Raw genomic sequence first — 56491 nt, 5'->3', positions numbered from 1 at the left:
GGCCCGCGTGAGATGCGCGAAGTGCTGCACGGCGACCGCGTCCTGGTGCGGATTTCCGGCCAGGACCGACGCGGACGCCCTGAGGGCAAGCTGGTCGAGGTGCTCGAGCGCGCCAACACGCGCGTGGTCGGCCGCATCATCAACGAGCATGGCGTGATGATCGTCGTGCCCGAGAACCGCCGCCTGGCGCAGGACATCCTCGTTGCCCCCGGCGGGCGCAAGAAGCCGGAACCGGGGCAGATCGTCACCGTCGAACTGGTGGAGCAGCCGACCAAGTTCGCCCAGCCCATCGGCCGCATCGTCGAGGTGCTCGGCAACTACGCCGACCCGGGCATGGAGATCGAGATCGCGCTGCGCAAGCATGATCTGCCGTTCGATTTCTCGGCGGAAGCCAAGGCCGAGACGCGCAAGCTGCCGGCGGCGGTGCGCAAGAAGGACTGGGCGGGCCGCGAGGACCTGACCCAGCTGCCACTGGTCACGATCGACGGTGAGACCGCCAAGGACTTCGATGACGCGGTGTACTGCGAGAAGCAGGGCAAGGGTTTCCGCCTCATCGTCGCGATTGCCGATGTGTCGCATTACGTCGAGGCGGGCAAGGGGCTGGACAAGGATGCCTTCGACCGCGGCAACTCGGTGTATTTCCCGCGCCGCGTCATCCCGATGCTGCCGGAGAAGCTCTCCAACGGCCTGTGTTCGCTGAACCCGCAGGTCGAGCGTCTGGCGATGGTCGCCGACATGGCGATTTCGATGACGGGCGACATCAAGTCCTACCGCTTCTATCCCGCGGTGATCTGGTCGCACGCGCGCCTCACCTACACCAAGGTGGCTGCGGCGCTGTACGACAAGGATCCGGTGGTGCGCAACGAACTGACCGATCTGCTGCCGCACCTCGAGAACCTCGACCAGCTCTTCCGCGTGTTGCTGAAGGCGCGCGCCAAGCGCGGCGCGATCGACTTCGAGACCACCGAAACGCGGATGATCTTCGACGACAACGGCAAGATCGCGCAGATCGTGCCCGAGGTGCGCAACGACGCCCACCGCCTGATCGAGGAATGCATGCTTGCCGCGAACGTGTGCGCGTCCGACTTCCTCGCCAAGCGCGAGCATCCGGCGCTGTACCGCATCCACGAGTCGCCCTCCGAGGACAAGCTCGCCAAGCTGCGCGAGTTCCTGAAGGAGTTCGGCCTCGGGCTCGGTGGTGGGGATGAGCCGCGCGCCGGCGATTTCGCCAAGCTGCTCGAGCAGGTCAGGGACCGCCCGGACGCGCAGCTGCTGCAGACGGTGATGCTGCGTTCGCTCAAGCAGGCGATGTACAGCCCGGACAACGTCGGCCACTTCGGCCTCGCCTACGAGGCCTACACCCACTTCACCTCGCCGATCCGGCGCTATCCCGACCTGCTCGTGCATCGCGGCATCAAGGCTGCGCTGGAAGGCGGTGAGTACCGGCCCGGCGACTGGGAGCAGATCGGCCTGCACTGCTCGATGACCGAGCGCCGCGCCGACGAGGCCACGCGTGATGTGGTCGCCTTCCTCAAGTGCTACTTCATGCAGGACCGCGTCGGCGAGATCTTCACCGGCAGCGTGTCGGCGGTCGTGTCCTTCGGCCTCTTCGTCGCCCTCGACGACATCTTCATCGAGGGCCTGCTGCACATTTCCGACCTGGGCAGCGACTACTTCCACTACGACGAGACTCGCCACGCCCTGCTGGGCGAGCGCACGGGCAAGCAATTCCGCCTGTCGGATCGGGTCAAGGTGCAGTTGGTGCGGGTCGACATGGCCACCAACAAGATCGACTTCCGCCTGATCGAAGGTCCGCTGGCGGTCGAGAAACCTGCCGCAGTGGCTGTCGAGGTCGAGGAGGCCGAGGCCGCCACGCCCCGCCGTGCGCGCAGGAAGAAGGCAGCCGTTGAAACGGTCGCGCTGGCGGCGGCTGCCGAGGCTGCACCGGACGTGGCGCCCGCCGTGGAGGCCGCCAAGCCGGCGAGGAAGGCGCGGGTGAAGCCTGCCGCCGCACCGGCCGAGGACGTGATCGCCCCGGACGCCACCGCGGCGAAGCCGGTGCGTAAGCCGCGGGCCAAGGTTCAGCCTGTGCCTGAGGCGGCGCCTGCACCTGTTACGCCGGCGCGCAGATCGCGCGCCAGGGCCGGGGCGGTAGTGCCCGCGCCGAAGGTGGCGCAACCGAGCGTGCTCGACGATATCTGGCAGAAGGCGGTCGATCAGGACGCCGCCGCGCAGAAGCTCGCGGCCGAAGAGGCGGCCAGCGTGCGGGCGGGCAAGAAGCGCAAGGCGGCGGAGAAGACGGAGGACAAGCCGGCGAAGAAGGCAAAGACGCCCGCGGCCAAGGCGAAGTCGAAGGCAAGCGCCAAGGCGAAGCCCGCGGCCAAGCCGGTGAAGAAAACCGCCGCGAAGGCGGCGAAGGCATCCGCGACCGCTGCCGAGCCGGTAGAATCGCGCGCCTCCAAACCGGCCGCACGTTCTGGCGGCAAGACCTCGACCAAGGGAACCCGCCGTGGCTAAAGCCCCAGAAACCGCCTCCACCCGTCTGATCTACGGCTTCCATGCCGTTTCTGCCAAGCTGCGCCACGCGCCGGATTCGGTGCTGGAGATCTTCCTGTCGGGCGACCGCAAGGATGCGCGCGTGCGCAAGTTCGTCGCCCAGGCGGAGGCCGCCGGTGCGCGCATCACGCCCAGCGAGGGCGACAAGCTCGACGCGCTGGTCGGCACGCGTCGCCACCAGGGCGTGGTGGCCAAGGTCGACGCCACGCGGCGCGACATCAAGCTCGCTGACGTGCTCGACAGCCTCGACGAGAACGCGCTGATCCTGGTGCTCGATGGCGTGCAGGACCCGCACAACCTCGGCGCCTGCCTGCGCGTGGCAGACGCCGCCGGCGCGCATGCGGTGGTGGCGCCCAAGGACCGTGCGGTCGGCCTCAACGCCACCGCGGTCAAGGTCGCCAGTGGTGCGGCCGACACCGTGCCCTACATCACCGTCACCAACCTGGCCCGCGCATTGCGCGAGATGCAGGAGGCGGGCGTGTGGGTGGTCGGCGCTGCTGGCGAAGCCGACAAGTCGCTCTACGAGATCGACCAGAAGGTGCCCGTGGCCTGGGTGCTGGGCGCCGAAGGCGACGGCCTGCGCCGCCTGACGCGTGAGACCTGCGATGAACTCGCCCGCATTCCGATGCACGGCAGCGTCGAGAGCCTGAACGTATCGGTCGCGAGCGGGATCTGCCTGTTCGAGGCGCGTCGCCAGCGCGGCTGAGCGGTTCCGGCGAGGCCTGCCTTTGGGGTAATCTCTCGCCCTTCGAGCTTCGGGGTGCCCGTGCCAGTCGCGGGAGAATCGGGAAAGCGGTGCAACTCCGCTGCGCGCCCAGCGCCGTGATGGGGATTGTCCGGGCAAGGTTTGCCCAGCCACTGGTCCGCAAGGACCGGGAAGGCGCCCGGACGAGATGATCCACAGCCGGAAGACCGGCCCCGAAGCGTATCGAGCAGCCGCCTGGTCGGCGGCTGTCCACTGCTCGACGACAAGGGGAATTTCATGAGCAGTCCTTCGCAGGCCGTCCAGGCCGATCCGCAGTTCAGCGCCGAAGAGCGCGCCGCCGTCTATCGTGCCATCCATACCCGGCGCGACGTGCGCGGCCAGTTCCTGCCCGACCCGATTCCGGACGAGGTGCTCGCGCGCGTACTGACGGCCGCCCACCATGCGCCGTCGGTCGGCTTCATGCAGCCGTGGGATTTCGTGCTCGTGCGCTCGCGCGAAGTGCGGCAGAAGATCCAAGCCGACTTCCGCGCCGCCCATGCCGAGGCTGAGCTGATGTTCGAGGAGGGCAAGCGCGACACCTATCGCAAGCTCAAGCTCGAAGGCATCCTCGAGGCGCCGGTCAACCTGTGCATCACCTGCGACCGCAGCCGCAACGGCCCGGTGGTGATCGGCCGTACCCACATCGGCGCGATGGACGTCTATAGCGCGGTGTGCGCGGTGCAGAACCTGTGGCTTGCCGCCCGCGCCGAGGGCCTAGGCGTGGGTTGGGTCAGCATCCTGCACCAGCAGACCTTGCGCGAGGCGCTCGGCATTCCGCAGGACATCGTGCCGATCGCCTATCTGTGCATCGGCTACGTCAGCCATTTCTACGACAAGCCCGAGCTGGAGTCGGCCGGCTGGCTCAAGCGCATGCCGCTGACCGAACTGCTGCACTTCGACGGCTGGCGGGGCAAGGCCGACGAGGCGGGCGGGCGTCTGGTTGAGGAAATCGGGCGTGTGCGGCCGATCCTGAAGTAGGGGCGTTGCGCGACCGGGCCACGCCCCGGTCGACCACGCGTGCGCGGCGGCGCTCGGACGCGCGCACGGCTCTTGCTTGTCTCCATGGGTGCGACTCCGTCGCGCAGACCCCACACCCCCGGAGGACGGCATGAAGACGGCGCTCGCATTCCTGCTCGCAGCGCGCCGCTGCGAAATCGACGATCTCGAACGGCTCGCGCTCAGTTGCGAGCTGGTGCAGGCGGTGAGCGAACTCGTGCACCAGCTGCAGCGTGAACGCGGCGCCTCGAATGTCTTCCTCGCGTCGGACGGCGCACGATTCGGCGCCCAGCGCGAGGCGCAGCTCGATGCCAGCCGGGCGGCGGAGGCCGAGGTGCGGGCCTGGCTCGACCGGCCCGAACTGGGCGGCGAGCGTGCCGGAGCGTCGGTGCTGGGCGGCGCCAGGCTGTTCACCCGCATTGCGCTCGCGCTGCATGCGCTCGATGCCTTGCCCGAGGTGCGCGCCGACGTTGCCGCTCAGCGCTGCCGCCCCGACGCGGCGACCGCACGTTACAGCGAGATCGTCGGCGCGCTGCTCGCGCTGGTGTTCGATGCGGCCGACGTTGCGGTGGACCCGGAGGTTTCACGGCTGCTGGTGGCGCTCTTCAACCTGATGCAGGGCAAGGAGTTTGCCGGACAGGAGCGGGCGCTGGGCGCGGCGTCATTCGCAGCGGGGCATCCGGCGGCCGATGCCGTGCAGGCCATCCAGTACCTGGTCGAGGCGCAGTCCCAGTGCTTCCGGCGCTTCGAGGCCTTCTGCGGCGTCGAGGTGCTGCGCCAGTGGCAGGCACTGCAATCCATCATGCCGCTGGCCGAGCTCGAGCGGCTGCGCCGCGTGCTGCTTGCGTCCGGCCCCGGGGCGCCATTGGATTCCGCCCGCGCGGAGGGCTGGTTCGCGTGCTGCTCGCAGCGCCTCGACCAGTTGCACGAGGTCGAGGTGGCGCTGGCGCGCGGCCTGGGCGAGGCCTGCGCGCGCAAGATCGCCGCGACGCGGGACGAGGCGCGCAACCAAGCGAGTCTGCTGCAGGCCTTGTCCGCCGCATCCGAGCCGCGGGCGCCGCTGGAGATGCTCATGGGCGGCGAGCTTGCCGACGAAGCGGTGCCCGCCCGCACGGCGCCAGGCGCCGAGCGGGTCGAGGCGCCGGGCGCCGAACCGCTCGGCCCGCGCCTGGGGCGCTCCATCGTCGATCTCCTCCACGCCCAGTCGCAGCGGCTGCAGGCCATGAGCGACGAGCTCGACGCGGCGCGCGCCGCGCTGGAGGAACGCAAGCTGATCGAGCGCGCCAAGGGCCTTCTGATGTCCTGCCGCGGCCTGTCCGAGGACGAGGCCTACCGCCTGCTGCGCCAGACGGCGATGAGCCAGGGGCGTCGCCTGGCCGAGGTGGCCGGCGCGACATTGGCGCTGGCGGATGTGCTCGCCAGACCCTGATCGGGGTGTCCGATCGCCGCGGCCCGCGGCCCCGACCAGGGTGGCGCGACATCGACGGCGGCGCACCACGGGCGTGCGAGGAGCGCGGCTGTTGCACTGCAGCAGTGCGTGCGGCATTTCCCTGAGTTTCGCGACGAATCGTTTCCAGGCCAGACAGCAAGCGGGTTTCGAGGCAATTCTCTTCCCTGGCACGCTTGATGCGTAAGGAAAGGCGAGGCTGAGCCAACGAGGGCTTGGCGTTCGAACAACCGACTCGAACACAGGACAACGGCGTCCATTCCCCTTCGCATCGTGCGGAGTGCGGGATGGGCGCCTTTTGCTTTTCCGCTTGCCTTTCAAGGAGCTCATCATGAAATCGCTCAAGACCGAAACGCCCGAACTGTCGCGCCGCGGCTTCATCAAGGCGGGCGCAGCCGCCGGCGTGGCCGCCCTGTTGCCCGGCCTGTTCCCCGGCGGTGCGTGGGCGGCCGGCTCGGACGCCCCCGAGAAAAAGGAGATCAGGGTCGGCTTCATCCCGCTGACCGACTGTGCCTCGGTGGTGATGGCCGCAGTCAAGAAGTTCGACGAGAAGTACGGCATCAAGATCATCCCGAGCAAGGAGGCGAGCTGGGCGTCGGTGCGCGACAAGCTGGTGTCGGGTGAACTGGATGCGGCGCACGTGCTCTACGGGCTGGTGTATGGCGTGCATCTGGGCATCGGCGGGCCGAAGAAGGACATGGCCGTGCTGATGTCGATCAACAACAACGGCCAGGCGATTTCGCTCTCGACCCAGATGAAGGAAAAGGGTGCGGTGGATGGCGCATCCCTGAAGAAGGTGGTCGCCGCCGGCAGCCCCGGCAGCTACACCTTCGCCCAGACCTTCCCCACCGGCACGCATGCGATGTGGTTGTACTACTGGCTGGCGGCCAACGACATCCACCCGTTCCAGGACGTCAAGGCCATCGTCGTGCCGCCGCCGCAGATGGTGGCCAACGCCCGGGTCGGCAACATGCACGGCTTCTGCGTCGGCGAACCGTGGAACCAGCGCGCCATCATCGACGGCGTCGGCTTCACCGCCGTTACCACGCAGGACATCTGGACCGACCACCCGGAGAAGGTGCTCGGCACCACGTCCGACTGGGTGGCGAAGCACCCCAACACCGCGCGTGCCCTGACGGCTGCCGTGCTCGACGCCTCGCGCTGGATCGATGCCTCGGACGCCAATCGCAAGGAAACCGCTGCGGTCATCGCGGCGCGCTCCTACGTCAATACCGACGTCGATGTCATCGAGGGCCGCATCCTCGGCCAGTACGACAACGGTCTGGGCAGGAAGTGGGCGGACGCCAACGCGATGAAGTTCTTCAGGGACGGCGCGGTGACCTTCCCCTACCTCTCGGACGGCATGTGGTTCCTGACCCAGCACCGTCGCTGGGGCCTGCTCGACAGGGACGTCGATTACCTCGCGGTGGCGAAGGCCATCAACCGCACCGACGTCTACAAGCAGGCGGCCGCGGCGGTCGGTGTCGCCGTGCCAGCGAGCGAGATGCGCAGCGCGACGCTGATCGACGGCGTGGTGTGGGACGGCTCGAACCCGGCGGCCTATGCCGGCGGCTTCAAGATCAAGGCCTGATGTCGTGGCCAAGGCGGAGGAACTCGAAATGACTGTCGTCGCAATGGCGGAGCGCAGCACGGGCCTGGCGCCCGCAAGCGGGACCGCGAGGGAAGGCGAGGCCGCTGGCGGCCGTGCCGAAGTCAAACCGATCACGCCGGCGGTCGTGGTGCCGAGCGGTCCGGGGTTCGCGGAAAGGGCGGGCGATGCCCTGCGCGCGCTCGCGGCCGCCCTGCTGCCGCCCATCATCGGCCTGGCCCTGCTGGTCGGCCTGTGGCACCTCGGCACGGCCAACGGCGGTGGCATCCCCACGCCGGCCAAGACCTGGGAGGCCGCGGTGGCGCTGTTCTCGGACCCCTTCTATCGCGAAGGGCCGAACGACCAGGGCATCGGCTGGAACGTGCTGGCCTCGCTCGAGCGCGTCGGCATCGGCTTCGGCATTGCCGCGCTGGTGGGCATCCCGGCGGGCTTCATGCTGGGGCGCTTCGCGGTGCTGTCGAAGATGATGAACCCCATCATCAGTCTGCTGCGCCCGGTGTCGCCGCTGGCCTGGCTGCCGATCGGCCTGCTGGTGTTCCAGCGCGCCGACCCGGCCGCGACCTGGACGATCTTCATCTGCTCGATCTGGCCGATGATCCTCAACACCGCCCAGGGCGTCACCCGCATCCCGCAGGACTATCTCAACGTCGCCCGCGTCCTGAACCTGTCGGAATGGAAGATCTTCACCAAGATCCTGTTTCCGGCCGTGCTGCCCTACATGCTCACCGGCATCCGCCTGTCCATCGGCACCGCCTGGCTGGTGATCGTCGCCGCGGAGATGCTGACCGGCGGTGTGGGCATCGGTTTCTGGGTGTGGGACGAGTGGAACAACCTCAAGGTCGAGCACATCATCATCGCGATCTTCGTCATCGGCGTAGTGGGCCTGCTGCTCGAACAGGCGCTGATGCTGGTCGCGCGCCGCTTCAACTACGAAAGCCGCTGAGCGCAGGAGACAGGACCATGAAGAAGACCGTTCAAATCCAGGACGTCGGGCAGAGCTTCGACACCAAGAAGGGCCGCTTCGTCGCACTGCGCGACATCCAGCTCGACATCCACGAGGGCGAGAGCATCGCGCTGATCGGCCACTCCGGCTGCGGCAAGTCGACGCTGCTGAACCTGATCGCCGGCCTCACCACGCCGAGCACAGGCGTGATGCTGTGCGACGGCCGCGAGATCGCCGGACCCGGTCCCGAGCGCGCGGTGGTGTTCCAGAACCACTCGCTGCTGCCGTGGCTGACCTGCTACGACAACGTCTACCTCGCGGTCGAGCGCGTGTTCGGCCGCAAGGAAGGGCGCGCCAGCCTCAAGCAGCGCACCCACGACGCGCTGGCGCTGGTCGGGCTGTCGCATGCCGAGACCAAGTTCCCGCACGAGATCTCGGGCGGCATGAAGCAGCGCGTCGGCATCGCCCGTGCGCTGTCGATGCAGCCGCGCGTGCTGCTGATGGACGAGCCCTTCGGCGCCCTCGATGCGCTGACCCGCGCCCGCCTGCAGGACGAGCTGATGAAGATCCTGTCCGACACCGGCGCGACGATGGTGATGGTCACGCATGACGTCGACGAGGCGGTGCTGCTGTCGGACCGCGTGGTGATGCTGACCAACGGTCCGGCGGCCACCATCGGCGAGATCCTCGAGGTGAAGCTCGAGCGCCCGCGCGATCGCCTGGCGCTGGCGCACGACCCGGACTTCGCCGAGTACCGCGCCGCGATCATGGAGTTCCTGTACCAGAAGCAGCTCAAGCACGCTGCCTGAATCCGCCCGACACGACGTTCGACCACTGGAATCGCCATGAAGAAACAGAAACTCGTCCTCGTCGGCAACGGCATGGCCGGGGTGCGCACGATCGAGGAACTGCTCAAGCTCGCTCCCGATCTGTACGACATCACCGTGTTCGGCGCCGAGCCGCACGGCAACTACAACCGCATCCTGCTGTCGCCGGTGCTGGCGGGCGAAATGAGCCTGCCCGAGATCATGCTCAACGATCTCGACTGGTACCGCGACAACGGCATCACGCTGCACGCGGGCAGCAAGGTGGTGAAGATCGACCGCGTCAGGCGCAAGGTCATGGCCGAGGATGGCACCGAGGCCGACTACGACCGCCTGCTGCTCGCCACGGGCTCGACCCCCTTCATTCCGCCGATTCCCGGCAACGACCTGCCGGGCGTGCTTGGCTACCGCGACATTGCCGATACCGAGGCGATGATCGAGGCCGCCGGCAAGTACCGGCACGCGGTGGTCATCGGTGCCGGCCTGCTCGGCCTGGAGGCCGCCAACGGCCTGATGCTGCGCGGCATGGACGTCACCGTGGTGCACATCGGCGAATGGATCATGGAGCGCCAGCTCGACCAGGCCGCGGCCGACATGCTGCAGGCCTCGCTCGAGGCCAAGGGCATGAAGTTCCTGCTCGCCCGCCAGACCGAGGCGCTGCTGCCGGCGCGCAACGAAGACGGTGACATGACGGCGCGTGTGGGCGCGGTGCGCTTCAGGGACGGCATGGAGATTCCCGCCGACCTGGTGGTGGTCGCGGCCGGTATCCGCCCGAACTTCGCGCTCGCCGAGTCCGCCGGCCTTTACTGCGGCAGCGGGCGGGTGCGCGGCATCCATGTGTCGGACACGCTGCAGACCGTCACCGATCCGCGCATCTACGCGGTGGGCGAATGCGTGGCCCACCGCGGCATCGCCTATGGTCTCGTCGCACCGCTGTTCGAGCAGGGCAAGGTGTGCGCCAACCACCTCGCCAACTTCGGCATCGGCCGCTACGAGGGCTCGGTGACCTCGACCAAGCTCAAGGTGACCGGCATCGACGTGTTCTCGGCCGGTGATTTCAGCGGCGGTGCGGACACCGAGGAAATCGTGCTGCACGACCGCCAGGGCGGGGTGTACAAGCGCATCGTGCTGCGCAACGACCGCATCGTCGGCTCGGTGCTGTATGGCGACACCGCCGATGGCGCCTGGTACTTCCAGCTGATGAGGGACGGGCAGGACATCCACGAGATCCGCGACCACCTGATGTTCGGGCAGAACAACCTGGGGGACGTCGGGCACAAGGGCGAGAACCGCGCCGCCAGCATGCCGGACAGCGCCGAAGTCTGCGGCTGCAACGGCGTGTGCAAGGGCACCATCGTCAAGGCGATCAAGGAAAAAGGGCTGTTCACGCTCGACGAGGTCAAGAAGCACACCAAGGCCGCTTCGTCCTGCGGCTCCTGCACCGGCCTGGTCGAGCAGATCCTCGCGTCCACGGTCGGCGGCGCCTACCAGTCGGTCAGCGCCGCAGACAAGCCGGTGTGCGGCTGCACCGAGCACTCGCACAAGGTGGTGCGCGAGGCCATCTTCGCCCACCACCTGACGACCAAGGAGGCGGTGTTCGAGACGCTGAACTGGCGCACGCCCAACGGTTGCGACAAGTGCCGGCCGGCCATCAACTACTACCTCATCTCGTCCTGGCCGCACGAGGCCCAGGACGACCCGCAGTCGCGCTTCATCAACGAGCGCGCCCACGCCAACATCCAGAAGGACGGCACCTACTCGGTCGTGCCGCGCATGTGGGGCGGGCTGACGACGCCTTCCGAGCTGCGCGCGATCGCCGACGCTGCCGAGAAATACAAGGTCCCCACGGTGAAGGTGACCGGCGGCCAGCGCATCGACCTGCTCGGCATCAGGAAGGAGGACCTGCCGGCGATCTGGGCGGACCTCAACGCCGCCGGCATGGTTTCGGGCCACGCCTACGGCAAGTCGATCCGCACCGTGAAGACCTGCGTCGGCGCCGAGCACTGCCGCTTCGGCACCCAGCTGGCGATGGACATGGGCGTGAAGCTCGAGCGGATGCTGTTCGACATGTATGCGCCGCACAAGGTCAAGCTAGCGGTGTCGGGCTGCCCGCGCAACTGTGCCGAGGCCGGCATCAAGGACGTGGGTGTGATCGGCGTCGACTCGGGCTACGAGCTCTACGTCGGCGGTAACGGCGGCATCAAGACCGAGGTGGCGCAGTTCCTGTGCAAGGTCGGCAGCGACGAGGAAGTCATGGAGTATGCCGCTGCCTTCCTGCAGCTCTACCGCGAGGAAGGCTGGTACCTGGAGCGCACGGTGCATTGGCTGGAGCGCGTCGGCCTGGAGTACGTGAAACGCAAGGTCGTCGAGGACGCTGACAGCCGCAAGGCGCTGCATGCGCGCCTGCTGTTCGCGCTGAAGGACGCCCGGGACCCCTGGCAGACCAGCCGCGAGGCCCGGGCGGTCAAGCAGTTCATTCCGCTCACGGTCGAGGCCTGAGCACCTGCGGCACACGAGGACGCAAACATGAGCAACTGGAAGCATATCTGCCCGCTGGACGAGATTCCGCCGCTGGGCGCGCGTGTGGTGCGGCGCCCGACGGGGGGCGACATCGCGTTGTTCCGTAACGCCGAGGACGAGGTGTTCGCGCTGCACGACAAGTGCCCGCACAAGGGCGGGCCGCTGTCGCAGGGCATCGTCCATGGGCGCAAGGTCACCTGCCCGCTGCATGGCTGGAACATCGGTCTCGAGGATGGCCAGGCCGTGGCGCCCGACGTGGGGCACTGCGGGCGCTTCGAGGTCAAGGTCGAGGACGGACAGGTGTGGCTCGCCCTCTGAGGGCGGCCCGTCCGACCCGCAACGCACATCGCCACCGAGGCTGAGCATGAACACGACCGAATCGTCCCCCGCGCTGCGCGAAACGCGTTCCGTGTGCTGTTACTGCGGCACGGGCTGCGGCGTGATCATCGAGCACGAGGGCGACCGCATCGTCGGCGTGCGCGGCGACCGCACGCATCCGGCCAACTTCGGCCGTCTGTGCACCAAGGGTTCGACCTTGCATCTGACGACGGGCGCGGCGGGGCGCGCGCGCCATCCGGAGATGCGCGATGCCCGCGGCGCGGCGCGCCGGCGCGTGGGCTGGGATCTGGCACTCGATACGGCCGCCGGGCGCTTCGCCGACGTCATCCGTCGCCATGGTCCCGATGCCGTGGCCTTCTATGTCTCGGGCCAGCTGCTGACCGAGGACTACTACGTCTTCAACAAGCTGGCACGGGCGCTGGTCGGCACCAACAACATCGACTCCAATTCACGGCTGTGCATGTCGAGCGCCGTGGCCGGCTACAAGGCCACGCTCGGTGCCGACAGCGTGCCGTGCAGCTACGAGGACCTTGCGGCGGCCGACCATCTGCTGATTGCCGGTTCCAACACCGCATGGGCGCACCCCATCGTGTTCCGTCGCATCGAGGACGCGAAGAAGGCCAACCCGGCGCTGACGATCACGGTGGTTGATCCGCGCCGTACCGAGACCGCCGAGTTTGCCGACCTGCACCTGCAGATCGCGCCCGGCTCGGACCTGCTGCTGTACAACGCAATGCTGCACGTGCTGCTGTGGGAGGACCTGGTCGACCGCGACTTCATCCGCGACCACACCGGCGGCTTCGATGCGCTGCGCAGCCAGCTCGCCGAGTGCTCGCCCGGCAATGTCGCGGCCGCCTGTGGCGTGCCGGCCGAACGCATCGCCGAGGCGGCGCGCCGCTTCGGCCAGTCCAGGGCAGCCTTGTCCTTGTGGTGCCAGGGCCTCAACCAGTCGCACCACGGCACGGCCAACAGCGCGGCGCTGATCCACCTGCATCTGGCGACGGGCCAGATCGGCCGTCCCGGTGCGGGCCCGTTCTCGCTCACAGGCCAGCCCAACGCGATGGGCGGGCGGGAAGTGGGGGCGATGGCCAACCTGCTGCCGGGCCATCGCGAGCTCGCCAACCCCGCGCATCGCGCCGAACTCGCCGCGGCGTGGGGTGTGCCTTCCCTGCCGGAACGACCGGGCCTGACGGCGGTGGAGTTGTTCGAGGCGCTGGGTGATGGCCGGGTCAAGGCGGTGTGGATTGCGTGCACCAACCCGGCGCACTCCTTGCCCGATCAGGCGCGGGTCCATGAGGCGCTGCGGGCGGCGGAGTTCGTCGTCGTGCAGGAGGCCTATGCCGATACGGAAACCGCCGCCTTCGCCGATCTGTTGCTGCCAGCGGCGAGCTGGGGCGAGAAGACCGGCACGGTGACCAACTCCGAGCGGCGCGTGTCGCGTCTGGTGGCCGCGGTTCCGGCGCCGGGCGAGGCGCGTCCGGACTGGGCGATTGCCGCAGACTTCGCGCGGCGCTTGCAGCGGCGGTTGGCCGGGGAGGGGGACGCGGCTGGCGGCGGCTTCGACTGGGCGGACGAAGCGGCGGTGTTCGCCGAGCATGTCGCCCTGAGCGCCGGCCGTGACTGTGACATGAGCGGGCTCTCGCACGCGCTGCTCGATGCCTGCGGCCCGCAGCAGTGGCCGTTCCCCGCAGGCGCCACGGGCGGAACGGCGCGACTCTTTGCCGACGGCGTGTTCCCGACCGGGGACGGCCGTGCGCGCTTCGCGCCCGTCGCCTTTCCGGTGCGCCATGCGCTGTTGCCGGAAGCGGTCGATGCGCGCCGCCCGCTGGTGCTGTTGACGGGCAGGCTGCGCGACCAGTGGCACGGCATGAGCCGCACCGGCAAGGTGCCGCTGCTGTGGGGGCATACGCCGCGCGCTGAGGTCGCCCTGAATCCGGTCGATCTGCTTCGTCGCGGGCTGCAGGTGGGCAAGCTGGTGCGCCTGGCGGGTCGGCGCGGCGAGGTGGTGCTGCCGCTCGCCTCGGATGACAGCGTCGCGCCGGGGCAGGCCTGGCTGCCGATGCACTGGGGCGCCGGCACGCTGGCGCAGGCGGGTGCCAACGCTCTGACGGTGCCGCTCAGCGATCCGGTGTCGAAGCAGCCGGCGCTCAAGCAGGCCGCGGTGTCGATCGCGCCCTACGTGCCCGGATGGCAGGCGGCATGGGTGGCTATCGCCCGTGATGCGGGGCAGGCGGCGCACTGGCGCAGTGCGCTGCAACCGCTGCTGGCCGGCTTCGACCATGCTTCGATCAGTCTGGCCGGCCGTGAGCGCATCGTCTTCCAGTTGCGTCTGGCGCATGCGGCCCCGGCCGACGATGCGGTGCTGCAGGAGATCGATCAGCTTCTCGGGTGCGACGCGGCACAGGCGCCGCTGGCCTTTGCCGATGCGCGGCGCGGCGTCGTCAAGCGCGCCCGGGTCGAGGACGGCCAGGTGCTGGCGCTGCGCTTCGCGGGCGAAGTCGCGGCCGTGGACTGGCTGCTGCCACTGATGGTCTCTGGCGAGCCGCTCGGCATGTTGCGTCCCTGGCTTTTCGCGCCGCTCGCCGTGCCGCCGACCGGGCTCGGAGCCGCCGATGGCGCGGCGGGGCGCATCGTGTGCAGCTGCCACGGCATCAGCGCCGGCGCCATCGAGGCGGCGCTGGCGTCGGGCGCGAGTCTTGGTGAGGTGCAGGACAAGCTGAAGTGCGGCACGTCCTGCGGTTCGTGCCTGCCGGCCTTGCGGCGCATGGCTGCCAGCGCGCAGACCGCCTGCGCCGGCAGTGCATCATGACGCCACAAAGCTGACGGCGTTCAGCCCGAGGCCGTGGCGAGGAAGTCGCCCCAGGCCTCGATCGGCAGGGGTTTGCCAAACAGGTAGCCCTGGTAGAACTCGCAGCCGTGAAGGCGCAGGAATTCGCGCTGTGTCGGCGTTTCGACGCCTTCGGCGATCGCCTCGAGACCGAGCGCGCGGCTCATCGACAGGATGGCGAGCACGATGATCTCGCTGCCTTCGTCCTGCGTCATGTCGCGGATGAAGGACTGATCGATCTTGAGCTGGGCGAAGGGCAGGCCCTTGAGGTAGGACAGCGAGGAATAGCCGGTGCCGAAGTCGTCGAGCGCGAACTGGATGCCAAGGGCACGGAGCTGGTTCATCCGCGCGACGGTCTCGTCGAGGTCGCCGAGGATGACGCTCTCGGTCAACTCGAGCTTCAGCCGGCTTGGGTCGATGCCCGCCGCTTCGACCGTGCGGTGAACGACTTCGACAAAGTCGGCCTGGTGGAACTGGCGCGCACTCACGTTGACTGCGATCGACAGGTGGCGGGTGGCCGGCGCCTGCTGCCACTGCGCGATCTGCGCGCAGGCGGTGCTCAGCACCCACTGGCCGATCTGCACGATCAGGCCGGTATCCTCGGCCAGCGGGATGAACTCGGCCGGCGAGATCATCCGGCCGTCGGCGCCGGGCCAGCGGATCAACGCCTCGGCGCCGGCGAGGCGGCCGTGGCGGTCGACCTGGGGTTGGTAGAACAGGCGGAAACCGCCCGACTGCAGGGTCTCGCGCAGGCCGATCTCCATGCGTGCGTGCGCATCGACCACGGCCTGCATTTCAGGGTTGAAGAAGCGGATGGTGTTGCGGCCATCCTCCTTCGCCTTGTAGAGCGCGACCTCCGCCTGCTTGAGCAGCGTATCGGGCGCGGCAGCCTTGCCGCGGAACAGGCTCACGCCGATGCTCAGCGTGGCGTAATGAGGTTCGCTGCCGTTCTCGCCGAGTGCGTAGGGCGCATCGAGTTCGGCGTGCAGCTTTCTCGCGATCAGCTCGGCGTGCGCGATGGCGTCGTCCTGGCTGTCGCCGATGTTCTCGATCACGATCGCGAAGTCATCGTCGCCGTGGCGCGCCACCGTGTCGTCCTCGCGCATGGCGGCGCGCAGGCGGTTGCCGAGTTCCTTCAGCAACTGGTCGCCGCTGGCATGGCCGCGCGAGTCGTTGAGCTGCTGGAAGCGGTCGATGTCGAGCAGCATCAGCATGCCCCAGGCTTCGCTGCGGCCGCTGCCTCGGATCGCCTGCTGCAGGCGGTCGCGCAGCAGGGCGCGGTTGGGGAGCCCGGTCAGCGCGTCGTAGTAGGCCAGCCGGTGCAGCAGCGCCTCGGACTGCTTGCGCTGGGTGATGTCTTCCTTGACCGCGACATAGTGCGTGATGGTGCCGTCGGGCTGCTTGATCGGCGCGATCGTCGCCAGTTCCAGGTAGTTCGCGCCGTCCTTGCGGGTGTTGTGGAACTCGCCGCGCCAGACTTCGCCGCGCGACAGCGTGGCCCACAGTTCGTCGTAGGTCTCGCGCGGCGTGAGGCCGGCATTCAGGATGCGTGGGTTGCGACCGATGGCCTCCTCGCGCGAGTAGCCGGTGATGCGGCAGAAGGCCTCATTGACGTACTCGATGCGGGCGTTGGTATCTGTGATGACGATGCATTCCGGGCTCTGCTCGACCGCCATCGACAGCCGACGCAATTCGGCATCGCGCCGTTCGATCTCTGCAGCCATGCGGTCGATGCCCGCCGTCACTTCGTCCAGTTCATGAACCGACGTGCCCTTGCCGACGCGTGTGCCGAGGCTGCCTGCGGCGATGCGGGCGACGGTGTCGCGCACGCGTACCGCCCACACTTCGATCAGCTGGTAGATGTAGAGCCGCGCGAGCAGCGCTGACAGGATCGTCACCGCCCCCAGCAGGGCGAGGTGGATCTGGAAACGGCGGTCGACCGCGTCGAGGGACTGCTCGAGCGGGGCGCCGATCGTCATCAGACCGCTGTCGGGCGCAAAGCCGGGCGCAGCGACACCGTACAGCCGGCGCATGCCGTCGAATCCGGGCAGCTCGATGATGCCGCTGCCTTCGTTCAACGCCCGGCGCAACGCGGCGAGCTGATCGGGGGCGACGACGTGGTCGCGCCAGCGGTCCACGTCCGGCTGGTGGGACAGGATCCTGCCGTCCATGTCGATGAGGCTGGCCTCCCAGCCAGGCGGCAGCTTGAAGTCGTCAATCAGCTTGTCCACCCAGTCGAGCGAGATCGAGGCGAAAAGCACGCCCCGCACTTCGCCCTGCGGTCCGTGCAAGGGGTAGCCGAACACCATGCCCGGCCTGCCCGATACCCGGCCGACGATGAACTCGCCGTAGGTGATGCCCCCGCCCCGCATGCCTGCCTGGAACCACGTGCGATCGGAGACATTGATCGTTGCGCTCGTCGGCCGTGCACTGCAGAACAGGCTACCGTCCGGCAGGGCCGCGCCGATGTTGGCGAAGTCGTCCCGCGAAACCAGCAGGCGCTTGGCGATCTCGCTGCAACTCGTTCCGTCGAGCGACTGCAGGTCGTTCGACCGCGCCATGATCCGCAGCACGAACTCGACCATCTTGTGCGCGCCGAGCGCTTCGCGGCGGGCGGCGGCAAGGCGCTGCTCGACCTCGGCATGTGCGCGCTCGACGGCCTGCGTCCGCCGTTCCTGGTAGTCGACCAGCACGAACAGGAACAGCGGCAGCACGGCAAGGCCGATGGTCAGCCACAGTCGCAGGTGCAGCGAATTGCGCGTCATCTCGTCCTTGGCATCGCGGGTTGATCGGGTGCTGATGTAGGCGGGGTTGAGCCGCCAGCCAGCAATGTGCCCCAATTTGGGTAATCTGTCCCGTGCGACGTTTGCGTGACTGCCGAGTGCGTCACGCTTCGTCTTTCGCGGCGCGGCGGTCGCCTCTGCCGAGGGCTTGCCACTCCGTTCGTCATAATGGCCACGCCCAAAGTAGCATCGGTATGGCAACTGCGGCTACCACGATCTCCAGGGGCAGGCCCAGTTTCCAGTAGTCGCCGAAGCGAAAACCGCCCGGGCCGAGGATCAGCGTGTTGTTCTGGTGACCGATCGGTGTCAGGAAGGCACACGACGCCCCGATGGCCACTGCCATCAGGAACGAGTCAGGATTAACGCCCAGCGCCGACGCAGTGCCGATCGCGATCGGGCACATCACCGCGGCGGTGGCGGCGTTGTTCATGACGTCCGACAGGAACATGGTGATGACCAGGATCACGACCAGCCCCGCGACGGCGTGGCCCTGTGCCACATTGTCCATCAGGGTGCGCGCGATCAGGTCGGCGGTGCCGGTGGTTTCCATCGCGCTTGCCACGGGAATCAGGCATGCCAGCAGCACGATGATGGGCCAGTCGATCGCCTCATAGACCGCGCGCGGCGGCACCGTGCGCAGGGCCATCGAGGCGAGCACGCCGATGGCGAAGGCTACAGCCGCCGGCAGCAGGCCGAGGGCCGCGACGGCGATCGACAGGGTCATGATCGAGGCTGCCTCCCATGCCTTGCGCCGGTCCGGGATGTAGAGTTCGCGCGCGGCCAGCGGCACGCAGGCGGCATCGGCGGCGAACTCCGAAATCGACTCGGGCGGCCCCTGCAACAGCAGCAGGTCGCCGGACTGGATGGCGATCCTGCGCAGCCGCTTCATCGAGCGCTGGCCCTCGCGCGACAGCGCCAGCAGGTTGATGCCGTAGCGGGTGCGCAGCATGATGTCGGTGGCCGAGCGCCCGGAGAGCGGCGAGCCGGGCAGCACCGCAAGCTCCATCAGCACGATCTCGCCCGACTTCGCCGCGGCCGTCTCGCTCCCGTCTCCATCCTTGCCAGCGGCTGTCGTGGCGATCGCACCGGCCTGGGCTCTGGCGCCATTGGCGTCCTCGCTGCCGTTCCCGGCGGCCTCCTCGGGCGTGACCGCTTCCTCCAGTTTCAGGCCAAGGATGGACAGCACGTCAGCCAGCGATTCGGCCTCGGCCTCGATCATCAGGATGTCGCCGGCGTGGACCTTGCGTCCGGGATTGGCCGCGATGAGGCGAACCTCCTTGTGCACCACACCGACGATCTGCGCATCCACATCGACGAGTTCCGCCTCGATCTTGCGCAGGCTCAGGCCGGCCGCCTTGCTGTCCGCAGGGACGCGCACCTCGGTGATGTAGGCCCCCGATTCGAAACCCTCGATGCCCGCCTGCGTGCGGGCCGGCACGAGCCGCCAGCCCACGAGCGCGACGAGCAGGATGCCGGTCAGGGCCACGGCCAGCCCGACCGGTGTGAAGTCGAACATTCCGAAGCCACCCTGGCCGGCGGTGGCGCGGAAGCCCGAGACGATGAGGTTGGGCGGGGTGCCGATCAGCGTCGTCATGCCGCCGAGGATGGTGCCGAAGGCCAGCGGCATCAGGATCTGACCCGGCGTGAGTCCGAGCCGCTCCGAGAGGTGGATGGCTACCGGCATCAGCAGGGCCATGGCGCCGACGTTGTTCATGAAGCCCGACAGCAGCGCGCCGAGACCCATCAGCGCCGCCAGGCTGAGCGTGCGGCCGGCCTTTGCCGGCAGGATGGCGCGCGCCAGCGCATCGACCGCGCCGGAGGTCTGCAGGCCGCGACTCAGCACCAGCACGCAGGCTACCGTGATGACCGCGGGGTGGCCGAAGCCCGCGAACGCGGCGCCGGGCTCGACCAGGCCACCGAGCACGCAGGCGAGCAGGGCGGCGGCGGCCACCATGTCGTGCCGCCAGCGGCCCCACAGGAAGGCGCCGACGGTTGCGGCCAGAATGACGAGGATCAGCAGTTGCTCGGGTTCCATCGGCGCCTCGGGTGCTCATGTCGGGCGGTTGGGTGCTCCCGGCCCGCCGTTTTCCCGGGGCGCCCCTGTTCCCAATATAGATGGCCGGCGCATGCCGGGTAAATCGGGTGAGGCGGCCGGGGGCGAGCGCTGCCCCCGGCGGGCGGATTCACTCGGTATCGAAGCCCAGCAGGCGGCTGTCGATGATGCGGCGGGCGACGGCCTCGGGTACGTCGGTTTCCCAGTCGCCGCGACCACGGCGCAGGCCTTGCAACACCTCGGTGACGTCGATGTGCAGGTGGCCTTCGTCGTGGGGGTGCACGGCCACGAGCTTCTCGTTGGTCACCAGGTGGGAGAGCAGGTGGCGCAGGTTTTCCGGCACCTGGACGTTGTCGAGCGTGACCAGCTCGTCCGGCTGGGCGCCCTTCGGTCGCGAGGGATAGACGTAGACGTGGGTGTTGTCGGGGAAGAGCTTGCCGAAGGCCTCGAGGATGCCGCCCTCCAGGCCTTCGTAGTACTTCTCGTCGAACAGGAACTGGAAGTCGCGTACCGACAGCACGATGCCGATCGGCTTCTGCGTGTAGCGCCGCAGGTAGGCTCGCAGGCGGAAGAAGCGGACGTAGTCTGAAATCATCACCGTGTAGCCCTGGGAGGTCAGCAGGTCCACACGGGCGAGGAAGTCGGCACCGTCGACGTTGTCGCCGCTGATCAGCGAGTTCATCGTGATCTCGGCCAGCTGCAGGATGCTGGTCTCGTCGACCGCGGCGAGCTGGCTGAACTGCTTCAGGCCGGAGGCCATCATGTCCACATTGACGCAGGTCACCGGCTTGAAGCTGCCGCGCATCACCATCACCGGCTTGCGGTAGAACAGCTCGCCCGGCACCACGACCTCGCCGTCGGGGTTGAACACCACGGCGCGCGTCAGCCAGCTGCGGATCAGGTGCAGGTTCATCAGCCGGTTTTCCACTTCCTCGAAGTAGGGGCCCGAGAAGTGGATGAGGTCGACCTCGATGCGCTCGGGCGTGAGGCCGTCGCCCAGGCCTTCGACGATCCATTCGGGCTGGTCGTGGTGGAAGAAGGCGCCGTGGATCAGGTTCACGCCGAGGATGCCGAGCGCTTCGGATTGCTGCGCGTTGGTGTCGTCGAGCATGCGCACGTGCAGGATCACATCGCTTGGCGCGGCGCCCGGGTGCAGCTGCAGGCGCACGCCGATCCAGCCGTGGCATTCGTTCTTCTGCTTGAAGCTGCGTGCGGTCACCGTCGCCGCATAGGCGAAGAAGGTGGTGTTCTTCGCCCGCACGTGGGCGAGGCGGTCCACCACCTGGGTGAACTCCTTGTCCAGCATCTGCAGCAGGCGGGCGCGGCTCACGTAGCGGTCGACATGGCCGTAGATGTCGTCGCTGACCGCCATGTCGTAGGCCGACATGGTCTTGGCGATGGTGCCGGCGGCGGCGCCGACCTGGAAGAAGCGGCGGGCCACTTCCTGCCCGGCGCCGATCTCGACGATGGAGCCGTACTTGAACTTGTCGAGGTTGACCGCCAGTGCCTTCTGGTCGGTGGTCAGGATGGTGTCGCGTTTGCGCATCGGTCTCTTCCTTGATGGGGCAGGGCCGCGGGGCCCGCCTTACTTGAGCTTGAAGCCGCGGTTGTGCAGCGCCTCGACCAGACGGTCGCGCCCGGACAGGGTCTGCGGACCGGCGATGCGCTTGGCCGAATGCACTGCCCAGGTGCCATGTACGTTCATCTGCTGTTCTTCGTAGAAGCGCGCCATGGTGGCGTTGTAGGCCTCGATGCCTGGCGCCTGGGCTTCGAGCGAGTACTTCTCGTGGTGCAGCACCACCGACTGCGGCGGCCGCGGCTTGACCGCGGCCGGCTGGGCCGGGTCCGGACGGCCGACGCACATGCCGAACACCGCGACCACCCCCGGCGGCAGGGCCAGCAGTTCGGCCACCTTCTCCGGCTGGTTGCGCATGCCGCCGATATACACGGTGCCGAGGCCGAGCGACTCGGCCGCCGCGACCGCGTTCTGTGCTGCCAGCGCGGCGTCGATGACGCCGACGAGGAACATCTCGGTGTATTCAAGCGCCTCGGCCGGGCGGCTGGTCGTCTCGGCGAGATGGCGCAGGCGGGCGAGGTCGGCCAGCCACACCAGCTGCAGCGGGGCGTCCTTCACGTGCGCCTGGCCGCCGGCGCACTCGGCCAGCGCGGCGCGGGTTGCCGGGTCGCGCACGGCCACCACGCTCCAGGCCTGCAGGTTGGACGAACTGGCGGCCGACTGCGCGGCGGCGACGATTGCGGCGAGTTCGTCATCACCGACCGGGTCCGGCAGGTAGGCGCGCACCGAGCGGTGATCGAGCAGGTGTTCGATGAGCGGCGAGCTGGCCGCCTGAAGCGAAAGGCCGAGGTCGCCGTAGCGGGCGCGCAGGCGTTGCGGGTCGAGGGGCATGAGTCACTCCGGATGCTGCGGGAAAACAGCAAGTATATTGGCGCAAGGCGGTGCTTCGGCGATCCTGCCGCAGTACGGGGAACGATTGCGCGCGCTGGTCGCTCCGCCGTCGCGGGTGCGAACGGATAGCGCCGATTTGATCTGGATGCATGAATTACGTTAACGTCAACGTAAATATGGCGCCCGGCGGGCTTTTGCCCAGCCGGAAGCCGACGGTTTTGATCACAACGAGGAGAGGGAACACCATGAGTGCTGTCGCCGAATTCATCGCCGCACGCGACTTCCTGTTGCAACACCGCAGCGACTACGCCACCGCCTACGCCGGCTTCAAGTGGCCGCAGCTGAAGGAATTCAACTGGGCGCTGGACTACTTCGATGCCATGGCCAAGGGCAACGACAACCCGGCGCTGTGGATCATCGAGGAGGATGGCCGCGAGTCGAAGCTCTCCTTCGCCGAGATGTCGGCGCGCTCGAACCGCGTCGCCAACTGGCTGCGCAAGCAGGGCGTCAAGCGCGGCGAGCGCATCCTGATCATGCTCGGCAACGAAGTGCCGCTGTGGGAAACCATGCTCGCCGCGATCAAGCTCGGCGCGGTGGTGATCCCCGCGACCACGCTGCTGACCCCGGACGATCTGGTCGACCGCGTCGAGCGCGGCCAGGTCAAGCACGTGGTGATCGGCAAGGCCCACACCGACAAGTTCGAGAGCCTGCCGGGCAGCTTCGGGCGCATCGCCGTGGGCGGCGCGCCCGCTGGCTGGAAGGCCTTCGAGGACGCCGCGGCCGAATCCGACCAGTTCACCCCGGACGGCGTCACCCGCGTCGACGATCCGCTGCTGCTTTACTTCACCTCGGGCACCACCTCCAAGCCCAAGCTGGTGCTGCACACCCATCAGTCCTACCCTGTTGGCCACCTGTCGACGATGTACTGGATCGGCCTGAAGCCCAATGACCGCCACATGAACATCTCCTCGCCGGGCTGGGCCAAGCACGCCTGGAGCTGCTTCTTCGCGCCGTGGAATGCCGGCGCCTGCGTGTTCCTGTACAACTACAACCGCTTCAACGCCAAGGCCCTGCTCGACGTGCTGGTGAAGTACGAAGTCACCACCATGTGCGCGCCCCCGACCGTGTGGCGCATGCTGATCCAGCAGGACCTGGCGGCGGTCAAGACCAAGCTGCGCGAACTGATCGGCGCCGGCGAACCGCTCAACCCGGAAGTCATCGAGCAGGTGCAGAAGGCCTGGGGCATCACCATCCGCGACGGCTTCGGCCAGACCGAGACCACCGCCGAGATCGGCAACACGCCCGGCCAGCCGCTCAAGCCCGGTTCCATGGGCCGTCCGCTGCCCGGCTACAAGATCGCCCTGCTCGACGTGGATAGCAACCCGGTGACCGAGGGTGAGATCTCGCTGGTGCTAGGCGACAGCCGTCCGGTGGGCCTGATGGTGGGCTACTCGGGTGATCCGGCGAAGACCGCGGAAGTGATGCGCGATGGCCACTATCGCACCGGTGACGTCGCCAGCATCGACGAGGACGGCTACATCACCTATGTCGGCCGTGCCGACGACGTGTTCAAGGCCTCCGACTATCGCATCAGCCCGTTCGAACTCGAAAGCGTGCTGATCGAGCACCCGGCGGTGGCCGAAGCCGCGGTGGTGCCGAGCCCGGATCCGGTGCGTCTGGCGGTGCCGAAGGCCTTCGTGATCCTGGTCGCCGGCCAGGAGCCCAGCAAGGAGCTCGCCAAGGACATCTTCGCCTTCACCCGCGAACGCCTGGCCCCGTACAAGCGCATCCGCCGCCTGTCCTTCGCCGACCTGCCCAAGACCATCTCAGGCAAGATCCGCCGCGTCGAACTGCGCAAGGCCGAAGAGGCGCGGGGTGAGAACGCGCGGGGCGAGCTGGAGTTCTTCGAGGAAGACTTCCCCGAACTGAAGGGCTGATCGCGGCCCGTACAAGGGGGCCATCATGCGCCCCCGTGCGGCCGGCATGCTGCTACAATGCCGGCCGTGGCGGGTCTCCCCGCATTGCAGCGCGGTGAACCTGGTCAGGGCCGGAAGGCAGCAGCCACAGCCGTTCCCTGCAAGTGCCGGGGGTCGGGCTCGCCACCCCGAATGCAAGAAGCCGAAGGGCGCTCCGATGTGGGCGCCCTTCGGCTTTTCGGCGTGTCGTTCAAGCCTGGTCGTTCAGGCGAGCAGGCTGTCCATCAGCATCATCGCCACGAAGCCGACGATCAGGCCGCCGGTGGCCAGCGTTTCGTGGCCGCGGCGGTGCGACTCGGGGATGATCTCGTGACTGACCACGAACAGCATCGCGCCAGCCGCGCCCGCCAGCCCCCACGGCAGGATCATCGCGGAAGCCGACACCATCACCGAACCGGCGACCGCGGCGATCGGCTCCATCAGGCCTGACACCGCGGCGACGCCGAAGGCGAACAGGCGGCTGTAGCCGGCCGTCACCAGCGCGATGGCGACGATCAGGCCCTCGGGCACGTTCTGCAGCGAGATCCCGGTGGCGACGGCGTCGCCGCTGCCCGCGCCGGTGCCGTTGAGGCCGGATGCAACCCCGATCGCCAGCCCCTCGGGGATGTTATGGACCGCGATGGCGAACACGAACAGCCACACCGCGGTGCCGGTACGCGAGCCGTCCGGCGCATGCGAGTGGGGCAGGGCGCGATCCATCGTCAGCAACAGCCCGGCACCGATCGCAAGGCCAACGGCCACCAGCAGCGCTGCGCCGGTCTGGCCCGTGCCCTGCGCCTGGGCGGCATCGAAGGCCGGCAGCAACAGCGAGAACACGCTCGCGGCCAGCATCACGCCGGCGCCGAAGCCGAGCAGCATGCCTTGCGCACCCTCGCTGATCCTGCGCATCACCAGCAACGGCACGGCGCCCAACGCGGTAGCGGCTGCGGCCATGGCGCCGCCGGACAGTGCGCCGGACAGCGGTAGCTCGAAGCCTTCCAGGCCGCGGACGGCCTGCGCGAGCAGCACGGCGAAACCGGTTAGCGCGATCAGCCAGCCGGCGAGCGCGCGCAAGGCACCAGCCGGGCTGGCGGGCAGGAAATGCAGGCGGGCGACTTTGGCTACCATGATCGGACTCCTTTCGATCTGCATGCGTCACCACCGGTCGGGGCAGCGCACGAATCAGTGAATTCAGTATGGAGTCCGCCCACCGATAGAACCAATTGAAAGCTTGAAATCGGTCGATAGGGCTTGGGTATCGAGGGGCCGACTCAGCCGGGCCGTCGGTAGCCGCCCGCCACGCCTCGTGGCGACAGCACGAACTGCCACAGTTGGTTGCTGCGTGCGCGGAAAGTGCCGGCGCAGGCGAGCAGGTAGTAGCGCCACATGCGGTAGAAGTGTTCGCCGTAGCGCTCGGCGAAGCGCGGCCAGGCGGCTTCGAAACGGGCATGCCAGGCCATCAGCGTGCGGTCGTAGTCGGCGCCGAAGCTATGCACGTCCTCGACGACGAAGCAGTCTTCCGATGCGTCGCAGACCTGGCCGAGCGAGGGCAGATCGCCGTTGGGAAAGATGTAGCGGTCGATCCACGGGTCGGTTGGCGTGCGTCGCACGTTCTTGCCGATGGTGTGAAGCAGGAACAGGCCGTCGTCGGTCAGGCTGCGGCGCGCCATCTCGAAGAAGGCGCTGTGGTTCTTGGCCCCGACGTGCTCGAACATGCCGACCGAGGCGATGCGGTCGAAGCGTTCGCTGCCGCCGCGGTTGAACTGTCGATAGTCCTGCAGCCGGAAGGCCACCGGCAGGTCGTTACAGCGCCCTTGGCCGAACTCCGCCTGCTCGCGCGAGATTGTCAGGCCGACGCATTCGACGCCGTAGTGTTCGGCGGCGAACTTCATCAGGCTGCCCCAGCCGCAGCCGATGTCGAGCAGTCGCATGCCGGGTCGCAACTCGAGCTTGCGGCAGATGAGGTCGAGCTTGGCCGCCTGCGCGTCTTCCAGCGTATTGGCCGTGGCCCAGTAGCCACAGGTATAGGCCATGCTCGGGTCGAGCATGGCCTCGAAGAAGTCGTTGCCGAGGTCGTAATGGATCTCGCCGACCTGCCAGGTGCGGCGCAGGCTCTGCAGGTTGAAGAGGCGCGCGCGCAGGGCCTGCACCCTCAGAGCCGTGGTCCCCACCTTCTCGTCGAGGCGGGCGAGCAGCACGCGGGCAATGAATTCGTCGACCTGGTCGCAGTCCCACCAGCCTTCCATGTAGCTCTCGCCCAGGCCAAGGCTGCCGCGCGCCAGGATGCGGTCCGCGGTCTGCGGGTTGTGGATGCGCATGTCCCAAGGGCGTTCGCCGTCGACCTCGATGTCTGCCTCGGCGAGCAGTTGCGCGATCGCGCGCAGCGCCGGGTCCTGTTCCCGTGGCCGAAGGGTGCGGCGCGCGCCATGATGGTGCGCCGGGAGTGGCTTGCGTGCATGGGTTTCGGCGGGCTTTTGAGTGCTCTCCATCCTGTACTCCTTGCCGTGTAAGGGTTTGAAGTCTGGAAAGGGAAGGCCGGTGGCCATCGCCGCCCGGCTTTGCCGTATTCCAAGCAGGAATCGGGCCTTCTTCTCGGGCGTGGCGTGCGGATCAGACGGTCAGTGCGAACTCGGCGCACACGGCGCACAGCAGATCGAAAAGGGTGTCGAAGTCCTGGGCATTCGGATGCATGATCGGGTCCTCCGTGCGATGCCGGGCCTGTCCGGCTGACGAGTGCAGAATAGGCAGTGGATCTAGATAGGTCCAATCGATAAGCAGGATGTTTGGAATTGCCTTCAGCTATCGAGGAGCTGCAGGGCGGGGATGACGATCGGCGCCGGACGCCCGTCATGGCTCTGCTAGAATCGCCCGCCATGAGCTATCAGGTCCTTGCGCGCAAGTGGCGGCCGAAGTCCTTCGGTACGCTGGTCGGTCAGGAGCACGTCGTGCGGGCGCTGACGCATGCGCTCGCCACGGGCAGGCTGCATCACGCCTGGCTTTTCACCGGGACGCGCGGCGTGGGCAAGACCACGATCAGTCGCATCCTCGCCAAGGCGTTGAACTGCGAGACGGGCATCACGCCCGAGCCCTGTGGCGTCTGCGATGCCTGCCGTGCCATCGACGCCGACCGCTTCCCCGATTACGTGGAGATGGATGCCGCGTCCAACCGCGGCGTCGACGACATGGCGGCGCTGCTCGACAAGGCCGTGTATGCGCCGGTACAGGGGCGCTACAAGGTCTACATGATCGACGAAGTGCACATGCTCACCGGTCACGCCTTCAACGCCATGCTGAAGACGCTGGAAGAGCCGCCCGAGCACGTCAAGTTCATCCTCGCCACCACCGATCCGCAGAAGATTCCGGTCACGGTGCTGTCGCGCTGCCTGCAGTTCAACCTGAAGCAGATGCCGCCGGGCCATATCGTCGATCATCTGACGCGCATCCTGCAGGCCGAGGAGGTGCCTTTCGAGCCCGGCGCATTGCGCCATATCGCCAAGGCCGCCAACGGGTCGATGCGCGATGCGCTGTCGCTGCTCGACCAGTCGATCGCGCATGGCGCGGGCAAGGTCGAGGAGGAGCAGGTCACGCAGATGCTGGGCACGGTCGGCGACGACCATCTTTACGCCGTGCTCGACGCGCTTGCGGCCGGGAATGTCGCTGGCCTGCTCGCGGTGGCGGATGGCATGGAGGCGCGCAGCCTGTCCTTCGATGCCGCGTTGCAGTCGCTGGCGACCCTGGTGCATCGCATTGCGCTTGTGCAGTACGCGCCGGAGGCGATCGCGGACGAGGTCGAGCGCGCCCGCATCGGATCCTATGCGGGTGCCTTCGATGCGGAGTTCCTGCAGCTCGCCTACCAGATCGCGATTCACGGTCGTGACGAGCTGCCGTTGGCGCCGGACGAATACACCGGTTTCACGATGACGCTGCTGCGTCTGCACGCTTTCCGTCCCGATCAGCCGGCGGCGCTCGGCGGACCCGGCGTCGCGCCGGCCGGCGGCGGTCAGGCACGCAGCCTGCCTGCTGCTGCGGCCGCAGGCGCGGGGGGGGCGCAGGGCGCCCGATCGGGTGGTGACCTGGCGTCGTCTTCTGCCCTCTCCGCGGCGGGGGGCGGAAATCGGGTCACCGGCGTGCCGGCGGGACAGCCTTCTCGCGCAGCCGCCCCCTCACCTACGGCGCCTGTGCCCGCAGAGCGCCCGCTGGAGAAGGCCGAACCTGCTCCCGTCGCTTCAGTGCCTGCGGCGGTCGCCGCCGTGTCGTCGGGAGCGAGCGCGCCGGTGGCGGCGAGCGAGAACGATGTGCCGCCTTGGGAAGACCTGCCGCCCGAGGCGTATGCAGAGGATTACGGCGCGGCGGCAACTGCACCCGCGCGGACACAACCTGAAGCCGCGACGCGCCAGCGCGGCGCAGAGACCGTGCCCGCGGTGGTTGCGACCGTTGAGGTCGCGCGCGCGCCCGAAGCGTCCGTTGCCCCGGCGGTTGTACCGCCTGTCTCCATCAGGCCTGCGTCGGCGACCGGCGGCGACGTCGGGTCCCTGCTCGCAATGGGTGACTGGCGAGGCATCATTCGCGCGCTCGAACTGGGTGGGCTCGTGCGCGAGCTTGCCCAGCACTGCGAGTGGGTCGATTGCGCCGAGGACGAGTTGCAGTTGCGCCTGTCGACGGCGCATCGCCATCTGCTGGACATGAACCGTGGCGCGGTCGACCGCCTGCAGGACCAGCTCGCTGCGGCCACCGGGCGCACGATTCGCGTGCGCATCGTCATCGGCGACATCGCCGGCGAAACGCCTGCCCAGCGCGACGAGATCGAGCGTCGCGCACGCCATGCGGAGGCGGTGGCCGCACTGGAGGCTGATCCCTTCGTGCGCGAACTCATCGAACGCTTCGATGCCACCCTCGTCGAAAACACCGTGAAGCCGCTGTGACGGCCGCGGCACGACAGACTTCGCGTCAAGACTCTTTTCAAACAACTCAATAACCTGGAGTGTCCAAGATGATGAAAGGCGGAATCGCCGGGCTGATGAAGCAAGCCCAGCAGATGCAGGAGAACATGAAGAAGATGCAGGAGCAGCTTGCTTCGGTCGAGGTCGAAGGGCAGTCGGGTGCCGGCATGGTCAAGGTGCAGATGACCTGCAAGTACGACGTGCGTCGCGTCTCCATCGACGCGTCGGTGATGGACGACAAGGAAATGCTCGAGGACCTGGTCGCGGCGGCGCTGAACGATGCCGTGCGCAAGGTCGAGGCGACCACGCAGGAGAAGATGTCTGGTTTCACGTCCGGCCTCAATCTGCCGCCCGGCATGAAGCTGCCGTTCTGAGTCTGCCGCGATGACGCCGTCGAGCCTCGACGAATTGATCGAGGCCTTACGCTGCCTGCCCAGCGTCGGCCCGAAATCCGCGCAGCGCATGGCCTACCATCTGCTGCAGCGCGATCAGCGCGGCGCGGCGCGGTTGGCACATGCGCTTGCGCACGCGCTCGAAGTGCTGCGCCACTGCGAGCGCTGCAACAACTTCAGCGAGGAAGCCGTGTGCCCGCGCTGCGCCAACCCGCGGCGCGACGCCTCGCTGCTGTGCGTGGTCGAGATGCCGGCCGATCTGGCGATGATCGAGCAGACGCAGTCCTACAGCGGGCTCTACTACGTCCTGATGGGGCGGCTGTCGCCGCTCGACGGCATCGGGCCGCGCGAGCTGAAGCTCGACAAGCTCATTGGTCGCGCGACCGACGGCAAGGTGCAGGAAGTCATCCTCGCCACCAACTTCACCAACGAGGGCGAGGCCACCGCGCATACCGTCGCCAGCCTGTTGACTGCGCGCGGCCTCAAGGTCAGCCGCTTGTCCCGCGGCGTGCCGGTCGGGGGCGAGCTCGAACACACCGACACCGGCACCATCGCCCAGGCCCTGGTCGAACGCCGCACCGTCTAGGCGAGCTGTTGCGTCGCAGCATATTCGGCCGCTGCCGCGGCTTTCCGACGCAGGAATGCCGCCCGGAAAGCCTTGTTGCGACTGGCGATCCGCCCTTCGTGCTTTCTCTGCTGCAGTGACTCCGTTATAATCCCGGAGTTATTTGTATCCGGGTCTTTCGTTTTCCTTTTTGGGAAGAGGGTCATGAGCGTTGATCAAAAGATGGACAGCAGCCGCCGCACCCTGCTGCTGGCGACGTCCGCCGCCGGCGGTGTTGCCGCCGTGGCAACGGCTGTGCCGTTCGTTGCCAGCCTGACGCCGTCCGAGCGTGCCAAGGCAGCCGGTGCGCCGGTCGAAGTGGATGTGGGTAAGCTCGCTCCGGGCGAGATGATGACTGTGGAATGGCGCGGCAAGCCGGTGTGGATCCTGCGTCGCACGCCCGAGATGCTGGCGTCGCTCGACAAGACCGATGCCAATGTCACCGATCCGGCCTCGGATGAGCCGCAGCAGCCGGACTACGCCAAGAACAAGCATCGTTCCATCAAGCCCGAATACCTGGTCACGGTGGGTATTTGTACCCACCTCGGCTGTTCCCCGTCCGAGAAGTTCAAGGTCGGTGCCGAAAGCGGCATGGGAGCCGACTGGCCCGGCGGCTTCCTGTGCCCCTGCCACGGTTCGATCTTCGATCTGGCAGGTCGCGTGTACAAGAGCATGCCGGCGCCGACCAATCTCGAGATTCCGCCGCACCAATATCTCGCGGATACCACCATTCTTGTTGGCGATGACGGGAAGGCATAAGCGATGACCACGAAATCCCAGGCTGTGCTGAACTGGATCGACGAGCGTTTTCCGCTGACGTCGTCCATCAAGGGGCACCTCACCGAGTACTACGCCCCGAAGAACTTCAATTTCTGGTACTTCTTCGGCTCGCTGGCCCTGCTGGTGCTGGTGATCCAGATCCTGACCGGCATCTTCCTGGTCATGCACTACAAGCCGGATGCCTCGCTGAACGCCGCCGGTGTGCCGGTGGCCTTCGCCAGCGTCGAGTACATCATGCGCGAGGTGCCGGGTGGCTGGCTCATCCGCTACCTGCACTCGACCGGTGCATCGGCCTTCTTCATCGTCGTGTACCTGCACATGTTCCGCGGTCTGCTCTACGGTTCGTACCGCAAGCCGCGCGAGCTGATCTGGATCTTCGGCACCCTGATCTTCCTGGTGCTGATGGCCGAGGCCTTCATGGGCTACCTGCTGCCGTGGGGGCAGATGTCCTTCTGGGGCGCCCAGGTCATCGTCAACCTGTTCTCGGCGATCCCGGTGATCGGTCCTGACCTGTCGCTGGTCATCCGCGGCGACTTCGTCGTGTCCGACGCGACGTTGAACCGCTTCTTCTCCTTCCACGTCATCGCCGTGCCGCTGGTGCTGATCGGCCTCGTCGCTGCACACATCATCGCGCTGCACGAAGTCGGCTCGAACAACCCGGACGGTGTCGAGATCAAGAAGAAGAAGGATGCCAACGGCATTCCGCTGGACGGCATTCCCTTCCATCCGTACTACACGGTCAAGGACATCGTCGGCGTCGTGGCCTTCCTGTTCTTCTTCAGCGCGGTCGTGTTCTTCGCGCCGGAAGGTGGCGGTTACTTCCTCGAGTTCAACAACTTCATCCCGGCCGACCCGCTGAAGACGCCGCCGCACATCGCGCCGGTGTGGTACTTCACCCCCTTCTATTCGATCCTGCGCGCGGTCACCTACCCGCTGTTCGGCCTCGATGCGAAGTTCTGGGGCGTTGTGGCCATGGGTGCCTCGGTCGTGATCATCGCCTTCCTGCCCTGGCTGGATCGCAGCCCGGTGAAGTCGGTTCGCTACAAGGGCCCGATCTTCAAGATTGCGCTGGTCATCTTCGTCATCTGCTTCTTCATCCTGGGTTACCTGGGCGTGCTGCCCCCGACCCCGGGTCGTACGCTGGTGTCGCAGATCTGCTCGGTGCTGTACTTCGCGTTCTTCCTGCTGATGCCGTGGTACAGCAAGCTCGACAAGTGCAAGGCCGAACCGGAAAGGGTGAACTTCAAATGAAAATGCGCGTGATCAATCTCATCAAGCGTGCGGCAGCGGTGCTGCTGTTCGCTCCGGCGGTGGCGCTGGCGGCGGGTGCTTCGGTGCACCTCGACAAGGCCCCGGTCAGCACCGATCCGGCGGCGCTCCAGCACGGCGCGAAGCTGTTCGTCAATTACTGTCTGAACTGCCACGGCGCGTCCTACGTGCGCTACAACCAGCTGCAGAACATCGGCCTGTCCGAGCAGATGATTCGCGACAACCTGATGTTCACCGGCGAGAAGGTCGGCGATCTGATGAAGATCTCGATGGCACGCGATGACGGCAAGGTGTGGTTCGGCGCCGCGCCGCCCGACCTGTCGGTGATCGCCCGTTCGCGCGCTTCCGGTGACGGCAGCGGTGCGGACTGGCTGTACACCTACCTGCGCCAGTTCTACCGTGACCCCGCTCGTCCGACCGGCTGGAACAACGTGATCTTCGAGAACGTCGGTATGCCGCACGTCCTGTGGGAGCTGCAGGGCGAGCAGGTCGCCAAGGTCACCGAGAACGCAGACGGCTCCAAGCATGTCGAACTGTCGCTCGCCAAGCCCGGCAAGATGTCGGCTGAGGAGTACGACAAGTCGATCGCCGACCTTGTCTCCTTCCTCGTTTGGATGGGCGAGCCGGTCGCAGAGAAGCGCAAGACGATTGGTACCTTCGTGCTGATCTTCCTCGCAGGCCTGTTCGTGCTGTCTTACGCGCTCAAGAAGAACTACTGGAAGGACATTCATTGATCGGAACGACAACCGGCCGCGAGGCCTGTTGATGCAGTCCTGACCCAGACGCACCACGCGGAACCGCGTGGTGCGCTTTTGCTTTTGTATCCCCGGAGTGGCAACACCATGATGAACCTGTATTCCGGCACGACCGACCCCTTCAGCCATCGCTGCCGGATCGTCCTGTTCGAGAAGGGCATGGATTTCGAAGTCATTGACGTCGATCTCTACAACAAGCCCGAAGACATCGCCGTCATCAACCCCTACAACCGCGTGCCGGTGCTGGTGGACCGCGACCTCGTGCTGTACGAGTCGAACATCATCAACGAGTACATCGACGAGCGTTTTCCGCATCCGCAGCTGATGCCGCCCGACCCGATCATGCGCGCGCGCGCCCGCCAACTGCTGCACACCTTCGAGCAGGAACTGTTCTCGCACCTGGAAGCGCTCGAGGCGAACCAGAAGGGCGTGGACAAGAACCGCGCGCACGTCCGTGACCAGCTCACCCAGCTCGCGCCGATCTTCACCAAGCAGAAGTTCATGCTCGGCGAGGAGTTCTCTATGCTCGACGTGGCCATTGCGCCGCTGCTGTGGCGCCTGGAGCACTACGGCATCGAGCTGCCCAAGGCCGCCGCGCCGCTGATGAAGTACGCCGAGCGGATATTCAGCCGCCAGGGTTTCATCGATGCGCTGACGCCCTCCGAGAAGGTGATGCGTCGCTGATCTGCCGACCCCCGACGCCGATGGTCGCGCCTCGCGGCCGCGGCGTCGCCTGATGGAAGACTCATGACCACGGTATCGACCAAGCCTTACCTGATCCGCGCCATCTGGGAATGGTGCGTCGATCAGGGATTCACGCCCTACGTCGCCACGCTCGTGGATGCCCAGACGCGCGTTCCGCCGGGCTATGCGCGTGACGGACAGATCGTGTTGAACCTGTCGCCCGATGCGACCGGGCAGTTGCAGATCGCAAATGATTTCATCAGCTTCCAGGCCCGCTTCGGTGGGGTGGCGCATTCGCTCGTGGTGCCGATCGCCAACGTGATCGCCGTCTACGCCCGCGAAAACGGGCAGGGCATGGCCTTCGAGCCCGAGATCACGGGCGATGACGCGGGTGTCGATGCCGATGAGACACTGGGTGAGACGCCTCAAACCGTCGTGGACATGGCCGATGCGGCCGCTGAGGCGAAGGCCGAAGCGCCCGCGGGCGAAGACGCGCCGCGCCGTCCTCGTCCTTCCCACCTGACCGTTGTGAAGTGAGACAAGCCATGGCCAGTCTTGAATGGAGCGAGAAGCTGGAGAACGGCCTCGCGCGCATGGACGACACGCACCGCGAGTTTGTCGAGCTCTATAACGTGGTTGCCAACGCGGGGCCTGACGATTTTCTCGCCGCCTACGATGCTTTCGTCGCGCACACCGAGGCCCACTTCGCCCAGGAGAACCGCTGGATGGAGGTGGTCAATTTCCCGGGCTGTCACCGCGCCGAGCACGATCGTGTGCTCGCCGTCCTGCACGACATCCGCAAGCGTGTCGCCGCAGGCGACACCTTCTTCGCCAAGCGCCTCGTGCAGGAGTTGCCGGCCTGGTTCGATCATCACACCAACGGCATGGATGCCGCGCTGGCTTTCCATCTGCAGAGCGTCGGCTACGATGTGGACAGCGGCACGTTTGCGAATGCGGAAGGCGCTGAAGGCCAGGCTGCGTCAGGTTGCGCGTGTGCGACGCTGAGCGCCGAGAGCGACGCCGAGAAGAAGGCCTGCGCCTGATGGCGGTGAGGTCTGCCTCGACTCAGCGCTGAAACGGGAACGCCACCGGCGGTTTCTCGCCCTGAATCAGCAGGGTCAGCGCCGCCGCCGAGCCGCAGGCCAGGGTCCACCCCAGGGTGCCGTGGCCGGTGTTGAGCCACAGGTTCTCGGCATGGCTGCGGCCGATGAGGGGAAGATTACTCGGCGTGGCTGGACGCAGTCCGGCCCACGGCGTCACTTGCGCCTCATCGATGGCGCCCGGGAAGTGGGCGCGAGCCCATTCGAGCAGCGGTTTGATGCGCTCGGGGCGGATGGTCGTGTCGAAGCCGGCGAGTTCAGCCGTACCCGCCACGCGCAAGCGGTCGCCAAGGCGGGAGCAGACGACGCGGCGAGATTCGTCGGTCAGGCTCACCACGGGCGCGCGTTCCGGCGCAGCAAGGGCGGCCGTGATCGAGTAGCCCTTCACCGGATAGATCGGTACGCGTTGCCCCAGCGGGCGCAACAGTTTTCCGCTGTAGCTGCCCAGGCACACGACGAAGGCGTCGGCGCTGAGCATGCCCTTGCGCCCCATTACGTCACGCACGTTAACCCCCTCGATGCGGCTGCCGCTAACTGCCAGTTGCCGGATCTCGGTGTTCCAGTGCAGCCGTACCCCCATTTCCCCCAGTCTTGCGGCGAGCGCTTCGGTGAAGCGCTGCGCGTTGCCCGACTCGTCGTCCGGTGCATACAGGCCGCCTGCGATCCCGTCCGGCCGGCCTGCGAGCGCGGGCTCCAGGGCAAGGCATTCCGGGCGTGAGCGCACTTCCACAGGAATGCCGAGCTTTCGCAGCGTCGATGCGCGCGCGGGCGCATGGGCGAATTCGCGCGCCGTATGGAACAGATGCAGGATTCCGGTCATGCGCTGTTCGTACTCGATCCCGGTTTTCTCGCGCACCGCGCGCAGCCGTTCGCCGCTGAAGAGGGCGAGCGCAGCGATCGCCTCGGTGTTGCGGCGTGTGCGCCACGGCAGGCATTCGTGCAGGAAGGACGTCGCCCAGCGCCACTGTGCCGGATCGAAGGCGGGGCGGATCTTCAGCGGCGCATCCTCGCGCCCGAGCCAGCGCAGCGCAAGCCATGGTGCAGCGGGATTGGCCCAGGGTTCCGGATGGCTGATCGAGATCTGGCCGCCGTTGGCAAAGCTCGTCTCGCGTCCGGCGCCGGGCTGGCGGTCGACGAGACTGACCTCGAGTCCCGCCTGATGCAGGAACCAGGCGGTCGTGACGCCGGTGACACCGGCGCCGAGAACCATGACGTGCATATGTCGGGGAGCGATGGATGACGGCTGTACGAGTCGGGTCCCCGAGGGAGGTTCCCGCCGTGGCCGAGGCGGGATCATAGCCCCCACAGCGCGCGGACGAAACACGCAGCGCTTTTTTTGCCGTGCGCACGGCGCGTGGAACCGGGATAATTCGCGCTGTCAGACATCACACCGCATTCACGGAGTTCTCTCATGCGTCGCGTCACCCTCACCCAGTTCCTGATCGAGCAGCAGCGCGCCGGTCGCATCACCGCCGACCTGCGCCTGCTGATCGAGGTCGTCGCCCGGGCGGTCAAGGCCATCAGCGTCAACGTGTCCAAGGGGGCGCTCGCCGGGGTGCTCGGCGAGGCCGGTACCGACAACGTGCAGGGCGAGGCACAGAAGAAGCTCGATGTGATCGCCAACGAGATCCTGCTGCAGGCCAACGAGTGGGGCGGCCACCTCGCGGCCATGGCTTCGGAGGAGGTCGAGACCGTGCACCAGATCCCCTTCGACTATCCGAAGGGCGGCTTCCTGCTGCTGTTCGATCCGCTCGATGGTTCGTCGAACATCGACGTCAATATCTCTGTCGGGACCATCTTCTCCGTATTGCGCAATCCGCCGGGGGGCGAACAGCCGACCGAGGCCAGCTTCCTGCAGCCGGGACGCGAGCAGGTGGCCGCAGGCTATGCCGTCTATGGCCCATCCACCCAGTTCGTGCTGACGGTCGGTCAGGGCGTGCATGCCTTCACCCTCGACCGCGAGATGGGCAGCTTCATCTACACGCACCCGTTCATGAGCATTCCCGAGGAAACGCGCGAGTATGCGATCAACGCGTCGAATGCACGTTTCTGGGAGAAGCCGGTGCAGCGTTACATCGACGAACTGCAACAGGGTAAGACGGGGCCGCGCGGCGTCGACTTCAACATGCGCTGGGTCGCGTCGATGGTGTCCGACGTGCATCGCATCCTGACCCGCGGTGGCATCTTCATGTATCCGCTGGACGAGAAGTGCCGCGACAAGGGCGGCAAGCTGCGCCTGATGTACGAAGCCAACCCGATGGCGATGCTGGTCGAGCAGGCCGGCGGGGCTGCTACCACCGGCCGCGAGCGCATCCTCGACGTACAGCCGCGCGAGCTCCATCAGCGCGTGCCGGTGATCCTCGGCTCCAAGGCCGAGGTCGAGCGCGTGACCGAGTATCACCGCGAGACCTGACCGCGGCAGCATGCGTCCGCGGCGCGGTCTCGCCCTCCTGCTGTTCGGTGGCGCGCTGTGTGCGCCCTTGTCGGGCGCGGCACAGCAGGCGCTCGAAGTGGGGCTGGAAGCGCCCGAGGTCGTGCGTGAGTTGCTCGAGCGCCACGTCCGCCTGCTTCGACGCAGTGACGTGACCATGCCCGACGCCGCTGCCGACCGCAGCGCGATGGCGCGCCGCGTGCGGCGTGAGGTCGGCGACCTGCTTGCCACCGAGGGCTACTTCACGCCGACGGTGCGCATCGACCGCAGCGAGGCCGGACGCTGGGTGGTCAAGGTCGAGCCCGGGCCGCGCACGACCATCGCTGAGGTGACGCTCGACTTCGACGGCGAAATCACGCGGGCGGCCGAGCAGGGCGGTGACGCGTATCTCACCCTGCTGCGGGCGCGGTGGTCGCTGCCACCGGGGGTGCCCTTCCGCCAGGGCGACTGGGATGCAGCCAAGCAGCAACTGCTCGACAGCGTGTCGGCGCGGCGCTACGCGGCGGCGCGCATCGTGGACAGCCGCGCGGAGATCGACCCGGAGCGTGCCACTGCCCGGCTCCGCGTCCGGCTCGACAGCGGGCCGGCGTTCTACCTCGGTCCACTCGAGGTCAGCGGATTGCAGGAACTGCCGGCGGATCTGGTGCAGCGATACAGCCGCCTGCGCGTCGGCGAGCCCTACGACCGCGAGGCCCTGCTGGCCTTCCAGACGGGGCTGCAGAACACACCGCATTTCGCCTCGGTCATCGTCGATGTCGAGCGCGATCCGACGCTCGCTGCAGCGGTCCCGGTGCGCGTGCAGGTCTCCGAGGCGCGTCCCAAACATCTCGCCTTCGGCGCCGGCATCTCCAGCAATACCGGCCTGCGTGCGGAGGCGAGCTATCGCGACGTGAATCTGCTGCGCCGTGGCTGGGAGTTGTCGACCGGTCTGCGTCTGGAGCAGCGCCGCCAGTCCGCCTACGCCGACGTCTTCCTGCCGCCCTCGGGCAACCATCGCGACAGCGTCGGCGCGCTCGTGGACCGCAGCGACCTCGAAGGTCTGCTGGTGCATTCGCAAGCTGTCGGTGTTGCCCGCAACACGGTACGGGGCAACATCGAGACCCAGCTTGCCCTCCGCCTTCAGCATGAGCGGCTGCGCCCCGAAGGCGGCGAGTCGCGCTCGAGCAATACGTTGACCGCGAACTGGACCTGGGTGCAGCGCGCGGTGGACGATCTGCTCGACCCGACTCGCGGCTACGTTCTCGAGTTCCAGGTGGGGGGCGGTGCAGCGATGGCGATTGCCGATCGCGACTTCGTCCGACTGTACGGGCGGGCGGTGCGCTATCAGCCGGTGGGCGAGCGCGACGTGCTGATCCTGCGTGGCGAGGCAGGCGCGACGCTGGCCGATTCGCGCGAAGGCATCCCACAGGATTTCCTGTTCCGCACGGGCGGCGCGCAATCGGTGCGCGGCTATGCCTATCAGAGCCTGGGCGTGCGCGAAGGCGAGGCGACCGTTGGCGGCCGCTATCTCGGCACGCTCAGCGCGGAGTACGTGCATTGGTTCCGCCCCCAGTGGGGTGCGGCCGTGTTCGTCGATGCCGGTGATGCGGCGGACGTACGCAAGGACCTGGACTTCCGCACCGGCTACGGTGTCGGCGCGCGCTGGCGCAGTCCGGCCGGCCCGCTGGCGGTCGATCTGGCGTGGGGGCACGATGAGCGCCGCCTGCGCCTGCATTTCGGCGTTGCCATCGCATTCTGAAGTCCGGCAGGAACGCGCGCCGGAGTGAGGTTGCGAATGACTGTGTCGCGTCAGTGCGGCTCGCGATCCAACTCCTCGGCGAGCGCCCGCAGGCGCGGCGAGATCGTGACCGGGTAGGGCTGCGCGGGCGGGTCCAGGGCACGCAGGGCGGGGGGCAGGTGCATAAGCTTGTCGGCGGCATGCTGGCGCAGTGCGTCCAGCGACTCGCGTGGCGCTACTCGACGACCGCTCCTCATCACCGGCGCCAGCAGCGACGTCGATTCCGAGGGCGACCGAATCTCATCCGCCAGGGTGATTTCGTCTTCCCGCGGCGTTCCGTGCGCATCGCGCTGGCGCCACACCTGCTTGGCATCCGGCCAGGTGGCCTTGCCTTCCGAGCGCTTGCGTCGCGGCACGCCGGCGTAGCGTTGCAGCTTGTACACCATGTCGAGGCTGGGCGCGTCGCCCGAGGTGGTCAGCATGGTACCCACGCCGAAGCCGTCAATCGGCGCGCCTGCGGCAAGCAGGGCCGCGATCCGGTACTCGTCCAGATTGCCGCTGGCGAAGAGGCGGACGTCGGTCAGGCCGCCGTCGTCGAGGATGGCGCGCACGGCCCGCGCGTGCGCGGCCAGGTCCCCGCTGTCGAGTCGCACCGCCGCCAGCCGAACGCCCCGGGCCTTGAGGGCCGGCGCCAGTTCGACGACGCGGTGCGCGGCCAACTCGGTGTCGTAGGTGTCGATCAGCAGCGTCACGTTGCCCGGCTGCGACGCGGCAAAGCGCGCGAAGGCGTCAGCCTCGCGCGCATGGGCCTCAATGTAGGAATGCGCCATGGTGCCGAACAGCGGAATGCCGAAGCGTTGTCCCGCGATCACCGTCGCCGTCCCGGCGAAACCGGCGAGATGGCTGGCGCGGGCGGCCAACAGTCCGGCCTCGCCACCGTGGGCCCGGCGCAGACCGAAGTCGACCAGCAGCCGGCCCTGTGCCGCCAGCACGCAGCGCGCGGCCTTGGAGGCGACCATGGTCGAGAAATGAATCAGGTTGATCAGCCGCGATTCGACGAACTGCGCTTCGCCGATCGGTGCCTCCACGCGCAGGATGGGCTCGTTGGCGAAGCAGGGCGTGCCTTCGCGCATCGCCCAGACGTCGCCGCTGAAGCGGAAGTCGCGCAGCGATTGCAGGAAGGCCGAGCTGAAGCGCCCGCTGTCCGCCAGCCAACCCAGTTCATCCGGGGTGAAGCGCAGGCACTCGAGATAGTCGAGGGCCTGTTCGATGCCCGCGACGAGCAGGAAGTTGCGCGCCTCGGGCAGGCGGCGCACGAACAGCTCGAACACCGCCCGGTCCTGCATGCCCTCGTCGAAGTAGGCCTGCAGCATCGTCAGCTCGTACAGGTCGGTGAGCAAGGCCTCGTGGTTCATGGCACGCGGCGCTCCAGCTGGTCGAGCGTCGTCTCACGGGCGCCGGCGGCGAGCATGTCGGCCACGGCGCGTGCGCCGTCATCCTCAGCAACATTGACTGCCCGCACGGCGTCGCGCAGCAGCACGGCGTCGAAGCCTGCGGCCAGCGCGTCGCGCACCGTTGCCTTGACGCAGTAGTCGGTGGCCAGCCCGCCGATGAAGACGCGGCGGCATCCGCGGGCATGCAACAGGTCCGCCAGTCCGGTGCGCTGAAAGCCGGAGTAGGCATCGGCTTCCGGCGTCGTGGCCTTCGACAGCACGATGGCGTCGGCCGGGATCCGCAAGCCTGGTGCAAACATCGCGCCCGGCGTTTCCGCGATGCAGTGCGGCGGCCATGGGCCGCCCGCCGCGTGAAAGGAACAATGATCGGGAGGATGCCAGTCGCGGGTGAGGATGACCGGCAGTCCCCGTTCGCGGAAGCGTTCGATGTAGCGGTTGAGCGCCGGCACGATCTCGTCGCCTTGCGGCACGCCCAGCGCACCGCCGGGCAGGAAGTCGTGCTGCACGTCGACGATGATCAGCCCATCGCCGGGTTGTAGCGGTCCCACTGCAGCGTAAGGTTCTTCCGGGCGGGTGGAGGACATCGGCGTGCTCCTTGCAGTGCCCGCGCCCTAAACAGCGACGCGGAGGACGCGCGGGGGCGTCCGGATGGCCAACGCACCCCGAAGAGGAGTATGGTTTTCACATGCGGGCCGGCATGACGTTTCCAGTGTAGTCCCTTCCTCTGGCCGGCTGAACGACATTGTTTGCGCGAGGCAAGCATGGAACGCCCTCCCGGTCGTCGCACCTGTCTTTATGACGCCGAGCAGTTGGACGCGGTTGTCGAGCGCATGGCGCTGCAGGCCGCCGCGTTGCTGCGCGGCTGCGAGCGCATCGCGGTGATTGGCCTGTTGCGCCGGGGAGCACCGCTGGCCGAGCGCATCACGACACTGATGGTCGAGCGCCACGGCATGGCCCCGCCGCTGCGGCTCGATATCAAGGTCAAGCGTTATGCGGACGACCTTGCCCTGCTGCATCCCGAGACGCAGTTGCTGGAGGACCCGGCGCATGCGGCGCTCGACCTGCAGGGGCGGAGTGTGCTGGTCGTCGACGACGTGCTCTATACCGGGCATTCGCTGCTGCGCGTGCTGGGCTATCTGTCGCGCTGGTCGCCGGCCGAGGTGCGTGTCGCGGTGCTGGCCGACCGCGGGGTGCTGCGGCTGCCGCTGCGCGCGGACATCGTCGGCCTGCGGCTTGATGTCGCGCCAACCGACGTCATCGAATGCAATGTGCCGCCCTATGAGCCGTCGTGGCGGATCGAGCTGTTGCAGCCCGAACGCGGTGCCGGCAACGAGGACTGAGGGCATGGCGGTAACCACGGAGGGAATCCGGTGATCTTTCAGGACCGACTCGACGCCGCGCGGCAACTCGCTGCGGCCCTGTCCGCCTATCGCGGCCGGAATCCGCTGGTGCTCGCGATTCCGCGTGGGGCGGTGCCGATGGGCGCGGCACTGGCGGACGCCCTGCAGGGCGAACTGGATGTGGTGCTGGTGCACAAGCTCAGTTCGCGCTGGAGTCCGGAATACGCGATCGGCGCGATCGAGGAGAGCGGCTGGTCCTTCGTCTGCGACCCCTCCGAGGAGGACGAGGCCTGGCTGAAGGCCGAGCGCGAGCGCCGGCTCGAGGGACTGCGCCAGCGCCGAGCCTTGTATTCGCCCGAGCGTCCGCCGATCGACCCGCGCGGGCGCGTGGTCATCGTCGTGGATGACGGCCTCGCCACCGGCGCGACGATGATCGCGGCGCTGCACGCCTTACGCGCGCAGGCGCCGCAGAAGCTGATCTGCGCGGTGCCGGTGGGCGCACCCGACAGCCTGAAGAAGGTCGAAGCCCATGCGGATGAAGTCGTCTGCCTTCACGCACCCTGGGATTTCCAGGCAGTCGGGCAGTTCTATGTGCATTTCGGCCAGGTCGAGGACGAGGAGGTGGTCGCCTGCCTGCGCCAACGCCGCGCGCAAGGCGCGTAGGCGCTGGAGCTCGGCGTGAACGGGCAGACCTTTGAGCACGAGGCCGACGTCGGCGTGCGGGGCTGCGGTGCGACCCTGGCCGAGGCCTTCGCCGGGGCCGCGAGCGCGATGACCGCCGTGATCTGCGACCCGGCAGCCGTCGTGCCGCGGGCACCGGTCGAGGTCGACTGCAGCGCGCCCGATGCCGAACTGCTGTTGCTGGACTGGCTCAATGCGCTGGTGTTCGAGATGGCGACGCGGCGCATGCTGTTCTCGCGCTTCGACGTGATCGTCGAAGCGGCGGCAGATGGGGTCGTCCTGCGTGCCAGGGCATGGGGCGAGGCGGTCGACGTCGCTCGCCACCAGCCGGCGGCCGAGGTGAAGGGCGCGTCCTTCTGCGAGTTGAAGGTGGAACGGCAGACCGATGGGCAATGGCTGGCCCAGTGCGTGGTCGATGTGTGAAGACAGGGCAGGCGTTCGCGGAGACCGGCGATGGATACCTCTAGACTCAAACGGCGCGGCCCCTGCGCGTGGGAACTGCCGGCGACCGGGCGCATGCGGGTGCCGGGCGTGATCTTCGCGTCGAAGGAGCTCGTGCAGGAAATGGACGACAAGGTGGCCGAGCAGGTCGCCAACGTCGCCAGCCTGCCGGGCATCGTCGATGCGTCCTATGCCATGCCCGATGCGCACTGGGGCTACGGTTTTCCGATCGGGGGCGTTGCGGCCTTCGATGCCGACGAGGGCGGGGTGGTGTCGGCCGGCGGGGTGGGCTTCGACATCTCGTGCGGCGTGCGCACCCTGCATACGGGCCTGAAGGAAGCCGACCTGCGAGCGGTGCAGAAGCCTCTGGCCGACCTGCTGTTCGCCCGCATTCCGGCCGGTGTCGGCAGCACCGGCGCGCTGCACCTGTCGGCGGCGGAGATGGACGCGATGCTGCGCGGTGGCGCACGCTGGGCGGTGAAGGCGGGCTACGGCAGCGAGGCCGACCTGACGCACATCGAGGAACACGGCTGCGTCACGGGTGCCGACCCGGCGGCTGTGTCGGACATGGCGAAGAAGCGCCAGCGTGACGAGATGGGTACGCTGGGATCGGGCAACCACTACCTGGAGGTGCAGGTGATGGACGAGGTGTTCGACGCCGTGGCGGCCAGGGCCTACGGGTTGGCGGTGGGGGACGTCGTGGTGAGCATCCACTGTGGCTCGCGCGGGCTGGGGCACCAGATCGGCACCGACTTCCTGCGCGAGATGGTGGTCGCCGCTTCTCAAGCCGGCATCGCCCTGCCGGACCGCGAACTGGCCTGCGCGCCGATCAAGTCCGCGCTCGGCCAGCGTTACCTTGGCGCGATGCGGGCCGGCATCAACTGCGCCCTGGCCAACCGCCAGATCCTGACCCATCTCGCGCGCGAGGCTTTCGCGGCGCTGCTGCCCGGCGCCCGGCTGCCCTTGCTCTACGACGTGTCGCACAACACCTGCAAGGAAGAGACGCATACTTCGGCCGACGGGCACAAACGTCGCCTGTTCGTGCATCGCAAGGGTGCCACGCGTGCCTTCGGTCCCGGCCATGCCGAGCTGCCGCCGGCGTTCGGCAAGGTGGGCCAGCCGGTGCTGATCGGCGGCAGCATGGGGACAGCGTCATGGATCCTGGCGGGCGCGGCAGGTGCGGAGGAACGCGCCTTCGGTTCCGCGTGCCACGGTGCCGGTCGTGCGATGAGTCGCAACGCGGCGCTGCGCCGCTGGCATGGCCGCGATGTGGTGGACGAACTGGCAGCGAAGGGCATCCTGATCCGCAGTCCGAGTTTTCGCGGTGTGGCCGAGGAGGCGCCGCTCGCCTACAAGGACGTCGCCGAGGTGGTGGAGGCAGCCGACCGCGCGGGGCTGGCCCGCAGGGTGGCGCGGTTGCGGCCGCTGATCTGCATCAAGGGCTGAGGCCGCTGCGGCGACGAGCTGTGCATTGCCTGCCCCGACGTGGGTTTTCGCCAATGGTCGGAGAAAGCGCGATTTGCGAGGCTGACGCCCGTAGCGAGCGCACGAAGGGGGAGCTTGGACATGCAGCGTTCCGGGATCATCCACAAGACGCCGGCCGATCTGGCCGTAGCGCCCAATCTCGCCGACCATGCGGCGACCTGCGCCGCCTTCTCGTGGGAGACGGCGCGTCAGGCGCTGGCCGGCCTGCCGGGCGGTGGGCTCAACATCGCCTACGAGGCGGTCGAGCGTCACGCGCAGGGGCCCTTGCACGATCGCACCGCTTTCCGCTTCCTGGGCGACGAATCGGTGCGCGATGTCAGCTTCGGCGAACTGGCGCGCCTGACCAGCCGCTTCGCCAACGTGTTGCGTGCGCTGGGCGTGCAGCGTGGCGAGCGGGTGTTCGTGCTCACCGGCCGCATCCCCGAACTGTACGTCGCGGTGCTCGGCGGCCTGAAGGCGGGCTGCGTCGTGTCGCCGCTGTTCTCGGCCTTCGGTCCGGAACCGATCGCCACCCGACTCAACATCGGCGAGGGCGTGGTGCTGGTGACGACCGACGGGCTGTATGCGCGCAAGGTGGCGAAGTTGCGCGATACGCTGCCCACGCTGCGCCACGTGCTCGTCGTGGACGAGGAGGGCACGACGGCCGGACTCGCCGGTACGCAGGATCTCGCCGCGCTGATGGCTCAGGCTGCGGAAGTCTTCAATACCGAGCCGACGCAGGCCGAGGACCTCGCGCTGCTGCACTTCACCAGCGGCACAACCGGCACGCCCAAGGGCGCGATGCACGTGCATCGCGCGGTGGTGACGCACTGGGCGACCGGGCGCTACGCGCTCGATCTCCACCCCGAAGACGTCTTCTGGTGCACCGCCGATCCGGGCTGGGTCACCGGCACGTCCTACGGCATCATCGCGCCGCTGCTGCATGGCGTGACCTCGATTGTCGACATGGCCGAGTTCGACGCGGAGCGCTGGTACCGCATCCTGCAGACGCAGCAGGTCACGGTTTGGTACACCGCACCGACGGCGATCCGCATGCTGATGAAGGCGGGTCCGGAACTTGTGCGCGGCTTCCGCTTCCCGCAGCTGCGCTTCGTTGCCAGCGTCGGCGAACCGCTGAACCCGGAGGCGGTGTGGTGGGGTCTGGAGGTGCTCGGCAAGCCGATCCACGACAACTGGTGGCAGACCGAGACCGGCGGCATCATGATCGCCAACCTGCCCGCGCTCGACATCAAGCCCGGCTCGATGGGCAAGCCGCTGCCCGGCGTGGAGGCCGCCATCGTGCGCCAGCGCGAGGACGGTTCGGTGGAACTGATCGATGCGCCGGACGAGGAGGGCGAGCTGGCGCTCAGGCGCGGCTGGCCGTCGATGCTGCGCGGCTACCTCAACAACCCGGAGCGCTACCGCAAGTGCTTCGCCGGCGACTGGTACCTGAGCGGCGATCTCGCGCGGCGCGATGCCGACGGCTACTACTGGTTCGTCGGTCGCAGTGACGATGTGATCAAGTCCGCCGGCCACCTGATCGGTCCGTTCGAGGTCGAGAGCGCGCTGATGGAGCACCCGGCGGTGGCCGAGGCCGGCGTCATCGGCAAGCCCGACGAGATGGTGGGCGAAGTGGTCAAGGCCTTCGTCTCGCTGAAGAAGGGCTTCGAGGCCTCCGACGCCCTGCGCCGGGAGCTGCTCGGCCATGCGCGCAAGAAGCTGGGGGCCGTCGTCGCGCCGAAGGAGATCGACTTCCTGCCGGTGCTGCCGCGCACGCGCAGCGGCAAGATCATGCGCCGGCTGCTGAAGGCGCGCGAGCTTGGGCTGCCCGAAGGCGATACCTCGACGCTGGAGGCCGGCGCATGAAGAAACGCCAGCCAACGCAGAGCCGCCCCGCAGCCGGCGAACCGCAGCGCCTGCTTGCCGACATGCTGCGCATACGCCGCATGGAGGAGAAATGTGCCGAGCTCTACGGGGCAGGCAAGATCCGCGGCTTCCTTCATCTCTACATCGGCGAGGAGGCCTGCGCCACCGGGGCGATGCATGCACTGGCCGAGGAGGACAGGGTGGTCGCCACCTATCGCGAGCACGGCCACGCGCTGCTGCGCGGCGTGCCAATGGACGCGATCATGGCCGAGATGTTCGGCAAGGCTTCGGGCTGCTCGCGCGGGCGGGGCGGCTCGATGCACCTGTTCGACGTGTCGCGCCATTTCTATGGCGGCAACGCCATCGTCGGCGGCGGGCTGCCGCTGGCCGCCGGCCTGGCGCTGGCCGACAAGCTGCAGGGCGAATCCCGCGTGACGGCCTGCTTCTTCGGCGAGGGGGCGATTGCCGAAGGCGCGTTTCACGAATCGATGAATCTTGCCGCGCTGTGGGCTTTGCCGGTGCTGTTCTGCTGCGAGAACAACCTTTATGCGATGGGCACTGCGCTGTCGCGCTCGGAGTCGCAGACCGACCTGTGCGCCAAGGCCGCGAGCTACAACATGGACAGCTTTCGCGCCGATGGCATGGATGTGCGCGCGGTGTTCGAGACTGTCAGCCGGGCGGCGAACCAGGTGCGCGAGTCGGGCAGGCCGGCCTTCGTCGAGCTGCAGACCTATCGTTTCCGCGCCCATTCGATGTTCGACCCCGAGCTGTACCGCGACAAGGCCGAGGTCGAGCAATGGAAGACGCGCGGCCCGATCCACAGTTTCTCGGCGCAGCTGAAAGCCGAAGGCTTGCTGACCGAGGATGTCTTTCTCGCGCTCGATGCGGCGGCGCAGGTTGAGGTCGATGCCGCGGTCGCCTTTGCCGAGGCCGCGCCCTGGGAGCCGGAGGCGGATCTGCTGAAGGACGTGCATGGGCCGGCGGCGGTCGCGCACGGCGGCCGGCGATGAAGGTCAGTTACCGCGAGGCGCTGCGTGAGGCCCTGCGCGAGGCACTGGCGCAGGATCCGCGTGTGTTCCTGATGGGCGAGGACGTGGGGCGCTATGGCGGCACCTACGCCGTGTCGAAGGGCCTGCTGGACGAGTTCGGGCCGGACCGCATCCGCGACACGCCCTTGTCCGAGCTCGGCTTCGTCGGTGCCGGCGTGGGCGCCGCGCTGGGCGGCATGCGGCCCATCGTCGAGGTCATGACGATCAATTTCAGCCTGCTGGCGCTGGACCAGATCGTGAACAGCGCGGCGCTGCTGCGCCACATGTCCGGCGGGCAGTGCGCGGTGCCGCTGGTGATCCGCATGGTCACCGGTGCCGGCCGCCAGCTCGCCGCGCAGCACTCGCACAGTCTGGAGAACTGGTACGCCCACATCCCCGGCATCCGCGTGCTCGCACCGGCAACGGTCGCCGATGCGCGTGGCATGCTGGCCCCGGCCCTGGCCGACCCCGACCCGGTGATCATCTTCGAGCACGCCCAGCTCTACAACCTGGAGGACGCGCTGCCGGTCGAGCGGGTCTGGCGCGCCTGCGACATCTCGCGGGCGGCCGTGCGGCGCACGGGCACGCAGGCGAGCCTGATCACCTATGGCGGCTGCCTGCCCAAGGCGATGCAGGCCGCGGACGAACTGGCCGCCACGGGCATCGATGTCGAGGTGATCGACCTGCGTGTGCTGCGCCCGCTGGACCTCGACACCATCGCTGCATCGGTGCGCAGGACGCACCGCGTGGTGGTGGTCGATGAGGGCTGGAAAACCGGCAGCCTGGCGGGCGAGATTGTCGCGCGCATCGCGGAGGATTGCCTCTACGACCTCGACGCCCCGCCGCGGCGGGTGTGCAGCGCGGAGGTGCCGATCCCCTACGCCCGTCACATGGAGGCGGCGGCGCTGCCACAGGTGGCGCAGATCGTCGCCGCGGTGAAGGAGATGCTGAATGTTTGAGTTCAAGCTGCCCTCGCTCGGTGCCGACATGGACGAAGGCAAGCTGCTGGAGTGGCACGTCAAGCCCGGCGACAAGGTGAAGAAGGGCCAGGTCGTCGCGGTGGTCGACACCTCGAAGGCCGCGGTCGATGTCGAGATCTGGCAGGATGGCACCGTGTTCGAGTTGCTGGTCGAGCCCGGCACCCGCCTGCCGGTCGGCAGCGTGATGGCGACGCTGCTCGAGGACGGCGAGTCCGCGCCTGCGCGCAAGCCGGTCACCTTGCAAGGCGCGCGAAAAGGCGAGGCCCGCCGGAAGGCGCCGCCGCCGGAAGTGGCCGCCGAGGCGGTCGGCGTACGGCAGGCGGCCGAGCTTGCGCCGCCCGGTCGCCCTCGCGTGTCGCCTGCTGCACGCAAGCGCGCGGACGAGCTGGGGCGCGATATCGCCCGCATCGCGGGTTCCGGCCCCGGAGGCGTGGTGACGCTCGCCGACGTCGAGCGTGCAGTTGTCGTTCCGACTGCGGCGGCCGCAGCCGCGACGCCTGCCGCCGCCGCCACGCGCCAGGCGGAGATGCGCCGCACCATTGCCGCGGCGATGAGCCGATCCAAACGCGAGATCCCGCATTACTACCTGTTCGAAACCATTCCGCTTGCACGTGCGAGCGAATGGCTGGCGGGCGTGAATGCCGACCGCCCGATCACCGAGCGCATCCTGATGGCCGCGTTATTGCTGAAGGCGGTCGCCATCACGCTGAAGGGTTTTCCGGCGCTCAACGGCTTCTACCGCAACGAGCGTTTCGAGCCCGCGGACGCGGTGCACGCCGGCGTCGCGATCTCGTTGCGCGGCGGCGGGCTGGTCGCGCCGGCCCTGCACGATGTCGACAGCAAGACCCTGCCGGTGCTGATGCACGAACTGTCCGATCTGGTCCGGCGTACCCGCGCCGGCTCGCTGCGCAGTTCGGAGATGAGCGATCCGACGATCACCGTCACCAATCTGGGCGAGCAGGGGGTCGAAGCGGTGATGGGCGTGATCTACCCGCCGCAGGTGGCGCTCGTGGGCTTCGGACGAGTCGCGTCCCGACCGGTCGTGGACGAGGTCAGTGGCGAACTGCGGGTGCTGCCAGCTGTTACCGCCAGCCTTGCGGCGGATCATCGCGTCTCGGACGGCCACCGCGGCGCTCTGTTTCTTGGCGCGCTGCGTGAGTTGCTGCAGCATCCCGAGGATTTCTGAAACCGACTGCGCGAGAGCGTCGCCATGAACGATACCGAACTGCTTGCCGTCCTCATCGAGACGCTGCAGTCCATCGCCCCTGAAGTCGAGGGCAGCGAATTGCGCCAGGACCGCCCCTTGCGACAGCAGGTGGATCTGGACTCGATGGACTGGCTGAACTTTCTGATCGGCCTGTCCGAGCGGCTCAAGGTGAGCATCCCCGAAGCCGACTATCGGCGTCTGGTGACGCTGGCCGACCTGGTGGCCTATCTGCAGGGCAGGATGACGTGTTGACCCGTCTTCGGGATGAGATGAGGCTTACCTGCTCGATGCACCCATGAACTTCCTCGCCCATGCCCTGCTTGCCGGTGACGACCCCGCCCTGATCGTAGGGGGCGTGGTCGGCGACTGGATCAAGGGAACGCTGCCCGGCGCCTTGCCCGCCGATCTTGCACGCGGCGTCGCGCTGCATCGCGCGATCGACGTGTTCGCCGAGACGCACCCTGCCTTCTGTCGCAGCCGCACGAGGGTCTCTGCCTCGCGGCGACGCTATGCGGGCGTCCTCGTCGACATCTTCTACGACCACCTGCTCGCACGGGACTGGACCGATCATCATGGCGCGTCGCTGGAAGGCTACTGCGCGCACGTGTACGACCACATCGGCGGCCGCCTGCACGACCTGCCGCCTTCGGCGCGACCGGCGTTGTCGATGATGGCGCGCGAAGGCTGGCTCCAGAGCTACACGAGGATCGAAGGCATTGCCGACGTCCTGGCGCGGATGTCGCGGCGGGCGCGTCAGCCCAATCCACTCGAGGCGGGCGAGCGGGAGTTCATCGCCGACGAAGCGGGCTTCGCCAGCGACTTCGGGGGCTGGCTGCCGGAGGCGCAGGCGTTTGTCCGCGACTGGTTGCGAGGGGGCGTCGGTCGTCAGCCAGCCTGACCAACGCAGTGGGTCGTGGACGCCCTCGTGCCGGCTTATGCAGCCCCGTTGGTCGAGGGATGACAATCGTCAAAATTCCTCGCCCGAAGCGTGCAATCGTTCCTTAACTACAGCAAAATATCCGACGCGTCATTCAGCGGGCCCCGCCTTCGCAAGCAAGGCATCATGCGGCTCCCGGGTGCCGGCCCATGCGATTGGACAATGATCATGACTAGTACCGGCTCTTACGACTTTGATGCGTTGAACGACGCTGCGTTTCAGACCGAACGCTTGCGCCAGCAGGCCATGGCGGTGCGGGGCATCGAGGCCTCGATCCTGCGCTCCGCCGGTATCCAGGCAGGGCACGACGTGCTCGAGATCGGCAGTGGGCCGGGCTACGTCTCCGACCTGCTGAGTGAACTCGCTCCCGACGGCAGTCTTCATGCGGTGGAGCCGAATGCGGCCCTGTTGAAGCAGTTGCCGGCGAACGTCAGGAAGCCGCCGGCACGGGGGCTTTTCCCGCATCAAGCCTTCGGCAACGCGCTGCCACTGGGCGATGCCTCGATCGACTTCGGTTATGCGCGCTTCGTGTTGCAACACGTGCCCGGCCCACAGGCCGTCGTCGACGAGGTCTTTCGTGTGCTGCGACCGGGTGGCGTGTTTTGCGCAGTGGATTCGGATGACGGTCTGGTCATTTTCCACCCTGAGGAGCCCCGTGTGACTCAGGTGATGCAGTCGGCGCAAAGCGTGCAGCAGGGGCAGGGCGGCGATCGCTTCATTGGCCGGAAACTACCCGAGATGATGCAGCGAGCCGGCTTCTCGGCGGTGAAGGCCCATGTGATGTCGCTGACCAGCACGGAACTGCCGTTTGCCGTTCTCTTCAATATCCTGCTGGGCTACAAGGCGTCGCTGCTCGGCGAGAGCGTCGATGCGACCAAGCTCTATGAGGATCTGGCGGCAGATGTCGCGGCCGGGCGCCGTCTGGTGGCGGCCGGCGTCTTCATAGTGTCCGGACAAAAAAATGTATGACATCGAAGCGGATCAAGAACAGGAACTGAACATGGAGACGAGTTATTTCAGCTTCGAGGAAGTCTTGCCGGGCACGGCCGACTACGAGCGCTATCTCGAGGCGCGCTATGAGATCTTCTGCGAGGAACTCGGGCGGGTCGAGCCGCCGAACGCGATATCGAGCAAGGGCAAGCCGATCGAAACCGATCAGTACGATCCTTACAGCCGCCATTTCCTGGCGATGCACAAGCCGACGCAGACTGTCGCAGGTTTCGTCCGGGTCATCCTGCCCAGCTCGTTGGGGTTGAACGTAACGCCGCGCTACGTCATCGATCGGCCGCTCCCATATCCGGACGCATCCGAGAGCAACATCGGCGAAATCTCCCGCATGGCCATCGCCCCCCATTTCCGCCGTCGCCATGCTGATCAGGGCAAGATTCAGGGCAGCCCCGAAGAGGAGATGTCCGGGAAGCAGGAGGGGGCGCGTCGCCATCAGCCCGAACTGGTGCTTGGGATGTACCGTGAGGTGTATCAGCTTTGCAGGAGCCTTGGGATCGATTACTGCGTCGCCGCCATGGACAGCCATTTCAGCCGCCTGCTGGTGGCGCTTGGCTTCCCGTTTGTCCCTGTGGGGCCAGTCAACGAAGGCGTGCGCCCACCGCGCAGGGTCTTCCTGATCAGCGCCCGCGAGATGGAGCGTAGTCTGGGAGAGCGCGAAGCAAAGCTGCTGAGCTTCATGCAAGCAAGCGAAGGTCTTCAGACTGCGTCCTGATTCTTCGCATCGAGAGACACGATTTATTCGCCGCGAATACTCTTACATTTCCAGAAAAGCATCGATTCTCGGCATCGGGTATCTTCCGCAGCATTCACTGGCGGATGTTCTTTGCGGGATGCAGTCCTGGAGTTGCTGCGGAGAGAGGAGGATGGCTTTGCACCACTTCGAGTACCTGGTCGTGAGTCCCGGCTCTAGGGATTACCAGGCCTACTTGGCGCTACGGCATGCCGTGTTTTGCGAAGAGTTGAAGCGGGTGACTCCGAGTGGTGAGCAGGCCGATGGGCTTGCAATCGAAACGGACGAGTTTGATGTCCATAGCTTGCATATCCTCTGTCGTGCACGTGATACGAAGACGCTGCTTGCGTGTTCGCGCCTTATCCTGCCTAGTCCAAAGGGGCTCAATGTCAGTGCGCGTTATGCACTGAACCCGAATGTCCTGTGTGGAGTGCCGTTGGCTAATGTCGGAGAGATCGGGCGACTGACCCTGTCGCCGGTGCTACGCCGATCGCGGAGTAGTGTGTCGATTGTCGGTGGCGAGGGGTATGTAGAGGCAGCCGGGGGCGTCACGCTACCTGAACCTTCCAAGCGTGATGGCTCGCTCGTGGCGCTGGGGCTCTACCGGGAGCTGTTCCGGTTGATGAGCCTCTATGGGATTTCCCATTGTTTTGCCGCCATGGAGCCTGCGCTGGCCCGTCTCCTGACGCGTATTGGTTTTCCCTTCATTCCTGCTGGGGTCCCGAGAGCAGATGCGCAGTCACCCAGATATCCATATCTGATCGGCTTGCATGCGGCGCGTGCCGTGCTTGCGGGGCGAAACTCGAGCCTCTATGACTTCATGACGACGGGCGACGGCGTAGATGGGGAGGTGGCGCTCCGCGATTGGCCGACCGGCTGCCGACGACCGACGACGCTGCCCTATCTGGGCTCGGGGGCGCCGGTGTGATTTCCGGGCTCGCCTTTACCTAGAAGACTGACTGCATTGGCAGGCCCGGAATGAGCGGCGGAAATAGCAATGGGGGAGGCAGATTTGCATCTGCCTCCCCCATATTCTGAACTGCCCGCTTTCGATGCGGACGGCTCAGATCATCAAGCTGCCTTCTTGGCGCGACGCATCACGCCCAGCCCCGCAAGACCAAGTCCGAGCAGTGCGAGTGCGCCCGGTTCCGGAACGGTGTTCCCCGAAATCTCGGCCGTGCCGAAGTGCGTGTAGGTCACGCCATCGGGACCGACAATCGGAGTACGCGAAGGCTGGAAGCTCGACGTATAGAGAAGGTCGGTCGGGCCATTCACGCGATCCGGTTGACCGTTGGTGTCGAAATACTGCGCCGCAACGCCGCCCACGACTTCGAGGTAGCCTTCGCCAACGCCGCTAAGGCCGAGGCCCAGAGAACTGACCGCGGTGATTGAACCCTGGAGGGTCGAGCCGTCACCGTCGATGTCCATGCCGATCAGGCTGAGCCACAGGGTGCCGTCGATCGCCGACGCCGGATCTGTGGCGCTGAAGTTACGCCCTGATACGTAGACATCCACCTTGCCCCCGCTGAAACGGAAGGTCGAGCCGACCGTCGGGAGGTAATCCTCCATGAGGACGTAATCGTAGAAATGGTACGTCAGCTCGCAGTCGGGGCAGAAAATGTCCCGATCTTCGAAATTGAGTTCGTTGAACCTGCCATAACCTGAGATCGATTGGCCAGCGGCGATAGCCACGGTTTGGAAAATCGATGATTGGGCGGTCAAATCAAACGGGGAGTCAGGATCCCAAGTGACGCCTGCAACCGTCAGGGCGTTCGCTGCGCCTGCCGAGAGCGACAGGGCGGTGGCGACAGCGAGCGACGCAGCAGTGGATTTGAGTTTCATGATGATGCTCCGGTTTGGATCTGTCTTCTGTTGGAGAAGGTCTTGCTCGATAAACATAAAGCATGTGGCGTGCCAGTTTTATAAAGTCTTATGAAACAGTCAGATGGGGGTTTGGTCCGATGGGGCAGGAATCCATGTGTAAAGAATGTCGACACCTCATCTGGCATGCAGGCCGAGTCATGCCCAGGAGAGGTAGCCTCGACGTGGGGCGCTTGCCAACGGCGGTTCGCTGCTGAAAGATGGCGCAATGCCATGACTTGGTGGAGGACATCTTGCTTGCCTTTGACTATGACGCAGCCTTCAGCCGCAACCTCGGCGTCGTCAGCCCCGACGAACACCAGCGCCTGCGCAATGCCACGGTTGCGATCGCCGGCATGGGGGGGGTTGGAGGTGACTATCTGATCAGCCTGGTGCGGGCGGGGGTCGGTGGTTTTCACCTGGCGGAGTTCGACGAATTCGAGCTGGCCAACTTCAACCGGCAGTATGGTGCAAACATGGATACGATCGGGCGACGCAAGCTCGATGTCATGGTTGAGTATGCGCTTCAGATCAATCCGGCGCTGCGCATCAAGACCTTTCCTGACGGTATTTCCGACGGAAACATCGACGCGTTCCTGTCCGGTGTGGATCTGGCGATCGATGCGGTGGATGCATTCGCCGTGGATATGCATCCGTTATTGATCAATGCTGCAAGCGGGCGTGGGCTGGCGACGGTAGCAGCGGTGCCTTTGGGCCTGGGGGCGGGGGTGCTGGCCTTTGGTCCCGGGGGCATGCCGTATGCGGACTATTTCGCGATCACGCCGGATATGAGCGATGACGAGAAGATCGTGCAGTTCATGCTCGGCTTCGCGCCCGAGATGTACCACCTGAAGTACCTGGACCCGAAGTTCATCAACCTGAAGGTGCGCAAGGGGCCGAGTTCGGTGGCGGGATGCAAGCTGTGCACCGGCTTCATTGCGACCCAGGCCCTGGTTGCGTTGCTGCACCCCGAGGAGTTGCGCTGCGTGCCGTGGTACACCTATCTCGATGCGCGCCTTGGGCGCTTCCGCCACCGTCGTCTGTGGTTGGGCAACCGCAACCCGCTGCAGCGGATAAAGAGCTTCGTGGCGAAAAAACGCCTCGAGAAGTTGAGCCCGGCCGGCTGAATGGGTGATCCGGCAGCCTGCATGGGATGCGTGGGTTAGAATCCGTCTCGCATGCCGGTGCGTGGCCTGGCTGCTTGATCTGGAGGATGTCATGTTGACTGGAGCAGCCCGGCTGTCTGGCCGCCACCTGGCCCGGGTCCTGGTGTGCGTCGTGTCGGGATTCCTCCTGGCCGGTCCCGCGATGGCCGACGAGGCCGGTATGGTGCTGGCCCAGCGTGTCTATGACCGCCCCGACGGCGATGACGCGACGTCTGCGGTCACGATGGCGCTCGTGGAGGAGGGGCGGAACCCACGGCTGCGATCGATGCTGCTTTACCGGCGCAGCGCCCCGAGTGGCGAGGTGTCCACCCTGATCCGCTTCACCGAGCCGGCCGATATCGAGGGCACCGGACTGCTGACCATCGACGCCCCCGATGGGGCGTCGAACCAATGGATCTATCTGCCCGCGATGCAGCGGGTCCGCCGGGTGGACTCGAACCGCAAGGGCGGCCGCTTCGTGAACTCCGACTACTACTACGAGGACTTGCGCGACCGCAAACCGAGCATGGACGAACACCGTCTGCTTGGCCGCGAAACAGTGGGGGGCGTGGAGTGCGATGTGCTCGAGAGCATGCCGGTCGAGGCGGGCAATTCGGTCTACAAGCGGCGCGTGAGCTGGATCGATCCCGCGTCCCATCTTCCACTGCGGGTGGATTTCTTCGAGAAGGATCCGCAGGTGCCCAGCAAGCGGCTGCTGGTCGAGCGGCAGGAGCAGGTTCAGGGTTTCTGGACCGTGATGGACAGTACGCTTACCGACCTGGGGAGCGGGCATCAGACGCGCCTGACGGTACGCAGCATCGCCTACGACCGGGGCCTGCCGGAACGTCTGTTCAGCTCGAAGGCGCTGGAGGACGAGCGCATGGAGCGTGAGTTTCGCCCTTGATGGCGCCGGTATTCGGGTGTGACGGTACAAAGAACAACAATGTGGGAGTGTGAGATGCGTTTTATGCTTCAACGGCGGCATCGTGCCGTTGCGACCTGTGTGCTGGCGCTGGGCCTGACGTCGATGTCGCAGTCGCATGCCGAGGGGCTGAGCGTGCGTGCCGAGTCGCTGCGACTGGAAGTGGGGGGATTCTCCGATGATCCGGGCTCATCCGGGGCCGGCCTGCTGCGCGGGGCGGTCAGCGCCAAGGGCGGCAGCGGGGACCTGGAGTACGCGCTGGGCATGCGTCTTGATGTGCCGACGCAGTTCGGCGGGCGGGATTTCACCCGTGCGCGGGGCGACTACACCGAGAACTACCTGCGCTGGCGCGGCGACGACCTGCGGCTGACCGTCGGCACGCAGAACATCATGTGGGGTCGGGTGGACGAGATCTCGCCGATCGATCGCATGAGCCGCGCCGACCTGACGCGTGCCGTACTCGACAAGCTGCCCGACCGCCGGCGTGCGGTGCCGGCGCTGCGTGCGGAATACTTCGGCGAGGACTACAAGCTCGACGCGGTGCTTTTGCCGACCTTCGACGACGCCGTGATGCCGCATCGCGACAGCGTTTGGCACCCGGTCGACGTGCGCCGCGGCCGGATCTTCGGCATCGGGACCTTCCCGGCCCTTGTCGGAGTGCGGGTTCGCGAGGCCGACAACGACAGCAGCGGTGGCGGTGGGCTGCGCTTCACCCGCGAAGCGGATGGCCTGGACTACGGCCTGAGCATCCA

The 56491-nt window shown here is 67.2% G+C and carries 48 protein-coding genes, 1 other RNA gene and 1 riboswitch (2 of these 50 only partly in view); of the genes, 39 read left to right on the top strand and 10 right to left on the bottom strand.

What is annotated here, in order from left to right; all coding sequences use genetic code 11:
• From rnr to CGK74_RS15995, 10 genes are all read left to right on the top strand, one after another.
• On the top strand, positions 1-2517 hold the 3' portion of the coding sequence (gene rnr / locus CGK74_RS16040; protein ID WP_094269423.1) for a ribonuclease R. Its footprint begins 498 nt before the window's first position; 2517 of the gene's 3015 nt are visible here — the last part of the coding sequence; the start codon falls outside the window, past its left edge; its stop codon occupies positions 2515-2517.
• The gene (rlmB, locus tag CGK74_RS16035; protein WP_094269422.1) at positions 2510-3262 is read left to right on the top strand and encodes a 23S rRNA (guanosine(2251)-2'-O)-methyltransferase RlmB; all 753 of its coding nucleotides are present in this window, start codon (positions 2510-2512) and stop codon (positions 3260-3262) included. The genes rnr and rlmB overlap by 8 nt, the downstream gene beginning before the upstream one ends.
• 35 nt (positions 3263-3297) lie before the next feature.
• A riboswitch (cobalamin riboswitch) is annotated at positions 3298-3491 on the top strand.
• A gap of 47 nt (positions 3492-3538) precedes the next feature.
• Positions 3539-4279, top strand: a complete 741-nt coding sequence (gene bluB, locus CGK74_RS16030; RefSeq protein WP_094269421.1) for a 5,6-dimethylbenzimidazole synthase — start codon at positions 3539-3541, stop codon at positions 4277-4279.
• Positions 4280-4409: 130 nt separating this feature from the next.
• Positions 4410-5726, top strand: a complete 1317-nt coding sequence (locus CGK74_RS16025) for a nitrate regulatory protein (RefSeq protein WP_094269420.1) — start codon at positions 4410-4412, stop codon at positions 5724-5726.
• Positions 5727-6075: 349 nt separating this feature from the next.
• Positions 6076-7335 carry a CmpA/NrtA family ABC transporter substrate-binding protein gene (locus tag CGK74_RS16020; RefSeq protein ID WP_094269473.1) on the top strand — a complete coding sequence of 420 codons (1260 nt, stop codon included), beginning with the start codon at positions 6076-6078 and terminating at the stop codon, positions 7333-7335.
• Positions 7336-7378: 43 nt separating this feature from the next.
• The gene (gene ntrB, locus CGK74_RS16015) at positions 7379-8296 is read left to right on the top strand and encodes a nitrate ABC transporter permease (protein ID WP_094269472.1); all 918 of its coding nucleotides are present in this window, start codon (positions 7379-7381) and stop codon (positions 8294-8296) included.
• 17 nt (positions 8297-8313) lie between these two features.
• Positions 8314-9105: an ABC transporter ATP-binding protein gene (locus tag CGK74_RS16010; protein ID WP_094269419.1), complete on the top strand. Its 792-nt coding sequence runs from the start codon at positions 8314-8316 to the stop codon at positions 9103-9105.
• A 36-nt stretch (positions 9106-9141) separates the two neighbouring features.
• Positions 9142-11619 carry a nitrite reductase large subunit NirB gene (nirB, locus tag CGK74_RS16005; protein WP_094269418.1) on the top strand — a complete coding sequence of 826 codons (2478 nt, stop codon included), beginning with the start codon at positions 9142-9144 and terminating at the stop codon, positions 11617-11619.
• Between the two features lie 27 nt (positions 11620-11646).
• Positions 11647-11958: a nitrite reductase small subunit NirD gene (gene nirD, locus CGK74_RS16000; protein WP_094269417.1), complete on the top strand. Its 312-nt coding sequence runs from the start codon at positions 11647-11649 to the stop codon at positions 11956-11958.
• A gap of 46 nt (positions 11959-12004) precedes the next feature.
• Positions 12005-14788, top strand: a complete 2784-nt coding sequence (locus tag CGK74_RS15995; protein WP_094269416.1) for a nitrate reductase — start codon at positions 12005-12007, stop codon at positions 14786-14788.
• A 20-nt stretch (positions 14789-14808) separates the two neighbouring features.
• Here CGK74_RS15995 and CGK74_RS15990 read toward each other — a convergent pair whose 3' ends face one another.
• The 4 genes from CGK74_RS15990 to CGK74_RS15975 all read right to left on the bottom strand — a co-directional run bounded on the left by CGK74_RS15990 (position 14809) and on the right by CGK74_RS15975 (position 22049).
• Positions 14809-17571, bottom strand: a complete 2763-nt coding sequence (locus tag CGK74_RS15990; protein WP_094269415.1) for a bifunctional diguanylate cyclase/phosphodiesterase — start codon at positions 17569-17571, stop codon at positions 14809-14811.
• Positions 17572-17752: 181 nt separating this feature from the next.
• Entirely contained in the window at positions 17753-19624 is a 1872-nt protein-coding gene (locus CGK74_RS15985; RefSeq protein WP_094269414.1) for an SLC13 family permease, read from the bottom strand.
• Positions 19625-19772: 148 nt separating this feature from the next.
• Positions 19773-21188, bottom strand: a complete 1416-nt coding sequence (locus tag CGK74_RS15980; RefSeq protein WP_094269413.1) for a nicotinate-nucleotide adenylyltransferase — start codon at positions 21186-21188, stop codon at positions 19773-19775.
• A gap of 39 nt (positions 21189-21227) precedes the next feature.
• On the bottom strand, positions 21228-22049 hold the full coding sequence (locus CGK74_RS15975; protein ID WP_094269412.1) for an NADPH-dependent oxidoreductase: 822 nt from the start codon (positions 22047-22049) through the stop codon (positions 21228-21230).
• A 245-nt stretch (positions 22050-22294) separates the two neighbouring features.
• Here CGK74_RS15975 and CGK74_RS15970 point away from each other — a divergent pair, with 245 nt between their 5' ends.
• Both CGK74_RS15970 and ffs read left to right on the top strand, forming a co-directional pair.
• The gene (locus CGK74_RS15970) at positions 22295-23986 is read left to right on the top strand and encodes an AMP-binding protein (RefSeq protein ID WP_094269411.1); all 1692 of its coding nucleotides are present in this window, start codon (positions 22295-22297) and stop codon (positions 23984-23986) included.
• Between the two features lie 68 nt (positions 23987-24054).
• An RNA gene (gene ffs / locus CGK74_RS15965) (signal recognition particle sRNA small type) lies at positions 24055-24153 on the top strand.
• Positions 24154-24229: 76 nt separating this feature from the next.
• Here ffs and CGK74_RS15960 read toward each other — a convergent pair.
• Together CGK74_RS15960 and cfa are read right to left on the bottom strand one after the other, a co-directional pair.
• Entirely contained in the window at positions 24230-25132 is a 903-nt protein-coding gene (locus CGK74_RS15960) for a ZIP family metal transporter (protein ID WP_094269471.1), read from the bottom strand.
• Positions 25133-25275: 143 nt separating this feature from the next.
• Complete coding sequence (gene cfa / locus CGK74_RS15955; protein ID WP_206186274.1) at positions 25276-26493, bottom strand: cyclopropane fatty acyl phospholipid synthase; 1218 nt, start codon at positions 26491-26493, stop codon at positions 25276-25278.
• Between the two features lie 384 nt (positions 26494-26877).
• Between cfa and dnaX the strand changes: the two genes are divergently transcribed.
• The 9 genes from dnaX (at position 26878) to CGK74_RS15910 (ending at position 34471) form a co-directional block, all read left to right on the top strand.
• A complete protein-coding gene (gene dnaX, locus CGK74_RS15950) occupies positions 26878-28926 on the top strand; it encodes a DNA polymerase III subunit gamma/tau (RefSeq protein ID WP_094269410.1) in 2049 nt (682 codons plus the stop codon).
• A gap of 68 nt (positions 28927-28994) precedes the next feature.
• Entirely contained in the window at positions 28995-29318 is a 324-nt protein-coding gene (locus tag CGK74_RS15945) for a YbaB/EbfC family nucleoid-associated protein (protein ID WP_004259160.1), read from the top strand.
• Between the two features lie 10 nt (positions 29319-29328).
• Positions 29329-29922: a recombination mediator RecR gene (gene recR / locus CGK74_RS15940; RefSeq protein ID WP_094269409.1), complete on the top strand. Its 594-nt coding sequence runs from the start codon at positions 29329-29331 to the stop codon at positions 29920-29922.
• Between the two features lie 183 nt (positions 29923-30105).
• Positions 30106-30699, top strand: coding sequence for a ubiquinol-cytochrome c reductase iron-sulfur subunit (petA, locus tag CGK74_RS15935; RefSeq protein WP_094269408.1), 594 nt, complete (start codon positions 30106-30108; stop codon positions 30697-30699).
• Between the two features lie 3 nt (positions 30700-30702).
• On the top strand, positions 30703-31971 hold the full coding sequence (locus CGK74_RS15930) for a cytochrome b (protein ID WP_094269407.1): 1269 nt from the start codon (positions 30703-30705) through the stop codon (positions 31969-31971).
• Positions 31968-32723, top strand: a complete 756-nt coding sequence (locus tag CGK74_RS15925; RefSeq protein ID WP_094269406.1) for a cytochrome c1 — start codon at positions 31968-31970, stop codon at positions 32721-32723. The genes CGK74_RS15930 and CGK74_RS15925 overlap by 4 nt, the downstream gene beginning before the upstream one ends.
• A gap of 108 nt (positions 32724-32831) precedes the next feature.
• A complete protein-coding gene (locus CGK74_RS15920; protein WP_094269405.1) occupies positions 32832-33428 on the top strand; it encodes a glutathione S-transferase N-terminal domain-containing protein in 597 nt (198 codons plus the stop codon).
• Between the two features lie 63 nt (positions 33429-33491).
• Positions 33492-33965, top strand: coding sequence for a ClpXP protease specificity-enhancing factor (locus CGK74_RS15915; protein WP_094269404.1), 474 nt, complete (start codon positions 33492-33494; stop codon positions 33963-33965).
• Positions 33966-33973: 8 nt separating this feature from the next.
• On the top strand, positions 33974-34471 hold the full coding sequence (locus CGK74_RS15910) for a hemerythrin domain-containing protein (protein WP_094269403.1): 498 nt from the start codon (positions 33974-33976) through the stop codon (positions 34469-34471).
• 22 nt (positions 34472-34493) lie between these two features.
• Here CGK74_RS15910 and CGK74_RS15905 read toward each other — a convergent pair whose 3' ends face one another.
• Positions 34494-35747 carry a D-amino acid dehydrogenase gene (locus CGK74_RS15905; protein WP_094269402.1) on the bottom strand — a complete coding sequence of 418 codons (1254 nt, stop codon included), beginning with the start codon at positions 35745-35747 and terminating at the stop codon, positions 34494-34496.
• 192 nt (positions 35748-35939) lie between these two features.
• Between CGK74_RS15905 and CGK74_RS15900 the strand changes: the two genes are divergently transcribed.
• Both CGK74_RS15900 and CGK74_RS15895 read left to right on the top strand, forming a co-directional pair.
• Positions 35940-36941, top strand: a complete 1002-nt coding sequence (locus CGK74_RS15900; protein ID WP_094269401.1) for a class 1 fructose-bisphosphatase — start codon at positions 35940-35942, stop codon at positions 36939-36941.
• Positions 36942-36951: 10 nt separating this feature from the next.
• Complete coding sequence (locus CGK74_RS15895; protein ID WP_094269400.1) at positions 36952-38697, top strand: autotransporter assembly complex protein TamA; 1746 nt, start codon at positions 36952-36954, stop codon at positions 38695-38697.
• Positions 38698-38747: 50 nt separating this feature from the next.
• On the opposite strand, the gene CGK74_RS15890 is transcribed toward CGK74_RS15895, so the two are convergent.
• Both CGK74_RS15890 and CGK74_RS15885 read right to left on the bottom strand, forming a co-directional pair.
• Positions 38748-40091 (bottom strand): nicotinate phosphoribosyltransferase, encoded by a 1344-nt coding sequence (locus tag CGK74_RS15890; RefSeq protein WP_094269399.1) that lies wholly within the window; start codon positions 40089-40091, stop codon positions 38748-38750.
• The gene (locus tag CGK74_RS15885) at positions 40088-40714 is read right to left on the bottom strand and encodes a nicotinamidase (RefSeq protein ID WP_094269398.1); all 627 of its coding nucleotides are present in this window, start codon (positions 40712-40714) and stop codon (positions 40088-40090) included. Before CGK74_RS15885 ends, CGK74_RS15890 begins: the two co-directional genes overlap by 4 nt.
• Before the next feature lie 177 nt (positions 40715-40891).
• Between CGK74_RS15885 and CGK74_RS15880 the strand changes: the two genes are divergently transcribed.
• The 13 genes from CGK74_RS15880 to CGK74_RS15820 all read left to right on the top strand — a co-directional run bounded on the left by CGK74_RS15880 (position 40892) and on the right by CGK74_RS15820 (position 52740).
• Positions 40892-41470, top strand: a complete 579-nt coding sequence (locus tag CGK74_RS15880) for a bifunctional pyr operon transcriptional regulator/uracil phosphoribosyltransferase PyrR (protein WP_094269397.1) — start codon at positions 40892-40894, stop codon at positions 41468-41470.
• A 30-nt stretch (positions 41471-41500) separates the two neighbouring features.
• Positions 41501-42133: a phosphoribosyltransferase gene (locus CGK74_RS15875; RefSeq protein ID WP_094269396.1), complete on the top strand. Its 633-nt coding sequence runs from the start codon at positions 41501-41503 to the stop codon at positions 42131-42133.
• Between the two features lie 15 nt (positions 42134-42148).
• Positions 42149-42574 (top strand): archease, encoded by a 426-nt coding sequence (locus CGK74_RS15870; RefSeq protein WP_094269395.1) that lies wholly within the window; start codon positions 42149-42151, stop codon positions 42572-42574.
• Between the two features lie 30 nt (positions 42575-42604).
• Positions 42605-44038, top strand: a complete 1434-nt coding sequence (locus CGK74_RS15865; RefSeq protein ID WP_094269394.1) for an RtcB family protein — start codon at positions 42605-42607, stop codon at positions 44036-44038.
• 120 nt (positions 44039-44158) lie between these two features.
• Positions 44159-45922: an acetate--CoA ligase gene (gene acsA / locus CGK74_RS15860; RefSeq protein WP_094269393.1), complete on the top strand. Its 1764-nt coding sequence runs from the start codon at positions 44159-44161 to the stop codon at positions 45920-45922.
• A complete protein-coding gene (pdhA, locus tag CGK74_RS15855) occupies positions 45919-46932 on the top strand; it encodes a pyruvate dehydrogenase (acetyl-transferring) E1 component subunit alpha (RefSeq protein WP_094269392.1) in 1014 nt (337 codons plus the stop codon). The genes acsA and pdhA overlap by 4 nt, the downstream gene beginning before the upstream one ends.
• Positions 46929-47909: an alpha-ketoacid dehydrogenase subunit beta gene (locus CGK74_RS15850; protein WP_094269391.1), complete on the top strand. Its 981-nt coding sequence runs from the start codon at positions 46929-46931 to the stop codon at positions 47907-47909. The genes pdhA and CGK74_RS15850 overlap by 4 nt, the downstream gene beginning before the upstream one ends.
• Positions 47902-49116: a dihydrolipoamide acetyltransferase family protein gene (locus tag CGK74_RS15845; protein ID WP_094269390.1), complete on the top strand. Its 1215-nt coding sequence runs from the start codon at positions 47902-47904 to the stop codon at positions 49114-49116. Before CGK74_RS15850 ends, CGK74_RS15845 begins: the two co-directional genes overlap by 8 nt.
• A gap of 24 nt (positions 49117-49140) precedes the next feature.
• Entirely contained in the window at positions 49141-49389 is a 249-nt protein-coding gene (locus CGK74_RS15840) for an acyl carrier protein (RefSeq protein WP_094269389.1), read from the top strand.
• A 43-nt stretch (positions 49390-49432) separates the two neighbouring features.
• A complete protein-coding gene (locus CGK74_RS15835) occupies positions 49433-50035 on the top strand; it encodes an acyl carrier protein phosphodiesterase (protein WP_094269388.1) in 603 nt (200 codons plus the stop codon).
• A 207-nt stretch (positions 50036-50242) separates the two neighbouring features.
• Positions 50243-51043: a methyltransferase domain-containing protein gene (locus CGK74_RS15830; RefSeq protein ID WP_094269469.1), complete on the top strand. Its 801-nt coding sequence runs from the start codon at positions 50243-50245 to the stop codon at positions 51041-51043.
• Positions 51036-51794, top strand: coding sequence for a PEP-CTERM/exosortase system-associated acyltransferase (locus CGK74_RS15825; RefSeq protein WP_094269387.1), 759 nt, complete (start codon positions 51036-51038; stop codon positions 51792-51794). Before CGK74_RS15830 ends, CGK74_RS15825 begins: the two co-directional genes overlap by 8 nt.
• A 151-nt stretch (positions 51795-51945) precedes the next feature.
• Positions 51946-52740, top strand: a complete 795-nt coding sequence (locus CGK74_RS15820; RefSeq protein WP_094269468.1) for a GNAT family N-acyltransferase — start codon at positions 51946-51948, stop codon at positions 52738-52740.
• Between the two features lie 143 nt (positions 52741-52883).
• On the opposite strand, the gene CGK74_RS19305 is transcribed toward CGK74_RS15820, so the two are convergent.
• Positions 52884-53654 (bottom strand): PEP-CTERM sorting domain-containing protein, encoded by a 771-nt coding sequence (locus tag CGK74_RS19305; protein ID WP_240498757.1) that lies wholly within the window; start codon positions 53652-53654, stop codon positions 52884-52886.
• A 272-nt stretch (positions 53655-53926) separates the two neighbouring features.
• Between CGK74_RS19305 and CGK74_RS15810 the strand changes: the two genes are divergently transcribed.
• The 3 genes from CGK74_RS15810 to CGK74_RS15800 form a co-directional block, all read left to right on the top strand.
• Positions 53927-54799, top strand: a complete 873-nt coding sequence (locus tag CGK74_RS15810) for a ThiF family adenylyltransferase (protein WP_094269467.1) — start codon at positions 53927-53929, stop codon at positions 54797-54799.
• A gap of 91 nt (positions 54800-54890) precedes the next feature.
• On the top strand, positions 54891-55721 hold the full coding sequence (locus CGK74_RS15805) for an outer membrane lipoprotein-sorting protein (RefSeq protein ID WP_165770098.1): 831 nt from the start codon (positions 54891-54893) through the stop codon (positions 55719-55721).
• Positions 55722-55775: 54 nt separating this feature from the next.
• Positions 55776-56491, top strand: the 5' portion of a protein-coding gene (locus CGK74_RS15800) for a DUF1302 family protein (protein WP_094269465.1). 547 nt of this gene lie beyond the right edge of the window; 716 of the gene's 1263 nt are visible here — the first part of the coding sequence; it begins with the start codon at positions 55776-55778; the stop codon falls past the right edge of the window.

The sequence above is a fragment of the Thauera propionica genome, assembly GCF_002245655.1.
GTDB lineage: Bacteria > Pseudomonadota > Gammaproteobacteria > Burkholderiales > Rhodocyclaceae > Thauera > Thauera propionica.
Note: the sequence above shows the minus strand (reverse complement) of the source record. Positions and strands in the feature narration are given on the sequence as shown.

Excerpts from the sequence above, each read along its gene's own strand:
- bluB (WP_094269421.1), top strand. The coding sequence starts at position 3,539 with ATGAGCAGTCCTTCGCAGGCCGTCCAGGCCGATCCGCAGTTCAGCGCC.
- CGK74_RS16025 (WP_094269420.1), top strand. The coding sequence starts at position 4,410 with ATGAAGACGGCGCTCGCATTCCTGCTCGCAGCGCGCCGCTGCGAAATC.
- CGK74_RS16020 (WP_094269473.1), top strand. The coding sequence starts at position 6,076 with ATGAAATCGCTCAAGACCGAAACGCCCGAACTGTCGCGCCGCGGCTTC.
- ntrB (WP_094269472.1), top strand. The coding sequence starts at position 7,379 with ATGGCGGAGCGCAGCACGGGCCTGGCGCCCGCAAGCGGGACCGCGAGG.
- CGK74_RS16010 (WP_094269419.1), top strand. The coding sequence starts at position 8,314 with ATGAAGAAGACCGTTCAAATCCAGGACGTCGGGCAGAGCTTCGACACC.
- nirB (WP_094269418.1), top strand. The coding sequence starts at position 9,142 with ATGAAGAAACAGAAACTCGTCCTCGTCGGCAACGGCATGGCCGGGGTG.
- nirD (WP_094269417.1), top strand. The coding sequence starts at position 11,647 with ATGAGCAACTGGAAGCATATCTGCCCGCTGGACGAGATTCCGCCGCTG.
- CGK74_RS15995 (WP_094269416.1), top strand. The coding sequence starts at position 12,005 with ATGAACACGACCGAATCGTCCCCCGCGCTGCGCGAAACGCGTTCCGTG.
- CGK74_RS15990 (WP_094269415.1), bottom strand. The coding sequence starts at position 17,571 with ATGACGCGCAATTCGCTGCACCTGCGACTGTGGCTGACCATCGGCCTT.
- CGK74_RS15985 (WP_094269414.1), bottom strand. The coding sequence starts at position 19,624 with ATGGAACCCGAGCAACTGCTGATCCTCGTCATTCTGGCCGCAACCGTC.
- CGK74_RS15980 (WP_094269413.1), bottom strand. The coding sequence starts at position 21,188 with ATGCGCAAACGCGACACCATCCTGACCACCGACCAGAAGGCACTGGCG.
- CGK74_RS15975 (WP_094269412.1), bottom strand. The coding sequence starts at position 22,049 with ATGCCCCTCGACCCGCAACGCCTGCGCGCCCGCTACGGCGACCTCGGC.
- CGK74_RS15970 (WP_094269411.1), top strand. The coding sequence starts at position 22,295 with ATGAGTGCTGTCGCCGAATTCATCGCCGCACGCGACTTCCTGTTGCAA.
- CGK74_RS15960 (WP_094269471.1), bottom strand. The coding sequence starts at position 25,132 with ATGGTAGCCAAAGTCGCCCGCCTGCATTTCCTGCCCGCCAGCCCGGCT.
- cfa (WP_206186274.1), bottom strand. The coding sequence starts at position 26,493 with ATGGAGAGCACTCAAAAGCCCGCCGAAACCCATGCACGCAAGCCACTC.
- dnaX (WP_094269410.1), top strand. The coding sequence starts at position 26,878 with ATGAGCTATCAGGTCCTTGCGCGCAAGTGGCGGCCGAAGTCCTTCGGT.
- CGK74_RS15945 (WP_004259160.1), top strand. The coding sequence starts at position 28,995 with ATGATGAAAGGCGGAATCGCCGGGCTGATGAAGCAAGCCCAGCAGATG.
- recR (WP_094269409.1), top strand. The coding sequence starts at position 29,329 with ATGACGCCGTCGAGCCTCGACGAATTGATCGAGGCCTTACGCTGCCTG.
- petA (WP_094269408.1), top strand. The coding sequence starts at position 30,106 with ATGAGCGTTGATCAAAAGATGGACAGCAGCCGCCGCACCCTGCTGCTG.
- CGK74_RS15930 (WP_094269407.1), top strand. The coding sequence starts at position 30,703 with ATGACCACGAAATCCCAGGCTGTGCTGAACTGGATCGACGAGCGTTTT.
- CGK74_RS15925 (WP_094269406.1), top strand. The coding sequence starts at position 31,968 with ATGAAAATGCGCGTGATCAATCTCATCAAGCGTGCGGCAGCGGTGCTG.
- CGK74_RS15920 (WP_094269405.1), top strand. The coding sequence starts at position 32,832 with ATGATGAACCTGTATTCCGGCACGACCGACCCCTTCAGCCATCGCTGC.
- CGK74_RS15915 (WP_094269404.1), top strand. The coding sequence starts at position 33,492 with ATGACCACGGTATCGACCAAGCCTTACCTGATCCGCGCCATCTGGGAA.
- CGK74_RS15910 (WP_094269403.1), top strand. The coding sequence starts at position 33,974 with ATGGCCAGTCTTGAATGGAGCGAGAAGCTGGAGAACGGCCTCGCGCGC.
- CGK74_RS15905 (WP_094269402.1), bottom strand. The coding sequence starts at position 35,747 with ATGCACGTCATGGTTCTCGGCGCCGGTGTCACCGGCGTCACGACCGCC.
- CGK74_RS15900 (WP_094269401.1), top strand. The coding sequence starts at position 35,940 with ATGCGTCGCGTCACCCTCACCCAGTTCCTGATCGAGCAGCAGCGCGCC.
- CGK74_RS15895 (WP_094269400.1), top strand. The coding sequence starts at position 36,952 with ATGCGTCCGCGGCGCGGTCTCGCCCTCCTGCTGTTCGGTGGCGCGCTG.
- CGK74_RS15890 (WP_094269399.1), bottom strand. The coding sequence starts at position 40,091 with ATGAACCACGAGGCCTTGCTCACCGACCTGTACGAGCTGACGATGCTG.
- CGK74_RS15885 (WP_094269398.1), bottom strand. The coding sequence starts at position 40,714 with ATGTCCTCCACCCGCCCGGAAGAACCTTACGCTGCAGTGGGACCGCTA.
- CGK74_RS15880 (WP_094269397.1), top strand. The coding sequence starts at position 40,892 with ATGGAACGCCCTCCCGGTCGTCGCACCTGTCTTTATGACGCCGAGCAG.
- CGK74_RS15865 (WP_094269394.1), top strand. The coding sequence starts at position 42,605 with ATGGATACCTCTAGACTCAAACGGCGCGGCCCCTGCGCGTGGGAACTG.
- acsA (WP_094269393.1), top strand. The coding sequence starts at position 44,159 with ATGCAGCGTTCCGGGATCATCCACAAGACGCCGGCCGATCTGGCCGTA.
- pdhA (WP_094269392.1), top strand. The coding sequence starts at position 45,919 with ATGAAGAAACGCCAGCCAACGCAGAGCCGCCCCGCAGCCGGCGAACCG.
- CGK74_RS15850 (WP_094269391.1), top strand. The coding sequence starts at position 46,929 with ATGAAGGTCAGTTACCGCGAGGCGCTGCGTGAGGCCCTGCGCGAGGCA.
- CGK74_RS15845 (WP_094269390.1), top strand. The coding sequence starts at position 47,902 with ATGTTTGAGTTCAAGCTGCCCTCGCTCGGTGCCGACATGGACGAAGGC.
- CGK74_RS15840 (WP_094269389.1), top strand. The coding sequence starts at position 49,141 with ATGAACGATACCGAACTGCTTGCCGTCCTCATCGAGACGCTGCAGTCC.
- CGK74_RS15835 (WP_094269388.1), top strand. The coding sequence starts at position 49,433 with ATGAACTTCCTCGCCCATGCCCTGCTTGCCGGTGACGACCCCGCCCTG.
- CGK74_RS15830 (WP_094269469.1), top strand. The coding sequence starts at position 50,243 with ATGACTAGTACCGGCTCTTACGACTTTGATGCGTTGAACGACGCTGCG.
- CGK74_RS15825 (WP_094269387.1), top strand. The coding sequence starts at position 51,036 with ATGTATGACATCGAAGCGGATCAAGAACAGGAACTGAACATGGAGACG.
- CGK74_RS15820 (WP_094269468.1), top strand. The coding sequence starts at position 51,946 with ATGGCTTTGCACCACTTCGAGTACCTGGTCGTGAGTCCCGGCTCTAGG.
- CGK74_RS19305 (WP_240498757.1), bottom strand. The coding sequence starts at position 53,654 with ATGAAACTCAAATCCACTGCTGCGTCGCTCGCTGTCGCCACCGCCCTG.
- CGK74_RS15805 (WP_165770098.1), top strand. The coding sequence starts at position 54,891 with ATGTTGACTGGAGCAGCCCGGCTGTCTGGCCGCCACCTGGCCCGGGTC.